A 57,296-nucleotide genomic window follows, 5' to 3' on the forward strand; every position below is an offset into this window, starting at 1 on the left:
AATCGATTCTCCAGCCACTGTGCCCTCGCGGCCTGCAAGGTGGCGGCGAGGCCCTTGATGAATGGGCCTCCAAGCAAGCCTTGCGTGCGTTCGGCCTGACCACGCCCGCCGGGGTGTTGAGTACACCGGGAAGGGCGGTCAGCGATGCAGAACTGCTGGGCTATCCCTTGGTGCTCAAAGCGGTCAGCGCGCAATTGCCGCATAAAACCGAAGCCGGTGCGGTGGTGCTGAACCTGCAAAACGGCATGGCCCTCAGCGCTGCGCTTGAACAGATGCGCGAACACATCGGCGCTCATGCGCCGTACGTCGCCTTCGATCAACTGCTGCTGGAGTCCATGGCGGCGCCAGCGCTGGCGGAGTTGATCGTGGGCATCAAGCGCGAAAACGATTTTGGCCTGGCGCTGGTCATCGGCGCCGGCGGTATCCTGGTCGAACTGCTCAAGGACAGCCGCAGCCTGTTGCTGCCCACCACCGACAGCGCAATCCGCAATGCTTTGCTGAGCCTGCGCAGCGCCGTGTTGCTGCAAGGTTTTCGCGGCCGAGCAGCAGCGGATATGGACGCACTTGTGGCGGCGATCCGAGCGGTAGCCGATTACGCCTGCGCCAATGCCGGGCAGTTGCTGGAGCTGGATGTGAACCCATTGTTGGTCAATGCCCAGGGGGCCATCGCGGTCGATGCATTGATCCGTCTAGGAGATGAGCATGCACGATAGAACGATGACCGGCGGCCAGGCCCTGGTGCGGTTGCTGGCCAATTACGGTGTCGATACGGTGTTTGGTATCCCCGGCGTCCACACGTTGGAGTTGTATCGTGGCCTGCCCGGCAGTGGCATTCGCCATGTGCTCACGCGCCATGAGCAAGGCGCTGGTTTCATGGCTGATGGGTATGCGCGGGTGAGCGGCAAGCCCGGGGTGTGCTTCGTGATCACCGGCCCCGGTGTGACCAATGCCGCAACGGCCATCGGCCAGGCCTACGCCGATTCGATCCCGCTGTTGATGATCTCCAGCGTGAACCACACGGCAAGTCTCGGCAAGGGCTGGGGCAGCCTGCATGAAACCCAGGACCAGCGCGCGATTACCGCACCCATCACCGCGTTTTCGGCCGTAGCACTGAGCACCGAGGATTTGCCCGAACTGGTCGCCCGCGCCTACGCGGTGTTCGACAGCGAGCGACCTCGCCCGGTGCACATCTCGGTGCCGCTGGACGTGTTGGCCGCACCGGTCAAGCGTGACTGGAGCCATGAAGTGGTGCGTCGCCCGGGTCGCGGCCTGCCCTCGGCGCAAGCCTTGGACCAGGCCGCGGCCAAGCTCTCTGCCGCCAAGCGGCCAATGATCATCGCCGGCGGTGGGGCGCTGGCGGCAGGCGAGGTATTGCAGCGCTTGAGCACGCAATTGGCGGCGCCGTTTTTCACCAGCGTAGCCGGCAAGGGCCTGCTCCCGATCGATGACCCGTTGAATGCCGGTTCCACCCTGTGCATTGAACCTGGCTGGCAACTGATCGGCGAAGCGGATGTGGTGCTCGCGGTGGGCACGGAAATGGCCGACACCGACTATTGGCGCGAGCGTTTGCCCCTGGGCGGCGACTTGCTGCGGGTGGATATCGACCCGCGCAAATTCAACGATTTCTACCCCTGTGCCGTGGCGTTGCAAGGCGATGCCGAGCAGACGGTCCAAGCTTTGCTGGAACGCCTGCCGACCACGCCTCGCCCTGCAGAAGCCGCCATCGCGAAGGTGTCAGCATTGCTGCAGGCGGTCGAGTTGGGACACGGCCCGCTGCAGTCCATTCACCAAGCCATTCTCGACCGCATCGAAGCCGAGCTTCCGAGCAACGCGTTTATCAGCAGCGACATGACCCAGTTGGCCTACACCGGCAACTACGTCTACCCCAGCCGTGCCCCGCGTAGCTGGTTGCACCCCACCGGCTACGGCACCTTGGGCTATGGCCTGCCGGCAGGCATCGGCGCCAAGTTCGGCGCGCCGCAGCGGCCGGGCCTGGTGCTGGTCGGCGACGGCGGTTTTCTCTACACCGCCCAGGAACTGGCCACCGCCGTGGAGGAATTGGACAGCCCGCTAGTGGTGCTGCTGTGGAATAACGACGCCCTCGGCCAGATCCGCGACGACATGCTCAACCTGGACATCGAACCCCTCGGCGTGTTGCCACGCAACCCGGATTTCGCCCTGTTCGCCCAGGCGTTCGGCTGCACGGTGAACCAGCCCCGAAACCTGGATGAATTGCAGGTGGACCTGCGCAACGCGTTCAGACGCAATGGTGTGACCTTGATCGAGCTCAGGCATGCCTGTGCCTGTTGACCTTTGAAGGAACACGCCCATGGGCGAAAACCACACGATGACGTACGGGTTCGATCATGTACTGGCCCAACCGGCCGCACACACTGTTTGAGGTATGCACATGAAGGTTCTGATTGTTCACGCCCATCCTGAACCGCAGTCGTTTACCGCCGCCTTGCGCGATCAGGCGGTTGCCACGCTGGAGGGCCAGGGGCATGAGGTAAAGGTCAGTGATTTGTACGCCATGCAGTGGAACCCGGTGGCGTCGGCGGCGGACTTTTCGTCGCGGGAAAATCCGGATTACCTGGTGTATGCCCTGGAGCAACGCGTGGGGGTCAAGAAGCAGTCAATCGCGGCGGATATCCAGGGTGAGTTGGACACACTGTTGTGGGCTGACCTGTTGATCCTCAACTTTCCGATCTTCTGGTTTTCGGCACCGGCGATGCTCAAGGGCTGGATCGACCGGGTACTGGTGTCGGGTGTGTGTTATGGCGGCAAGCGTTTCTACGATCAAGGCGGGCTGGCTGGCAAGCGCGCGCTGGTCACGGTGACCCTGGGCGGGCGCGAGCACATGTTTGGTGAGGGCGCGGTCCACGGGCCCTTGGAAGACATGTTGCGGCCTATTCTGCGCGGCACGCTGGCGTATGTCGGCTATGACGTGCTGGCGCCGTTCGTGGCGTGGCATGTGCCCTACATCAGCACTGATGCGCGACAGGACTTCCTGGTGGGTTATGACCAGCGGTTGCAAGGGCTGGCGGATGAGCAGCCTTTGGTGTTCCCGAAACTGGCACAGTTCGATGAGGCGCTGTATCCGCTTCCCTGAGCCCACGACGTTCAACGTGTAGGCGCCGGCAAGCCAGCGCCTACCTGTTGATCTTCATCACGCAGGGATGTCGTGTTGTTCCCGCAATCGCTCGGCTGCGCTGCGCAGCAACTGCTCGGTGCCATCCCAGCCCAGGCAGCCATCGGTCACCGACACGCCGTATTTCATCGACGCGCTCAACGGCTGGCAGCCTTCGAACAGGTGGCTTTCGAGCATCATGCCGATCAGCGAGGTGTCGCCCTGCAGGCGCTGTTCCAGTACCTCGTTGAACACCGCCGGTTGGCGCAATGGGTCCTTGCCGCTGTTGGCATGGCTGCAGTCGACCATGATCCGCGCCGCGACCTTGGACTTGGCCAGGTCGTGTTTCACCTGCGCCACGCTCTGTGCATCGTAGTTCGGCCCTCGGTGACCGCCGCGCAGCACCAGGTGCGTATCAGCGTTGCCCGGGGTCTGGATGATCGCCGGATGGCCCTGGCTGTCGACGCCGAAGTGGCGGTGCGGGTGGGCGGCCGAGCGCATCGCGTCGCAGGCAATCGCCACGCCGCCGTCGGTACCGTTCTTGAAGCCCACGGGCATGCCCAGGCCGCTGGCCATCTCGCGGTGGATCTGCGATTCGGTGGTGCGCGCGCCAATTGCGACCCAACTGAGCAGGTCATCGAAGTAGCCGGCGGCCATGGGTTGCAGCAGCTCGGTGGCGACCGGCAGACCCAGGCGCAGCATTTCGCGCATCAATTCGCGCGACAGCGTGAGGCCGGCGGCCATGTCGTCGCTGCCATCCAGGTGCGGGTCATAGGCCAGGCCTTTCCAACCGATGGTGGTGCGCGGTTTTTCGACATAGGCGCGAATCACCAGCAGCATCTGGTCGCTGACCTCCAGCGCGAGCTTTCTCAGGTTGCGTGCGTACTCCATGGCCGATTCGGGGTCGTGGATAGAGCACGGGCCGACAATCACCAGCAACCGTGAGTCTTGGCCATTGAGGATGGCGCGCACGGCTTGGCGATGGGCATGGACCTGCTCATTGAGGAACGGGCTAAGAGGCAACTGATGCTTGAGCTCAAGGGAGCTGGGCAGGCGCTGGGTCAGGGCTTCATTGGCGCTGGTCAGGGCGGAGACGGGCAGAGCGGCGGTGGCAGAATTCATGTTCAAGGCTTCCTGGGCAAGCGGCGGGCAGTTCCCGCGCGCTTGGCCCTACTGGGGTGTTCGACAATTGGCCGTATTGGCTACGTGTGTTGGCTTGCCACCAATAGGTGACCGATCGGAGGCGGCAGGCTGTCCCGAGCGGAGCTGGCTAAATCGCCATGCGGTGGAGGTGTCGTAGCGGTAATAGGTGGCGTAGTTCATGTCGTGTGTCCTTAAAGTGTTCCGCAAAATGGATAGGGGCCTGAAAAAACAAAACCCCCGGTCGGGGAGCCGACCGGGGGTTTAGATTTCTCTGGTAGGCGACCCCTTGAGTAGTGGGCGCCGATTTCAGGTATCAGGCGCGCCAGTGGCTAAACCAATACCCAAAATAAAAGCTGACAGCTGCGCTCGAACCGGTCACGCGGGTAGCCGATACCGAGCGCGTGGCGCTGGCAGCAGGGCAAACCTGAGTGTGGGTGAGTTGCAACATGGTATGTCTCCAAATGATGGGGGGAGCTTACTAGAGGCATGCAGGAGGATTCAATCAGTAATTTCTATCGCGCACCGATACCAACTGCTATGGGGCGAGATATGCTTGTAACCACTTGATAATGATTGCTTGGACGCGACCATGACTGCCCTGACCCTTGCTGCTGCTCAATCCCTTTCCATTGCGGGCGACTTGCCGGCCAATATCGAACGCCACCTGGCGTTCATGCGAGCGGCTGCCGAGCAAGGTGTGGAATTGCTGGTGTTTGCGGAGCTGTCGTTGACTGGGTATGAACCTTCATTGGCAGCCGGGTTGGCGATTGCGCCAGATGACCCTGTCCTGTTGCCATTGCGCGAAATGGCGCGGGAGTTGCGGCTGACGGCGGTGGTGGGAATGCCAATTCGCCTGGCACCCGAGGCCGGTGTATTGATTGGTGCGCTGGTACTGGCGGCGGATGGCTCCGTGGCGGTCTACACCAAACAGCATCTGCACCCTGGCGAAGAGCTGGCATTTGTCCCGGGGCAGGGCGGTGCTGTCCTCGAGTGGGGGCGTGACCGAATCGCGCTGGCGGTCTGTGCGGACTTCGCCCATGCCAGTCATCCGCGCCTGGCGGCTGAGGCCGGCGCCACGGTCTACGCTGCCGGCGTGTTGATCAGCGAGGGCGGCTATGCCACAGACAGCGCGTTGCTCCAGGGCTATGCGGCCGAGCATGGCCTGGTGGTGTTGATGGCCAATCATGGCGGCCCATCGGGGGGGTATGTGTGCGCCGGTCGTAGCGCTATCTGGACGGCTGATGGTGGTTTGCTCGCCGCCGCCCCCGGTGCTGGCGATGCGCTGGTGATTGCCCGTCGCGAGGACGGGCAGTGGGCTGGCCAAGTGGTAGCTGTCTGAATGGCGTTCCACCTGCGCGCTGCGACAGACCAGGACCTGCCGTTCGCACGGACGCTGACCTTTGAGGCCATGACCCGCTACTACCTGCAATACGGTCTGGTGTGGTCCAACGATGGTTTCGACGTCGCCTGGGCGGGGCGCGAGAACTGGCTGGTCTGCAACGATGACGCAGTGATGGGTTTCATCAGTTTGAGCCGTGACAGCCGAGCGCTCTATATCCGCGAGTTGCATATGATCCCAGCGTGCCGCAGGCAGGGCGCAGGCAGTTGGGTGTTGGAGCAGATGGCACTCAAGGCCCAGGCCCAGGGCTTGTTACGCTTGACCGTGTTCAAGACCAATCCGGCCAGGCGGCTCTATCAGCGCCACGGCTTTAGCATTGTCGGTGAAGAAGAGTGCTTTTGGCGCATGGAGCGTGTTTGCCGCCATTCAAGCTAAACCATGCACCCGATGCTAATAAGCGCATACTGGCTTCAGGAGGCGACTTACTGAACGTTGTGCTGGTTACCAGCCTCAGCAAGGATGATCCCTTCTTTCATGCCCAACAGGACCGCCACCTTATGGGCTTCTCCACGCCGTCCCTTTTTGCGCCCAGCGAGCACTTGATAGGTGGTTGCCGGATCAACGCCATGTTCACGAGCGAACGCTTGAACTGACTTCCCTTGATGGTCCAGCCAGGCCTTGGCTTGTGCGGCAGTACGGATTCCGGGCATAGTTCAAAACCGTTCAAGTTTGTTTAACGAAGAGATGAGTGTGTCACCTCTCGGGGTGTGCCAAATAGGATCATACATCCAAATGAGTGGAATCGGTTCGCGTTTGAGGCAAGAAAGGGAGCGACTCGGATTGTCGCAGAAAGTCTTCGGTGAAATAGGAGGCGTGGAAGCCAACGCACAAGGAAAATACGAAAGCGGAGGGCGAGCGCCCAAAGCGGACTACTTGTCGCGTGTCGCCAAAAGAGGTGTAGATGTGTTGTACGTGTTGACCGGTGTGACAACGCCGATTCAACTGGAAAACCTCAGCCACATCGAAGAAAAAGTCCTGGGTGACTACCGCGCGATGTTCGAGGAAGACCAGGCTGCGATTCGCCGCTTGACGTCTTCCCTGGCCGAACACTCCGCTGCACAGAACGGAAAAACCAAGTCGCAGCCCCAGGATTCCTGACCCGCTGCCCAACAATTACAGCCGTTCACCGCTCGGTGGACGGCTACTGTGTGTTCAAACTCTATATATATGACGCTTGCAGCTAGGTCTGCGCCTTGGTTTTTTGCTAAGGTGTTCAGCAACCTATAAGACCATATCGCGAGGTGTCTGCTTGATTAGGGTGCTAGTAGTCGATGACCATGATCTCGTTCGTACAGGCATTACACGAATGCTGGCTGACATCGATGGCCTGCAAGTAGTCGGCCAGGCCGAGTCCGGGGAAGAGTCCCTGATCAAGGCCCGGGAGTTGAAACCCGATGTGGTGCTGATGGACGTCAAGATGCCCGGTATCGGCGGTCTTGGCGCCACGACCAAACTGTTGCGCAGCCATCCGGACATCAAGGTCGTGGTGGTGACGGTGTGTGAAGAAGACCCGTTTCCGACACGCCTGTTGCAGGCGGGTGCGGCCGGTTACCTGACCAAGGGCGCAGGCCTGGCCGAGATGGTGCAAGCCATTCGCCTGGTGTTTGCTGGCCAGCGGTACATCAGCCCGCAGATTGCCCAGCAATTGGCCATCAAGTCGTTCCAGCCCACCAGCGACTCGCCGTTCGATGCGCTGTCGGAGCGGGAAATCCAGATCGCCCTGATGATCGTCGGTTGCCAGAAGGTGCAGACGATCTCCGACAAGCTGTGCCTGTCGCCCAAGACCGTCAACACCTACCGCTATCGCATTTTCGAGAAGCTCGCCATCAGCAGTGATGTTGAATTGACCCTGCTCGCAGTGCGCCACGGCATGGTGGACGCCAGCGCCTGACATGACCACACCGTTTGATCCAAGTGCCTTCCTCTCGACCTGCAGTGGCCGCCCTGGCGTGTACCGCATGTTCGACAGCGAGGCACGCCTTCTGTACGTGGGCAAAGCCAAGAACCTGAAGAACCGCCTGGCGAGCTACTTTCGCAAGAGCGGTCTTGCACCCAAGACCGCAGCGCTGGTGGGGCGTATCGCTCAGGTCGAAACCACCATCACCGCCAATGAAACCGAAGCACTGCTGCTTGAGCAGACGCTGATCAAGGAATGGCGGCCGCCCTACAACATCCTGCTGCGTGACGATAAATCCTACCCCTACGTGTTTTTATCTGACGGCCAATTCCCACGCCTGAGTATTCACCGGGGCGCGAAGAAGCAGAAGGGCAAGTATTTCGGTCCCTATCCCAGCGCCGGCGCAATCCGCGAAAGCCTGAGCCTGCTGCAGAAGACCTTTTTTGTGCGTCAGTGCGAAGACAGCTTCTACAAGAACCGCACGCGGCCGTGCCTGCAATACCAGATCAAGCGCTGCAAGGCGCCCTGCGTGGGCCTGGTCGAGCCGGCCGAATACGCCGAGGATGTGCGCCACTCGGTGATGTTCCTCGAAGGGCGCAGCAATGCGCTTACTGACGAACTCTCCGGCGCCATGGAGCAGGCCGCCAGCACCTTGGACTTCGAGCGCGCCGCCGAGCTGCGCGACCAGATCTCCCTGCTGCGCCGCGTGCAGGATCAGCAGAGCATGGAGGGCGGCAGCGGCGACGTGGATGTGATCGCGGCCTTCGTCAACCCGGGCGGCGCTTGTGTGCACCTGATCAGCGTGCGCGGTGGGCGGGTGCTGGGTAGCAAGAATTTCTTTCCGCAGACGGGTATCGATGAGGAGGTGGCCGAAGTCATGGCAGCCTTCCTTGGCCAATACTACGTCAGCAGCCCCGAGCGCGACCTGCCGTCGGAACTGATCGTCAACGTGGTGCATGAAGACTTCCCCACCCTGATCGAAGCGATCCATGAACTGCGCGGCCGCGAGCTGGACATCAGCCATCGCGTACGGGGTACCCGCGCGCGCTGGCAGCAGTTGGCCGTGACCAATGCCGAACAGGCGCTGAGCGCACGCCTTGCCAATCGACAGCACGTCGCCGCACGCTTCGACGCCCTGGCCGAAGTGCTCAACCTGGATGAACCGCCGCAGCGCCTCGAGTGCTACGACATCAGCCACTCCAGCGGTGAGGCCACGGTGGCGTCCTGCGTGGTGTTCGGGCCGGAAGGGCCGATCAAATCCGATTACCGGCGCTATAACATCGAAGGCGTCACCGCTGGCGATGACTACGCGGCCATGCACCAGGCCCTGACGCGGCGTTTCAGCAAGTTGAAGGACGGCGAGGGCAAGCTGCCAGATATCCTGCTGGTGGACGGTGGCAAGGGCCAGTTGTCCATGGCCCGCGACGTGCTCAACGAACTGGCGGTGCCCGACCTGATCCTGCTCGGCGTGGCCAAGGGCGCTACGCGCAAGGCTGGTTTCGAGACGTTGTACTTGAATGATGCCGCCCATGAGTTCACCTTGAAGGGCGACTCACCTGCACTGCACCTGATTCAGCAGATCCGCGACGAAGCCCACCGTTTCGCCATTACCGGCCACCGCGCCCGTCGTGGCAAAACCCGACGAACCTCAACCCTGGAAGGGGTGGCGGGGGTCGGACCGACGCGGCGTCGCGACTTGCTTAAACATTTTGGTGGCTTGCAGGAGCTGTCCCGTGCCAGCATTGACGAAATAGCCAAAGCACCCGGTATCAGTAAAAAGCTCGCTGAGTTGATTTATGCGAATCTGCATAGCGAATAGAATGCCTTTCCACCTCGTAGCCAGTTGTGCCGATGAATATCCCTAATCTGATCACCGTTCTACGCGTCCTGCTTATCCCGATTTTCATTTTGTTGTTCTATTTGCCGTACGAATGGAGCTACGTGGCCTCAAGTTCCGTGTTCGCCTTCGCGGCCGCCACCGACTGGCTCGACGGCTACCTGGCCCGCCGCCTGGAACAGAGCACGCCGTTCGGTGCGTTCCTGGACCCGGTGGCCGACAAGCTGATGGTGGCCGTGGCGCTGGTCTTGCTGGTGCAGGAACACGGCAACCTGTGGCTGACCCTGCCAGCCGCGGTGATCATCGGCCGCGAGATCGTCGTCTCGGCCCTGCGCGAATGGATGGCCGAAATCGGCGCCCGCGCCCATGTCGCTGTCTCCAACATGGGCAAGTGGAAAACCGCTGCGCAAATGCTTGCGCTGGTCATCCTGCTGGCCAACCCGTCGGACTTCACCTTCTGGGTCCTGCTGGGCTACGCCTTGCTGCTTATCGCCGCCGGCCTGACTTTGTGGTCCATGCTCCAGTATCTGCGCGCCGCCTGGCCGCATCTGCGCACCACCGTGGAAAAGAAATAAAACTTTTTTGAATCAAGGGGTTGACGGGTTCTGATAATTCTATAGAATGCGCATCACCAAGACGCGGGAATAGCTCAGTTGGTAGAGCACGACCTTGCCAAGGTCGGGGTCGCGAGTTCGAGTCTCGTTTCCCGCTCCAAACACAAAGAAAAAGCCACTCAATAGAGTGGCTTTTTTTTGCCTGAAATTTAAGGAATAGACGCATCAGCGTCTTTTTTCGTATCTGCGCTAATCCACTGACATCCTGGCAACCCGGTCAGGTTGCTGCCTGCGTCGACCATGTGTGCCGTTCTTGATTGAACTCGCATAGCCAGCGGTCTTGACTCCAAATGTCGAGACCATGGCGGCACCGCCCCCTCTCACAAACACTTCTTACGCCAGCCAGACACGCGGAAAATGAAGATATTTTCATCTGCTTGTAACTGGACTGTCCGGCACCTAGCATCGCTCAAACAGAAATCATTACCATCTTCGTTGGATGCCACTATGCGTTTGTGTGACCTGCCTCGCCGCCAAAAAGCTTGCGTAACCCATGTTGAAGGCACCGGCAACGCCGATCCGCTGAGCCAGCGCCTACAAGACATCGGATTCGTCCCGGGTGAGCCGGTTACGGTGGTCGCGCGGGCACCTTGGGGCGGTGATCCGGTGCTTATCCAAGTGGGCGGCAGTCGGTTTGCGCTGCGCCGCAACGAAGCCCACATGATCTTCGTCGAAGTGAGCGCTTGAATGGCGACCTTGCGTTTAGCCTTGGTGGGTAATCCGAACTGTGGAAAGACCGCGCTGTTCAATCTGCTGACCGGCGCCAGGCAAAAGGTTGCCAACTATGCCGGTGCGACGGTGGAGCGCAAGGAGGGGGTGGCACGTACGGCCAGCGGGCGCACATTCAGAGTGCTGGACCTGCCGGGGACTTACAGCCTGGCCTGCGTCAGCCAGGACGAACAGGTCACCTTGAACGTGCTGCAGGGCTCGTACCCCGGCGAGGAGCGCCCCGAGTTGTTGCTGTGCGTGGTCGATGCCACCAATCTGCGCTTGCACCTGCGCTTCGTACTGGAGCTGCAACGCCTGGGATTACCGGCGGTCCTGGTCCTGAACATGGCTGACGCTGCGCGTCGCCGCAGTATTCGTATCGATACCGCTCGGCTCTCTAGCGAGCTCGGGATGCCGGTGATAGAGACGGTCGCCGTTCGCCGCGATGGCGCCGCCGCGTTGCTGAAGGCGGTGGATGGCTGCGATGACATCCAGCCGGCGCCAGCCCCGGAGCAGGGCGCCGACTTACATGCGCGCGTGCGTGACATCCTCGAGGCATGTGTGAAAACGCCTCACCTGTCCGATGAGCGTGTCGATGCGCTTGATCGATGGTTGATTCACCCGGTGGTAGGGCCGTTGGCACTGGTCACCATCATGTTTCTGGTGTTCCAGGGCGTTTACCTGATCGGTAAACCCGTCACGGACTGGATCGGTGACAGTTTCAGCGCGCTGTCCGTGCTGGCAGGCGCCTATTTGCCAGAGGGGCCGTTGCGCGGGCTGATCTGCGATGGGTTGATCAGCGGGCTGGGTACCGTACTGGGGTTCATGCCCGAGATCCTGGTGCTGTTCTTTTTCATCTTCATCCTGGAAGAGTCTGGCTATCTGCCGCGGGCCGCCTTCATTCTGGATCGACCGATGCGTGCCGTCGGCTTGACGGGTCGTTCGTTCATTCCGCTGCTGTCGAGTTTTGCCTGTGCGATTCCAGGCATCATCGCGGCGCGCAGTATCAGTGATCGATATGATCGGCTCACCACCATACTGGTGGCGCCGCTGATGACCTGTTCGGCGCGACTGCCGGTCTATGCCCTGTTGATCGGTGCGGTAATTCCAGACATCCGTGTCGGCGGCGTGTTCGGCCTTCAGGGTTTGGTGTTGCTGGGTTTGTACGGCGTGGGCATTCTCGGCGCCATGGCTGTCGGCTGGGTGTGCAAGCGCTTCAGGCCGACCACCCAGCAGCAACCCATGCTGATGATGGAACTGCCGGCCTACCGCCTGCCGCGCGCACGTGACCTGATCGTGATGTTGTGGGAGCGTGGTTACTTGTTTCTCAAGAAACTGACGGGCGTCATTCTCGCGCTCACGGTGATCATGTGGTTCATCTCGAACTTCCCGAACCCACCGGTGGGCGCAACCAACCCGGCGATTGATTACAGCTTTGCCGGTTACCTGGGGGCCACGCTCCAGCATCTGTTTGCGCCGTTGGGCTTCAACTGGCAAATCACACTGGCGCTGATTCCGGCCTTCGCCGCACGCGAAACCGCTGTCGCGACCTTGGCCACGGTGTATGCCGTGGCCAACGGCGACGATCTCACGTCGCTGACCCAAACGCTGGCCGCCCAGGTACCGCTGGCCAGCGCGTTAGCCCTGATGATGTGGTTCGCGTTCGCGCCGCAATGCATGTCCACCCTGGCGGTGATCCGCAAGGAGACCGCCAGTTGGGGGCAGGTCGCCTTGGCGTTCAGCTACATGTTTGCCGTCGCGTATGCGCTCGCGTTTATCACTTATCGAATAGCTGAGGCCGCCTTATGACACTGGGACTCATGGCTCAATACGCTGTAATCGCCGTGCTGCTGGTTGGCGCGGTGATCAGTGTGTGGCGACGCTTGGCACCGGCCAAGGCCGGAGGGTGCAACAGCGGTTGTGGTGCCTGCTCAACCGGTTGCCAACCCACTCAACGGATTGCCGTGCGCACCCTGGATGCGCCGACACTCCAAGAGACCGGACGTGATGGCAGCCCTGCTATTACGCTGCCGCCTGAAGGTTGAGCGCAGGCGCTCAAAGGGCTGATGCGGCGGGTCGCGATGTTGCCGCTGGCGACCGGCAGGTGACGATGGGCGAACGACGCATCCTACAAATGCTTCAAGGCATGCATTCTCCAGGATCATGCCAACCCTTCGCCTTGGCTCCCTTGTCCCATCCAGGCCTGCAGATCCGTGGGGTTCATAGGCTTTGCAATTAAGTAGCCCTGGGCTTCAGAACACCCCCACGCGATTAAAAGGTCCAGGATTTCTTTGCTTTCTACGCCTTCGGCGACGACTCGGTAGCCGAGCCCCTTGGCCAGGCCGATGAGGGTCTTAACCAGCTGCTTGTCATTTTGATTGGTGCCCAGCCCGCTGATCAGGGACTGGTCAATCTTGACGGTGTTGGCGGGGAGCTCTTTCAGATATGCCCAATTACTGTAGCCCGTGCCGAAATCGTCAACGGCAACCTCTATGCCCATCTGACGAACACGCTCAAGTTGCCGGATCACTTCTTCAGGGTGGGTCATCAGCATGCTTTCGGTAAATTCAAGTTCAAAGCCGGCCGGGTCCAGGCCGTAGTGCTGAATTTCATGAATCATCGCGTCTACGAAGTCGGGGCTTTCCAGATCACTGACGGTAATGTTCATCGCGATCCGCAAACGCAAGCCTTGTGCTCTCCAAACAAGGGCTTGCTGGATAATCGCGTTGAGTACCCATAAGCCGACGGAGGGGATCAGCGCCGTCTTTTCAGCCAATGGAATAAATTCGGCAGGACTGACGGTGCCGAGCAATGGATGAGTCCAACGTATCAACGCTTCTACCGAATGACACTCTCCTGAGGGCAGTTTGATTTTGGGTTGATAGACCAGGCTGAACTGCTCATTAGAGTTGACCGCCTCTGGCAACGAACTCAGGAGCCTAAAGGCACGTTGTTGAGCTGCGTCAAAATGGGGCTCATAGAGCGACCATCCGAGCTTGCGGTCACGCGCCTCATCCGCCGCGCTCACCACCAGTCGGAGCCAATCCTGCTGGCCGGAATCATGGATAGGCAGGACACCAATCCCCACTTGCATGAGGATGGGGATGCCGTGGCATTCAACCGGCTTTTTGAAGTCGTTGAGAATACGTTCGCAGACCGGCTCGGTCGTTTGATCCTCTTCAAGGAGGAAGCCAAATCGCGTCGGGCTTATTTTATAAAGTAAACACTGGGCGGGCAGTAATGATTGCAAGCGCGATTTGATCGCCAAAATCAAGTCCCCCGCAAAGCTATAACCGAGGGCCTTTACAATATCATTGAGAAACTTTGGCGAGATAATATCGACTGCGTACACATGACACGCGTGTTTGAGCTTCAATGCTTGACGTATATCCTCCTCAAGCCTGAGTCGATTGAACAGCCCTGTGGGTTGGTCTACAAAGTTGCGCGACCGCACGCCCTGTATGCGCTTCATCACCAACTCGGCGAAGCCGTTGAGCATTGCACTATCACGCGGGCTCATCGCGGGGCGGGAGACGGTGTCAATGATGCAGAGACTTCCCAGGGTAAAACCATCTTCCGTGATCAGTGGGGCGCCTGCGTAATAACGAATATACGGCGGCCCCGTGACCAACGGGTTGTCGTCAAAGCGCGTATCGAGCGTGGCGTCCAACACCTCCAACTGGGTGTTGTCCAACGTCGAGTAGGCGCAAAAAGAGACCTCTCTAGGCGTCTGGGTATCGTTGAGCCCCACGCCCGCCTTGAACCATTGCCGGTGTACATCGACGATGGAAATCAGTGCTATCGGAGCGTTGTAATGAGCAGAGACCATCTCAACGATTTTATCGAAGACATCATCGTGATCGCTGTCAGTTGGACAAAATTTCGCGACCTCTTTTAGCCGTTCAATTTCATTCGGCGGAATAGGTGCGCCTTTGCCCATGATAATCCTCAGAGTACTTGTGATCCCACGACAAGGTATCAGACAGTGCCATCATTATGATGTTGTTTTTTCTATGCCCAGGATAGAGCAAAGGCATAGTGGGCAACGGCCTCTCCCGGCGCACCTGGTTTGCCGGGAGAGGCGCGCATTACGGCATCAGCACCGCGTCGACCACATGAATGACCCCGTTGGACTGCATCACATCGGCAATGCTGATAGCGGTCTTGCCGCCTTTTGCGTCGATCACCCAGAGTTTGCCCTCATGCAATTTGATCGTCAGCGACTCACCTTGAACCGTTTTCAACATGAGCGTGCCGCCGTTCTTCTTGGCCTCGGCCATCAGTTGTGCCGACGTATACGTGCCCGGTACCACATGATAGGTCAGGATTTTCGTCAGGTCGGCCTTGTGCTCGGGTTTCACCAGTGTATCGACCGTGCCGGCCGGTAATTTTGCAAAGGCTTCGTTGGTCGGAGCAAACACAGTGAACGGGCCTTTGCTGTTCAGCGTGTCCACCAGTCCGGCCGCCTTGACTGCTGCAACGAGCGTGGTGTGGTCTTTTGAATTCACCGCGTTTTCCACAATGGTCTTGCTGGGGTACATCGCGGCCCCCCCGACCATCACGGTATCGGCGGCAAAACTGGTGGTGGCAGTGACACAAACGGCGGCGAAGCAGGCTGCTGCTGCGATTCGTTGAAGAAAGGTTTGCATGATGCATCTCCTGGGTTCTTCTGCCCTCCGGATGAGGGTAATGAATGTACGCGCAGGGCAGCAAAACGGATGCACACCGTTGGTGTTTTTTTTCTTCGGTGACCGCCGCTCTGCGGCATACGCCTGAGAAGCTGCCGCTGTCGTAGCCTTTGCGGGATCGCAGGCATGACTCAGGTGGTTTTCAGAGCAGCTTTCGCCTGGTGGCCTGTATGACCGCCGCCGTTTTGTTTCGGACCCCGAGTTTGCACATGATCCTGTGCATATGAAAACCGACAGTGCGTGCGGTGAGCGACAGGATGATGGCAATTTCTTCAGCAGTCTTGCCTTCTGCGGTCCATCGCAGCACTTCAAGTTCCTTGGCGGTCAAGCTGACCAACGGGGGGGCAACGAACAGGCTCTCGGCAAGCAGGGCATGGATTTTATGGGTCAACCACAGCATCAACCCCGCTTTTTCGTAAAAATCCTCGGGATGGATCGCCGGCAATTTGCGGGCGAAACAGAAGATGCCGGTGAGGCCATGAGGGTCATGCACTGCTTGAGAGAAGCCATGCTGCAGTCCAAACAGGCAAAGATCCTCCCACAGCCTGGGCAATGGGTTGAAGAGTGACCATGACCAAAGCATCGGCAAGACAGACGTCTTGCAATGACTGACGACGGGATTGTTTTGGTAGTCGTAGTGCTGCCTGAAGTGCTGGTTCCAAATGTCCGGAAAGCTGCTCTTCGAGAACAGTGGGGGGGCGGATGGCGTATCGCTCGACAGCAGGAGGATGGAGCAATATTCATAACCGAGTTCGGCGGCACCGAGTTGAAACGACTCGAAAATCTTGTCGTGGTTTGGGTTTGATTCTGGGCAATTCGCTTGACTGGCAGGCCGCCATCCCATGGCATTTATCCTTGTACATAAAGTTCTGGTTGAGTTGAGGGTTGTCTCTCTAATTAGAGTAGGAAAGTTCTTGAGTATTCGAAAGGTTGAAGTGGAAAAAAGTTGTCGTTGGTATCTGTATCTGTTTTACGCACTAATGTGTATTGGTGTCATCTTGATATTGTTTAAGTGCGGTGAGTGCCTGAGGGTGCATGCAGTAAACAGCTCGTTTAATTGACGGTCGTTAATGGAGCGCAATATTAGACCTGTTCCGTTCGTAAGTGGGGTTGAGAGAGTGCAGCAAGTGTCTGGTATCGTAGGTTGAATAAATATGGGCATGTCGAGGTTTAGTTTATTACGTTCTATTCATGTTTTTCTCGTGGGGCGGCGCGGTCGGCAGTTGTAGTGTTGGAAAGTAAGGCTATCAAAGTAGTGCCTGTCCTGGAATTAATCGCCAAGAGTAAAGACGTTTAATGGTTTAAGGTGGCTCGCGTATATGTTTATTTTAAGCGGGTGTCGTGTTGCGGCTGTGGCCATCGGTGCGGAATCTTCGTCATGCTTGGCTCACGTACCTTGAGGTTTTCCCAGGCGAGCTTGTTGAAACTCAGCGTTGTGATATCCGCAGCGACGCCTTGCACGACTGCGCCAGCGAGCTGCGGGCACCCTGCTGCGATAACAGGTCCAGCGCGTGGCTGAACCTGCGCCAGCTTTGTCTCGGCGTTAATTCCTGCTGGTGATGGCGTTCGACGTACTCGCGAATACCGCGAACAGCAGGCAACGTACGGCACTTCGATCCTCGATTGACAATGAGCGGTAGTGGCGCACCAGGCGCTCCTCCTCTCGATTGAGCTGGCGGGGGCGCAGGCAGGTAGTGGAGGCGGTACGCAGTGAGGGTGTAAATGGGGTGGTTGGCATGAGCCTCGTCCTTTATGAGGTGGATAAAACGACGGGCTTCTTGCCCAGACACCTAAGGACATAGCGTTTATCGTACGAATTGGCTTGTCATTTTTCATGACCGTTGGGTTTTTCGGAAAAGTCCGTCAGTAATACTGTGCAGGGGTGTGGGATGGGTCTTGCCGAGTGGGTCAAATCAGACGACCTGCGAAGGAGGTCTTCGCCACGCTGGCGTCAATCGTCCGCGTGGCGGTGAGTAAACATGCGCCTGTCAAAATCGGTACATCTCCTTGAAGGCGCAGGTCAAATAGCGCATGGCCACGCGATCAGCTTCTGACAGTGCGCGAAAGTGCTCGACCAAGCGTGCTTCCTCATCCGAGAGGACGCGCAGCCTGCGCCTCGACCACAACACACAAATCAGCCGTGAAACCCCTTTGCTTGATGGCATGAGCCTCGTCCTCTGTTGCGAAAAAACGACTGATTATGTGGGGCGGGCGCGATCCTGCCTGGGTGTCTGGAGCAAGCTAAACAGGGGCCTTTGAGGTGAGTGTAGAAAGCGGTTTGGGCCTGCGTGAAATATTTTTTTTACAGGTGTTTTTGCTGTCAAAACACGGGTTTTAGGCTGACGAAGACAGCTCCGCTTGACTATGCTTGATGGCCCCAGCGCTTGCCGCGCAGAGGGGAATAAAAAGAGCCCCGAAGAAGGGGCTCCAAGAGGTCGCGGTCAGGTGTCGAGCAGCGGCAAGCCGGCTTGAAGCGTCAGTCATCTACGGTAAACGTTACCCAGCCAGGACCCTCGGTCGATTTTTCAATTTCGGCGATCACCCCACCCACCGATGAACCGTCCGGCAGGTTGACCGCGACAAAGTTGGGGTGGGCGGGCCACTGAAGTGGCGTGTCGAAATTCAAACGCGCAATCGTCGGCTTGCCGCTGCTGGTCAGTTGGATGTTTACCGAGTCGTTAAGGCATTCATCCGAGCGTGTTCCCAGGTGGCGAGATGCAGTGATGACACTGGCGATACCCTGATAATCGTAGGACATGATGGCTGGCCTTATATGGATGAGGGGCGGACGTATCCGCATTGATTCTCTGGCAAACGCGTTGCGTTCATTCCGGCAGTTGGCGGTCTTTTGAATAGAGAGCCCCTGGCGCCGTATCGTTCCATTCAGGTGAGCGGTGCGCCCTGTCACCGCGAGTTTGAAGCGATGCAATAATTGGAATGCGCTTGCCCTGCTGTCAGGCGTGCACAGTGAATCACCTCCTCATCAAGCACAGGCAAAATCCCAATGCGATCCGCGTGTCAGCCTCCTCATACCGCTGGTCAGCCTTGAAGCGGATTTCTTGAACGTCCGGTGGGTTCCCTTGGCCAGATAAACCATGCGCTGACGAAAATTCCTTTTCGTCTTGTCTCTGGATCGCGCAATGAACACTATCGTCAGCAGGTGAACGATCATGAAAACGTTATGGATGTGCCTGGGGTTGTGCAGTGTATTCATGCTGCATGGATGCTTTGACAGCGCCGATAACACCACCAAAGACAACACCAGTGGAACCCAGTCGTCTGTGCAGATGCAAGAAGGCAAGGCGGACGACAGCAAGTGATGCGCGGTGGCCCAGGCAGTCTCGAATCGCCTGGGCCAAACCGTTTACAACAACAAAAGGGTGATCGAGATGAATTGCCTGATCTGTGTGGCAGCTGCTGATCGCGTGATGTGCGACGGCCCGTGGGAAGAACGAGACTGTCCGGACTGCGGGCGTTATCGCATTTCGGACGAGCTGATTCTTGCATTGATGGACCAGGGGCAGATTTTCGACATCGCCGGTACCCGAGCCTGGCTGGACACTGCGCGCAAGGAGACAGGGGTACCAGTGATTGAGATCCACGAGGCGTTGCTGGTGAGATAAGCGTTGAGCAGGGGTACCCAAATGTCTTTTCATCCTGCAGCTAAACAGGGCGGATAGTCACGACTCGATCAACTCCCTTACCCGCGTCGTCAACGTGTCTATCGCAAACGGTTTGGTCAACACCTGCATGCCCGGACCGAGGCTGTTGTCGCCGATGATGGTGCTTTCGGCATAGCCGGTGATGAAGAGGGTTTTCAGCGTAGGCCGCATTTCCCGGCCCGCGTCGGCCATCTGGCGACCGTTCATCCCGCCGGGCAGGCCCACATCGGTGATCAACAGATCGATATGCACATCAGAGCGCAGGATCTTGAGGCCGGTAATACTGTCACTCGCTTCGATCAGGCTGTAGTCGAGGCCGCCCAGCACATCCATCAACAGTGTGCGCACGCTGGGTTCATCGTCCACGATCAGGATGGTCTCGCCGCGCTCGGCCGGGATCGCGCAGGCACTGCCCAGTTCGGGCGCGGCCTCAATGGCGCGCCCTTGGTAGCGCGGCAGGTAGAGGCTGATGGCAGTGCCGCGCCCGACGTGCGACGCAATCCGTGCCTGCCCGCCGGATTGCTTGGCGAACCCATAGATCATCGACAGCCCCAGCCCGGTACCCTGGCCGATGGGCTTGGTGGTAAAGAAAGGATCGAACGCCTTGGCCATGACCTCGGGCGTCATGCCGGTGCCGGTGTCGCTGACGGTCAGCGTCAGGTATTCCCCTGGCGTCAAGTCATGGGCGCTGGCAGTTGCGGCATCGACCCACACAGGGGCCGTCTCGATGGTGATACGCCCACCGTGGGGCATGGCATCCCGAGCGTTGATGCACAGGTTCAACAAGGCGTTTTCCAGTTGGCTGGCGTCGACCAGTGTCAGCCATACACCGCTGACACCGAGGGTTTCGACCGTGATGCTGGGCCCCACCGTGCGTTGGATAAGCTCGCCCATGCCGTCCACCAGCACGTTCACATCGGTTGGTCGTGGGTCCAGGGTCTGGCGGCGCGAGAACGCCAGCAAACGGTGGGTCAACGCCGCCGCACGCTTGGCGGCGCCTTGCGCGGTGGTGATGTACTTGTCGACTTCCTGCCAGCGCCCTTGCGCAATGCGCAGCGCGGTCAGTTCCAACGCGCCGGAGATGCCTGCCAGCAGGTTGTTGAAGTCGTGGGCGAGACCGCCGGTCAATTGGCCGACCGCTTCCATTTTCTGCGACTGACGCAGTTTTTCTTCGGCCTGGATCAGCTCGACGGTGCGCTCGGCCACGCGTTGTTCGAGGGTTTCATTCAGGGCGCGCAGTGCGGCAGTCGCACGGTCGCGCTCGGCCTCGACAGAGCGGCGACTCTCCACGTCGATGACCACGCCGGGCAGCGTCAATGGGGTGCCATCTTCGGCGAGGTCAACCCGCCCATTGGCCTCGATCCAATAATATTGACCGTCATTGCGACGCACGCGGTACTGGTGCGCATAGGCGCCACCACGGGCAATCGCCGCATGGATCGCAGTGGTCAGCCCGGCCTGGTCTTCGGGGTGCACCGACTTCATCACTTGCGCCAGGCTCAGGCCCTCATGGCCCCACGCCGGGTCTACGCCAAAGGCGCGGGCGAAGGCTTCGTCGATGCTGAAGCGGTCGCTGGGAATGTCCCAGTGCCAGGTGCCAATGATCGCGCCGGCAGCCAGCGCCAGTTGCACGCGCTCCACGTTTTGCCGTGCCACGGCCTCGCTGATGCGCAGGCGCTCCTCGGCGTTACGGCGTTCGGTGACATCGCTGAAGATGATCGCGATCTGCCGGTCACTGGGATCGCCGACGCGCACGGCGCGTACATCGAACCAACGCTTGAAGGCTTCGGCGTAGTTTTCGAAGGTCGCCGGTTCACCGGTCTTCGCTACGTGCCCGTAGGTGTCGAACCAGAATTGCTCCAGGTCTGGGGCGAACTCGGTGACCCACTTGCCGCGCAGGTCGACCCCGGCCTGGTGCTCGAAGGCCGGGTTGGCTTCGACGAACAGGTAGTCAATCGGTTGGTCATCGGCGTCGAACTTGACCTTGACGATGGCAAATGCCGATTCGACAGTCTCCAGGATCGTGCGAAAGCGTTCCTCACTCTGGCGCAGTGCGGTGTGCTCAATACGCATGCTGGACAGGTCGAGCATCGCCTGGCGATAGCCCGCCTGCGTTTCTTCCATACAGCGCTGCGCCGCGCCAATGCCCACAGCGCCTGACAACGGGTCAATGCCTGCGCCTTCCAGCAGGGCACGCAAATGCAGGACTTGCGCCTCCAGTTCTGCACGAGTCAGGTTTTTCACTGCAGCTTCCATAGACGAGTTAGAGGAGTGACCAAGCCGCCGTATGACCGACGCCCCTGTCACAGGGTTCAATTGTTGCGGCGCACGACATCCCGACAAGTAAAGTCGGGGTTTGGGTGGCTGGCTACTCTTTCAGATGGACAGCGCGCAGGCGTGCATCATCGGTCATTGAACAGCGCTTGGCTGGACCTCGAACCTAGCGTGCTGCGCCGGATGCGCATCAGGTCCTGATACGCCTCGGTGCGTTTCGTGTCCGCCACCCGTTTTGCCTCGGTGAAACGCAGCCATGCGTCGGCATTCGCCAGGCTGGTGCCAATGATGTCGTAGGCGTCTTTTTCCAATCGATCCGCTTCGTAGAACAGTTCGGCGTTTCTGGCGAGTTCGTCCGGGGCGAAGGGTGTCGATGCTTCACGGGTGTTCGCGGCCATGGCCTTTACCTCAAGGTCGTCGTAGGCGAGCGATGTGAAGGGCGCCGAGGGGCCGGGTTCGTAGCTCGCACAAGGACTGACACGAGCCGTTCTCGTGTCTGGGGGTCCTGCTTTATGGATAGGTAAAAGCGCACAATCGTTCAAGTTAGTGCAGGTTTGAGGTCGTTAAGCCTGCGGGGGTGTTCAAGGGGCGAGCAGGGCGCACAGGGAATGTACGGCGATGTACATTCTCTGTGCGCTGCACACGTTGCGGTGTAGAGTGGCCTGTAATTCCCCGCCAAAGGTAACCCCCGGATGTCGCAAACTGTAAAACCGCGAGGCAAGGCCCAGGATTCGGGCTGGCGAGGCTCAGTCGACGTATGGCTGGACGCCGCTTATGCCGCGTTGAAAGAGTCCGGCATCGACGCTGTGCGTGTCATGCCGCTGGCCAAGCAATTGGGCTTGTCACGTACCAGCTTCTATTGGTTCTATGAAGACCGCGAGCAATTGCTTGCCGCCTTGCTGGCCCGTTGGCGCGACAAGAACACCGGCAACCTGGTGCACCAGTGCGAGCGCTACGCCGAGAGCATTTCCGAAGCCATTCTCAACGTATTCGAATGCTGGCTGAACCCGGAGCTGTTCGACTCGCAATTCGAATTCGCCGTACGCAGTTGGGCCATGCAATCGGCGGACGTCAGCGCGGAAATCGCCTTGGCCGATGACACGCGCATCAATGCCTTGGCCGGCATGTTCCGGCGCTTTGGCTACGATGACGAAGCCGCCGATGTGCGCGCCAGGACCATCTACCTCACCCAGATCGGCTACATCTCGATGAAAACAACCGAGGATGTGATCGTGCGTTTCCGGCGTATTCCCCAGTATGTGAGCGTGTTCACCGGTAAAGCGCTGAAGCGGCGCGAACTGGACCGCTTCTACGGGGCGTTCGGCTACGCCGAAACCACGCCGGGTGTATTTGTACCCTTGGCCGACACCTTTGAAGAGCCGATAACGAGCACTGAGTAAGCAAGGACGCGATCTGCCTCAAATATGGGAGCTGCTTTTTTGGCTGAAGCGGGCCACATCCAGGCTCCCACAGGGATCTGCTTTGCCGGTGGGATGTGAGCCACGACGACGCTCAACGGTGGGCGCTGTCGAGCCCCAGCGAGGCGGCGAAGGCGGCGGCACTGTTGGCCTTTTCGTCGCCTGTCCCATCGCTATCGCCGCCTCGCTAAAGCTCACCAGCTCTCAGTGTTCTTCTACAGGTCCTTGACCAACCGCAACGCATCGTAGATCGCTGCATGGGTGTTGCGTGCGGCCACCGCGTCGCCGATCCGGAACAGTTGGAAGCGACCCTGCGGGTTGGTCACGATGTTTTGCGCGTTACCGGCAATCAGATCGTGCTGCTCGACCGCGCCCCCGTTGCTGGAATGCCCACGCAGATCGAAGTACAGGTCGTCCAGGGGAATCGTGCCGTGGTTGACCACAACCTGGTCGACCACCCGCTGCTTGTGCACCTTGCCGTAGTCACTGCCAAAGTGGGCGAGCAGCCGACCGTCGCGTTTCTCCACCGAGTCGACCCGATACGTCACGGTGAAGGTCACGTCCAGGTCCTGCAGGCTGCGCATGTAAGGCACCAGGTTCATGGCCATGACCTCGGGCGCGAACGCGCGGTCTGGAGTGACGATTTCGAGCGTGGCGCCACTCCGTGCAATCACCTCGGCCGCTTGCAGGGCGGCATGGTCGCCCGCATCGTCGAATATCAGCACGTGGCGCCCCGGTTTGACGTCGCCGGAAATGATGTCCCACGTCGAGACCACCAGCTCATTGCCCTGGGTGAGTACCTCGGTGTGCGGCATGCCGCCGGTGGCGACGATCACCACATCCGGCTCATGGGCCAGCACCGTCTCGGCTTCGGCCCAGGTGTTGAAGTGGAACCGGACGCCGAGGCGTTCACACTGGGCCATACGCCAATCGATGATGCCGATCATCTCGCGACGCCGCTCGCTCAGCGCCGTCAGGCGGATCTGGCCACCGGGCCGGTCCGCTGCTTCCAGCACGGTGACGTCGTGACCGCGCTCACCGGCGACGCGCGCTGCTTCCAGCCCGGCCGGGCCCGTGCCGATAATCAGCACTTTGCGCGTGTGCACGGCCTTGGGAATGTCATGGGGCATGCTGGTCTCGCGGCCAGTCGCTGGGTTGTGGATGCAATAAGCCGCGCCGCCCTGGTAGATGCGATCCAGGCAGTAATTGGCACCGACGCAGGGGCGAATGTCCTCCTCGCGCCGCTCGATGATCTTGCGCACGATATGCGGGTCGGTCATATGGGCGCGGGTCATGCCGACCATGTCCACCTTGCCCGAGGCGATGGCGTAGCGCGCGGTGGCAACGTCCGGGATTTTCGCCGCATGGAAGGTGGGGAAGCCAGTAGATGCACGAATCTCGCCGGCGAAATCCAGGTGCGGTGAATTGCGCATGCCCTGGATCGGAATCACATCGGTAAGGCCTGCATCCGTATCGATATGCCCACGCACCACGTTGAGGAAATCTACCAGCCCGCTGTCCTTGAGCATGTGCGACACCTGCAGGCCCTCGTCGGCGTTGAACCCGCCCGGTAACGCCTCGTCGCCGGTGTAGCGCACGCCCAGCAGGAAGTCTTCACCGACCCGCTGGCGAATGCCGCGCAGGATATCGAAGGTAAACCGCATGCGGTTTTCCAGTGAACCGCCGTATGGGCCGTCGAGGTCATTGGTCAGCGGCGACCAGAACTGGTCCATCAAATGCCCGTAGGCTTGCAGCTCCAGACCATCCAGGCCGGCCGCCTGCATGCGCTCGGCGGCGTCGATATAGTCCTTGATGATTCGCTCGATGTCCCAGTCTTCCATCTTCTTCGGGAAAGAGCGGTGTGAGGCTTCGCGACGGTGCGACGGCGAGACCACCGGCAACCAATCCGCCTTGTCCCAGCGCGTGCGACGGCCCAGGTGTGTCAGCTGGATCATCACGGCCGCGCCATGTTCGTGGCACTCATCCGTCAGGTCCTTCAACCAACCGACCACTTCGTCTTTATACGCCAGCACGTTGTTGAACACGGGCGGGCTGTCACGCGACACCGCAGCAGAACCGGCTGTCATGGTCAGCGCCACCCCGGCCTTGGCGCGTTCGACATGGTAGGCGCGATACAACGCCTGCGGCATGCCGTCCACCGGGTAGGCCGGTTCGTGGGCGGTGGTCATGATCCGATTGCGCAGGGTCAGGTGCTTGATCTTGTAAGGCTGCAGCAGGGGATCGCTGGACATCAGGGGGTGCTCCGTCGTGGGCAACATCAGGCTTGGCGATCTGAAATTAGGATAAATGTACATAGGTGTCAATAATTGACGACATGCATGTACATTTTTATTGCGACAGCCTGAAGTCGTCGCTAAGATCGCCTTCACCCCCTAGGAGGACGCCTGATGAATGCTCATGTGCGCTATCGGAAAAAAGCCTGTGCCTACCTGCTCGGCCTCGCGCTGGGTGCCAGTGCTGCACTGACCCATGCGGAGGAAAAACCACCGGTACGCATCGGTTGGGTGAACTGGTCCGACACGGAAATCACCGTCAAGCTCGCCAGTACCGCCTTGCAGGAACACCTCAAGCAACCGGTCAAACTGGTGATGGCCGACATCGGTATTCAGTTCCAGGCGCTGGCCAACGGCAACATCGACCTGATCCCGATGGTCTGGCTGCCCAGTACCCACAAGGCGTTCTACGACAAGTACAAGGACCGCCTGGAAGACCTCGGCGTGCTGTATGAGGGGCGCATCGGCATGGCCGTGCCCACCTCGGTGCCGGTCGCGGAAGTGGCCAGTGTGGAAGACCTGAACAAGCCCGGCATCCGCGAGAAGTTCGACGGCAAGATCTTTACGTCCGAAGTCGGCAACGGCCAGTACAAGCTCACCGTCAAGGCGATGGAAGATTACGCGTTGACGGGTTACAAGCTGGTGGGGTCCTCGGAGAGCGGCATGCTCAATGAGCTGGACCGTAACCTGAAGCGCAACAAGTGGTCACTGATCAACGCCTGGAGCCCGCACTGGATGTTCTCCAAATGGTCGCTGCGCTACCTGGATGACCCCAAGCAGATCTTCGGCGGCGCCGAGCAGATCCACGCCATGGCCCGCAAAGGCTTCAGCCAGGAGCATCCTGAAGTGGCGTACTTCTTTGCGCATTTCTCTATCCCCCAGGCCGACCTGGAAGCGCTGATGATGCAGGCGCGGGAGAGCACGGCGGACAAGGCGGTGGCCGCGTATTACGCAGCCAACAAGGCGCGGTTTGAAGGGATGTTCAATGCGGGGCTCGTCGCCCGATAAGCACAGGCGTGCACATTCAGGGACACCGTGGAAGGATTGTCGCGGTGAGCGGGGCTAACCCGCTCACCACAGGTTCGTTTCGCTTCAGCGCATGTGCAAGATAATCGGGCTGCTGCTCGCCGGGTCGGTATGCCCGCGCAATTTGCCTACCGCCTTCGCGTCCACCGCACCGCCGTTATTGCCCCAGGTGCCGCGCACGTAACTCAGCACTTCAGCGATCTCCTGGTCGGACAATTGCTCACGAAACGCTGGCATGCGGTAGGCGTCGGGTACGCCTGCCGCCACCACGCGCTGCGAGCCGTTGAGGGTAATGTTGATCGCCGAGGCGCTTTCCTTGGCCAAGGCCGACGTAGCGCCGGCCAAGGGCGGCATCCATTCGGGCTGGCCTTTGCCGTCGAGGCCGTGGCAGGAGGCGCAGCGGGTCGCATACGTGTGGGCGCCGGGGGCATCCTGGCTCGCGGTCACCGCCTGGTACTGCCAGGGTGTGCCGTCACGCTGCGGGTCGCCGGGCAGTGACTTGAGGTAGCGGGCGATCGCTGCCAGGTCGTCGTCCTGCATGAACTGCGTGGAGTTGTTGAACGCTTCGGTCATCGAACCGTAGACCACCGCATGGGCATTGCGCCCGGTCTTGAGGAACTGCACGATCTGCGCCTCGTCCCAGCGTCCCAACCCGGTGTTGGGGTCCTGGCGCAGGCTGGGTGCGTACCAGCCGTCGAGCAGGGCGCCGGCAAGGAACGGCGCACCGGATTCGTCCAGGGCTTTCTCGTTGAAGGCCAGCCCGCGCGGCGTGTGGCAACTGCCGCAGTGGCCGGGGCCTTGGACGATGTAGGCACCGCGGTTCCACAGCGCGTCCTGGTTCGGTTTGGCCGCATAGTTGGCGGTCGGGGCGAACACGCCGTTCCACAGCGCGATAGGCCAGCGCAGGTTGAGCGGCCATGGAATATCACTGGGGATATTCGGCTGGTTGGCCGGTTGCACGCCCTGCATGAAGAACGCGTACAGCGCTTTGATGTCGTCGTCGCTGAGTTTGACATAAGACGGGTAGGGCATGGCCGGGTACAGGCGGCGTCCACCGGGTGCCACGCCGTGGCGCACCGCGCGGTCGAAGTCGGCCAAGGTGTAGGCGCCGATGCCGTGTTGCTTGTCCGGCGTGATGTTGGTGGCGTGGATCGCGCCCAGCGGCGTGGCCATTTCCAGGCCCCCGGCGAACGGCGCCTTGCCCGGCAGACTGTGGCAGGCCACGCAGTCGCTGAGGCGGGCGACGTATTCGCCACGACTGACCACGGCGGGCTCGAAGGGAGTGGCGGCCTGCGCCTGTTCGAAGGGCGTAGCAGGCTCACGGGTGACGTACCAGGCCAGCAGGCCTGCCGCAACCAGGCAGGGCAGCGCCAGCCAGCCTGCGGTTCTTGCGAATCGACGGTTGTTCATGGGCGTTTCCTGAGAGTCAGCTGAAGGTATGTCGGCTCATTGGCAGGCTGCGAATACGCTGGCCCGTCAACTGCGCCACCGCATTGGCCACGGCCGGTGCCACGGCGGGCAACGGAGGCTCGCCGATACCGCCCATCTTTTCGCCGCTCTCGACCACCCGGACATGCACTCGCGCCATCTGCGCCGGTGCCAGGATCGGATAGAGGTCGTAGTTGCGCGCCCGCGGCTTGCCATCCACGTACACCGCTTCTTCCAGCAACGTCTGGGATAAACCCAACGCCACGGCACCGTTGACTTGCGCCTCGACAATCGCCGGGTTGACGATGCTGCCCGGGTCGATGGCTTGCCAGATATCGTGCACCTTGACCTTCCCACCCTCGATGGACACCTCGGCAATGGCCGCCGTGTGCGAGCCGAACGGCGAGGCCATGGCCACGCCGCGTGCGCGCCGGGTGCCGTCCTCAGCGGTGAAGGGGCCACGCTTCCAGCCCCCGGACAGTTCACCCGCCGCCTGCAGCAAGGTCGTCAGCCGTGGGTTGTCGCGCAGCAGGTGCAGGCGCAACTCGTAGGGGTCGTGACCGCCTTTGTCCGCCAGCTCGTCGAGAAACGACTCATAGAAAAAGTCGTTGAGCGAATTGCCCACCGAGCGCCAGTAGCCGAGCATGGGCGCGCCTTTGACGTAGATCTGCGCGATGCGTTTGTTGGGGATGGCGTAGGACTTGCCCGACAGACCTTCGACGGCCGTGGGGTCGATTTTATCGCCCTGTTTACCGGCCAGGGCCTCGGTCGGACCTTCAGTGGCACTCACCGCTTCGATGGCGATCGGCAAGCCTTTGTCATCCAGCGCCGCGCGGAACTTGACCACGGCCAATGGGCGCAGCACATCGCGCAGGAACTCTTCCTCACGGCTCCAGATCAGCTTGACCGGACGGCCGACGGCCTTGGCCAGCGCAATGGCTTGCGGGTAGGGGTTGGCCGAGTCGTACAGGAAATGCCGGCCGAAAAAACCACCCAGCAAGGGCGAGTGCAGGGTGATGTTTGCAGGGTCGAGGCCGGTACGCTTGGCGATGTCGGCGCGGAACATGTCCGGTGCCTGGTTGGGCAGCCAGATCTCCAAGGTGCCGTCCGGATTGAAGCGCGCCAGCGCCGACGGCGGTTCCAGTTGGGCGTGGTTGAGGTATTGGTTGTGATAGGTCGCCTCGAGTTGGGTCTTGGCGCCTTTGAGTGCAGCGGCCACGTCACCTTCATTCTCGTCGTCGCGGGCCGGGCCTTGCTGGGCGGCTAGGAAGTCACGGTGCTTGTCGCTGGAAAAGTCTGCCGGCATGACGCGTAATGTCGAGTCCGCCGCAGCTTCCTGCCAGTCGACCTGGATCGCTTCGACCGCACGCTTGGCGTGCCACCAGCGTTCAGCCACCACCGCCACGGCACCCGGCAGCACGTGCACCGAATGCACGCCTTTCATGGCTTCGACCTGCGGCTGGTTACGCAGGCTGCCCACGGTCATGCCCAGGCGTGGCGCGTGCTGCACCGCCGCGTGGAGCATGTTGTCGACTTTCAGGTCGATGCTGTAGAGCGCCTTGCCGGTGGATTTATCGTAGGCATCCAGGCGCTTGACCGGCTTGCCGATCCAGCGGAACTGGCTAGGGTCACGCAGGGTGATGCTGGCTGGATCGGGCACCGGCATGTCCAGGGCGCGACTGGCCAGCTCACCGTAGCCCAGCGAACGGCCGGACGCCGCGTGCACCACGCGCCCTGGCTGGGTAGTCAGCTCGCTCACCGGTACGGCCAACTGTTCGGCGCCGGCCTGCAGCAGCATCGCACGGGCGAGAGCGCCCAGGCGGCGCATGGTTGGGTAGCTCATACGCACCGACATGCTGCCGCCGGTGATGCGCATACCGTTTTCCATCACCACATAGGCTTCGCCGGGCGGGGCGGCCTCGACGATGAAGGTCGCGGGGTCGGCATCCAGTTCTTCACCGACAATCTGTGCCATGGCGGTGTGGGTGCCTTGCCCGCCTTCCATGAAGGGGCTGAGCAGGCGCACGCTGCCGTCCGGGCGAATCTCCAGAAACGCCGGCACCTGGGTGCCGCGTTCAGCGGTGGTGGCGGCTTGCACCCGGCCCGAGCCCAGTGGCAGGCCAAAACCAATCACCAGCGCCCCCACGGCGGTGCTCGCCAGAAAGCGGCGACGCGACAGGTTCACCGGGGTATCGAGCAGTTCGTTGATGAGGTTCATCAGACGCTCCCCTGCTTGGCCAGGTCGTCGACAGCCGCGTGGATGGCGTTATACGTGCCGCAGCGGCACAGGTTGATCATGGCCGCGTCGATCTGCGCCTTGCTGGGTGCCGGGGTGTGCTTGAGCAGCGCAGTGGCCGCCATCACCTGCCCGGACTGGCAGTAGCCGCATTGCGCCACTTGGCGCTCGACCCATGCCGCGACCACACGCTTGCCGACTTCATCGGTTTCGATCGCTTCGATGGTGGTAATTTCACGCCCGACCACCCCAGCCACCGGCGTGACGCAGGAGCGCACCACATTGCCATCCACCAGTACCGAGCACGCGCCGCACTGGGCCAGGCCGCAGCCGTATTTGGTGCCGGTCAGGCCCAGGTCATCGCGGATCACCCACAGCAATGGCGTGTCCGCGTCGGCATCGACCTCATAGGCCTGTTGGTTGATTCGTAATTCCATGGCTCACCTGCTGATCGACGTTAGGTGCGGCCTGTTTTAGTCATGAACGCAGTGGCCGCTTATTGTCGAACTCTAGACCAGCGCGCAAGGGCTATCTATCCATTAGTCGATAAGTCGGAGGATCAGGCAAGTATTCAACAGGATTGTGCGACTACGAATCAGCCGTTGGCCTTACGAAGTCTTCCTCGAAGTGCTCATGCTCACCCCGCGTATCACCTTGGCGTCGCAGCACCTCCATCTGGCGCAGCTCCACCCGCCGAATCTTCCCGGAAATGGTCTTGGGCAGTTCGGTGACGAACTCGATACGTCGTACCCGTTTGTAGGGCGCCAGATGCTCACGGGCGAAGGCGAGAATATGCTGGGCCAACTCAGCGCTACCCGGCTCGTCGTGGGCCAGGATCAGGAACGCCTTGGGTACGGCCAGGCGCAACGGGTCGGGGCTCGGCACCACGGCCACTTCCATGACGGCCGGGTGTTCGATCAATGCGCTTTCCAGCTCGAACGGGCTGATGCGGTAGTCGGAAGCCTTGAACACATCGTCGGCGCGACCGACGAAGGTGATGTAGCCGTCAGCGTCGATCTGCGCGGTGTCGCCGGTGCGGTAGTAACCGTCACGCATGACCTCGGCGGTTTTTTCCGGGCTGTCCTCGTAGCACAACATCAGGCCGAGCGGGCGTACGTCCAAAGGCAGGGCGACTTCGCCCTCGGTGCCGGGGCTGCCATCGGGATCAAGCAAGGCGACCTGATAGCCCGGCAACGGGCGGCCCATGGACCCCGGCTTGAGCACCTGGCCGGGGGTGTTGCCCACCAGGGCCGTGGTTTCCGATTGGCCGAAACCGTCACGCAGCGGCAGGCCCCAGGCATGTTGGATCTGTTCGATGATTTCCGGGTTCAGCGGCTCGCCGGCGCCAACCAGTTCGCGCAGGCTCAGGCGTGCCTTGTAGCTGGCCAGGTCTTCCTGGATGAGCATGCGCCACACGGTTGGCGGCGCGCACAGGCTGGTCACGCCGTAGCGTTCCAACGCACTCAGCAAGGCCGGGGCGCTGAACCGCGCGACGTTATGGATAAAGATGCACGCGCCGGCGTTCCACGGCGCGAACAGGCAGCTCCAGGCATGCTTGGCCCAGCCTGGCGACGAGATATTCAGGTGCAGGTCGCCCGGTTGCAGGCCGATCCAATACATCGTCGACAGGTGGCCTACTGGGTAGCTCTGATGGCTGTGCAGCACCATCTTGGGCTTGGAGGTGGTGCCCGAGGTGAAATACAGCAGCATCGGGTCGGTGGCCAGGGTGCGGCCGTCGGCTTCGAAGTGTTCGGGGTATTCAAAGGCCGCGCTGTGTGCGACCCAGCCGGGGGGTGCCGAACCCACGCAGATACGGCTGCAACCCTGCGCCAGCCCGGCGAATTTGTGCACATGCGCTTCGCCGACCACCACGTGACGAACCTGTCCGCGCTCGATGCGGTCGCGCAGGTCGTCGGGGTTCAGCAGGGCCGTGGCGGGAATGACCACGGCGCCGAGCTTGAACGCGGCGAGCATGGTGTCCCACAACGCCACATCGTTCCCGAGCATCAACAACACACGATCACCCCGGCTGACCCCGAGGGCGCGCAGGTGGTTGGCCACCTGGTTGGAGCGCGCGGCCAGTTGCTGGAAGCTGTAGCGCTGCTCGCTGCCGTCTTCCTCGACGATCCATAGCGCATTCGCCGCATTGCCCTCGGCCATGGCATCGAAATAGTCCAGGGCCCAGTTGAACTCGTCCAGTTGTGGCCAGCGGAAATCCCGTACGGCGGTGGCGTAGTCGGTGCGGTGAGCGAGCAGAAAATCCCGAGCGGCCAGGAAGGGCTGGGTCATGGTGGCTGTCCTTAATTATTGTTGTGGGACTTGCCCCCGGCTGAACCCAGAGGCTGGACCGAGTATAGGCACGCATAAATCAGAGCAGAACGCTCAAAAACACCGGTGCGTTGTGCAAAAAACTCATGGGTGTCGGCTTACGAGGCGGCGTGATTGACGGTCGATACGTAAAAGTCCAATATGGAATTATAAGTACAAGATTGTCGATTCATCCTTTTCTTCACGCTTGCCAAACCAACAACAACTTGCGAGTACACGACTATGAAGAAATGCTCCCTCATCACCGCCCTGGCCTTGGGGCTGCTTGCGTCCAGCCATGTGGTGGCGGCCGAGAAAATCCTGCGCATCGGGATCGAGGCGGCTTACCCACCGTTCGCGTCCAAGACCCAGGAAGGCAAGATCGTCGGGTTCGACTACGACATCGGCAATGCGCTGTGCGCGCAGATGAAGGTCAAGTGCGTGTGGGTTGAAGGCGAGTTCGATGGTCTGATTCCGTCCCTCAAGGTCAAGAAAATCGACCTGGCCCTGTCGTCCATGACCATCAACGAAGACCGCAAGAAGTCGGTGGACTTCACCCACAAGTACTATTTCACGTCATCGCGCCTGGTGATGAAGGACGGTGCGGTGGTCGATGACCAGTACGCCAGCCTCAAGGGCAAGACGGTGGGTGTGCAGCGTGCCACCACCACGGATCGCTACGCCACCGAGGTGTTTGAACCCAAGGGAATCAACGTCAAGCGCTACAGCAATAACGAAGAAATCTACATGGACCTGGCGGCCGGGCGGCTGGATGCGATCTTCGCCGATACCATTCCCTTGAATGACTTCCTGCAGATGCCACGGGGCAAGGGCTACGCGTTTGTCGGCCCGGAACTCAAGGACCCCAAATACGTGGGCGAGGGCGCCGGGATTGCAGTGCGCAAGGGCAATACCGGGTTGGTCAGCGAGTTGAATACGGCCATTGACGGCATTCGCGCCAGTGGTGAGTACCAGAAGATTTCGCAGCAGTACTTCAAGTCTGACATCTACGGCGATTGAGAGGTAAACGTGGGTGAAATGTGGGCGCGGGCTTGCTCGCGCAGGCGGGCTGACATTCAACATTGAGGTTGGCTGAACCAGCGCTTTCGCGGGCAAGCCCGCTCCCACATGTGCCTGCAGTGTTGTACAGGCGTGAGGGTTCAGCCCTTCAGTTCTTTTAAATGCTTGTAGACCGTCGCCCGCCCCATGCCCAGCACATTGGCCACATAGTTCGACGCGCTCTTGCCCTTGAACGCCCCTTCGGCATGCAGCGCCAGCACCAGCTCACGCTTATGGTCACGGCTCAGCAGGTTGAGGCTCAATTGACGTTCGCGCATCCACGCATGCAGAAACGTGTTGATGCGCTCCTGCCAGTCATCGCGAAACAATGAGTCGGGTTGCGGGATCAGCTTGCTCGGCGACAGGAACAGATCCAGTGCCGCCTTGGCATTCTCGAACAATGAAATATTCAGGTTGATGCACAGCACCGCCAGTCGGCGGCCTTTGTGGTCGTGCAGCACGGTGCTCAGGCTACGGATTTTCTGACCGTCCCAGTTGAGCTTTTCGTAAGGGCCGATATTCACGTCGCTGACGTCATCGCTGAGCATGTCTTCCAACGCCGAGTCATCGCCGATGCTGCGCTTGGACAGGTTGTTGGCGATGTAATCGACTTTTTGCGAGCGCAGGTCATGCAGCACCGCTTCCGCGTGGGGGAAGAACAGGGTGGCGATGGCGTCGGCCATCGCACGGAAGTTCTGCATGACCGTGTCTTGTTCAGCGGTGTTCATCAATGAGGCTCCAGGCGGGCAGGGGAGAGCATACCAGCGTCCAGGCCGAACCGCGTCAATGCCTCCGGCAGCGGCGCGCCACGCACCAGTGCTGCACTGGCCTGGCCCATGGCCGGTGACGTCTGGATACCATAGCCGCCTTGTGCCGCTACCCAGAATAGGCCGGGTATCACCGGGTCAAAACCCGACAGCAGATCACCGTCGTGGACAAAACTACGCAGGCCGGCCCAGGTGCGCGTCGGGCGGCGGATGGTCAGGGTGGTGGCCTCTTCGATCTGGTAGATACCCATGGCGATGTCCAGCTCTTCGGGCTGGATGTCCTGTGGCGCGACCGGGTCGGCGTTGGCCGGCGAGCCGAGGAACATACCGGCGTCGGGCTTCATGTAGAACGACTCGTCCAGCGCCACCAGCATCGGCCAGTGGTGGCTGTCGACGCCTTCGGGGCCGGCAAAGATAAACGCCGAACGCCGCTTCGGTTGCAAGCCGATGGACGCGGCCCCGGCGAGCCCGCCGATATGGTCGGCCCAGGCACCGGCCGCGTTGATGATGACCGGCGCAGTGCAGGTGGCGCCCTGGGTGTGCACCTGCCAAATGCCGGCGGCGTCACGGCTCAAACCGAGTACGTGGCTGTCGGTACGCACCTCGCCGCCGTTGCGGCGGATACCGCGCAGGTAGCCCTGGTGCAGGGCATCGGTGTCAATATCGCTGGCGGTAGGGTCATACAGCGCACCGTGGACTTTTTCGCGGCGCAGGATGGGCAGCCTCGCACAGGCTTCGTCGGCGCTGAGCAGTTCGACCTGCGCCACGGTGGCCTTGGCGCTCAGGTATTGGGCGTTCAACTCGGTCGCATCGCCAATGAAATCCACCGTCATCTCGCCCCGAGGCGTGAGCAATGGGTGTTCGCAGAAACCGGGCGGCGGGTTGTCGAAGAACGCACGGCTGGCCAGGGTCAGCGCACGCACCTGCGCGGTTCCGTAGGCAGCCGTATACAGTGCAGCAGAGCGCCCGGTGGAGTGGTAGGCCGGGTGGTTTTCGCGCTCCAGCACCAGCACCTTGCCGTGTTGCGACAACCAGAAACCCGTGGACGCGCCGGCAATGCCGCCGCCGATGATGATGAAGTCTGCGTGGCTCATAACTGTCTCCAGAGGGCATTGGCCAGGGCGATGTCTTCCAGGCCCAGGCCGATGGAGCGGAAGAATACGTGGCGGTCGTAGGTCGGACGCTGCACCTTTTCGCTGAGCAGTTCGGGCAGGTCGCCCACGATGGTGCGCGGGTCCCAACCGTGTTGCTCGGCGGCGATCAGCATTTCACCCGCCGAGCCCGGGGTGGTGTGGCGATAGTCGCAGAATACCTGCATTGCGTTGAGGCATTGCGGCGGTACTTCATGGGCTCGCGGGGCATTGGTGCTGATCGATGTGATCAGCGCCGGTTTGCTCAAGCGTGCCGGGTCGATCACTGGCCCGGCCGACGAGGTGCACAGCAAGATCACGTCGGCGTCTTCCACGGCCGCCTCGCCACTGGGGGTGATGACCACGCGCGGATCCAGGTGCTTGAGGTGTGCGATGGCCGAGGCAGAGGCGCTGGCCAGGCTTGGCGAGAACACGCTGATGCGCTGCCAGTCCCGCAGTTGTCTGGCGTAGTACAGGTGCGCCTGTGCCACCTTGCCACTGCCAATAATCGTCAAGCGCCGCGCGGATAACGGCGCCAACGCATCCACTGCCAGGGCCGTGGTGGCGGCAGTGCGTGCGGTGGTCAGCTCGGCGGCATCGCACAACAGCAGTGGCTGGCCGGTCTTCATCGACATCAGCAAGGTCCATGCTGTCACCAGCGGGCCTTGCTCGCGCACGATATAGGGCGACGTCTTGACTCCATACACCCCATCCTCGGCCAGCACACCCAGGTAGTTGATGAAGTCGCCGGCGGCGTGCGGGAATGCTACCCACTGCTGTGCCGGCTGCACGGCTTGCCCAGCCGCCAGATCAAGGAACAGCTTGCGCAGGATGTGCGGCACATCGATCTGGGCGAGCAATTCGCGGGCCTGGTCCTGAGAGATCACATGAGGCGTGCTGGGCATGGGGGACTCCACGAATAAACTAATTTGTCCATTATGGACATTTAATTCCGTCGAGCAAGTGATAAACCTCACTCCATGAAGTGAAATCCTCCCGACAATTTCTCCTTCAAAAAACCCACCAATGCAGTCACCGACTTCGGCACATGGGGCGAGTAAGGCCGGATCAGGTAGATCTCATCGGCAAACGCGCCCTTGAGCGTCCAGCCCTTGAGCACCTGCACCAGCGTGCCACCGGCCAGGGCGGCGTGGGCGCTGAAGTCCGGGAGCAGGGCAATGCCCAGGTGGTTGAGCGCCGAGTCGCGCAAGGCCTCGCTGTTATTGGTGGCGAAGCTGCCAGCGATGGGTACGGTGAGTCGCTCGATGTTTTTGGTGCCGCGCTCGAAGGTCCACGCGGGCTGGTCGGTACCGCGAGGGTAGAACAGGCAGTTATGCGCGGTCAGGTCGCCGGGTTCGCGTGGTTCGCCGTGGCGTTGCAAGTAATCGCGGGTGGCAACCAGCACCGAGCCGGTGTCGCACAGCTTCCACGCCACATGGGTTTCCGGCACCTGGAAACCGTGGCGCACGGCCAGGTCGTAGCCTTCGGCGGCCAGTGAGCTCAGGGTGTCCGACACATCCAGTTGGACACGCACTTGCGGGTATTGCTGCAGGAACTCGGACAAGTGCGGCACCAGTTGCTGACGGGCAAATGCTACCGGTGCGGTGAGGCGCACCAGCCCACGAATTTCCCCGGCCGAGTCGCGCACGGACGAGAAGCTGCGGGCGATCTGCTCGTAGGCGCTGCGCACATCACGGGTGAGCGACAGTCCCGCATCGGTGAGCCTTACGCTGCGTGTGGTGCGCGTCACCAGCCGTGCACCGGTGGCCTTTTCCAGGTCGGAAATGCGCTGGCTCACGGCCGATTTGCTCACGCCCAGGCGGGCGGCGGCGGCGGTGTAGGTGCCTTGTTCCTCCAACACCGACAGCCAATGGATGTGGGTCCAGAGCGCCTCGATCTCAGTCTTTTCCATGGGTGTATTGTTCGCAAGTATGGACAATAAGTTCAGGATTCTGCTCTGGTTCGGAACAAATCGAAAGCCTATCGTGTGATCCAACGTTAAGCACTTGGGATTCACTGCCATGACAACAACGATCGAGCACTACATCAACGACCAGCGCGTGTCCCGTGATGACCGCTATCAGGACGTCTACAACCCGGCCACCGGCGAAAAAACCGGCCGCGTGGCCTTGGCCAGCCGCCAGACCGTCGCCGAAGCCGTCGCCGCTGCCCAGGCCGCCTTCGCCGGTTGGGCCGACACCCCGCCAATCCGCCGTGCCCGCGTGCTGTTCGAATACCTGCACCTGCTGCGTGAGCGCAAGGACGACTTGGCGCGCATCATCGTGGCTGAACATGGCAAGGTCTTCACCGATGCCCAGGGCGAAGTCGACCGCGGCATCGACATCCTCGAATTCGCTTGCGGCATCCCGAACCTACTCAAGGGCGAGCACTCCGACCAGGTCTCCCGTGGCATGGACAACTGGACAATGCGCCAGCCGCTGGGCGTGGTAGCCGGCGTTACACCGTTCAACTTCCCGGTGATGGTGCCCATGTGGATGTACCCGATCGCCATCGCGGCTGGCAACACCTTCATCCTCAAGCCAAGCCCGACCGACCCAAGCGCCTCGCTGTTCATGGCCGAACTGCTGCGTGAAGCCGGCTTGCCCAAAGGCGTGTTCAACGTGGTGCAGGGCGACAAGGAATCGGTGGATGCATTAATCGAGCACCCCGACGTCAAGGCGGTGAGCTTCGTCGGGTCCACACCGATTGCCCAGTACATCTACGAAACCGGCGCCCGTCACGGCAAGCGCGTGCAAGGCCTGGGCGGCGCGAAGAACCACATGGTGGTGATGCCCGACGCGGATATCGAAAAAACCGTCGACGCCCTGATGGGCGCTGCCTACGGCAGTGCCGGCGAACGTTGCATGGCCATCTCCGTGGCGGTGCTGGTGGGCGATGTAGGTGACAAAGTCATCGCCGCCCTGACCGAACGCGCCCAGCAACTGCGCATCACCGACGGCCGCGACCTCAAGGCCGAGATGGGCCCGATCGTGTCCCGTGCGGCGCTGGAGCGCATCAGCGGCTACATCGAACAAGGCGTGCAAGCCGGCGCGCAATTGCTGCTCGACGGACGTGATTACGTGCCCACCGAACCGGGCCTGGAAAACGGCTTCTGGCTGGGCGCGACGTTATTCGACCACGTGACCAAAGAGATGAGCATCTACCGCGAAGAAATCTTCGGCCCGGTGCTGGCCTGCGTGCGCGTGACCGACTTCGCCGAAGCGATAAAATTGGTCAACGACCATGAGTTCGGCAACGGCGTGAGCTGCTTCACCCGCGACGGCAACATCGCCCGTGAATTTGCACGCCGGATCGAAGTGGGCATGGTTGGGATCAACGTGCCGATCCCGGTGCCGATGGCGTGGCACGGGTTTGGGGGCTGGAAGAAGAGCCTGTTTGGCGACATGCACGCCTACGGCACTGAAGGCGTGCGCTTCTACACCAAGCAAAAGTCGATCATGCAGCGCTGGTCGGAAAGCATCGAGCAAGGCGCCGAGTTTGCGATGCCGGTGTCCAAGTAACCCAAGGTTGTAGGCGATCGAAGGTGGGAGCGGGCTTGCCCGCGATGGGAGGGTGTCAGTCGACCTGTTGGGCACTGATACACCGCCATCGCAGGCAAGCCAGCTCCCACATTTTTTCGCGTTCAGGCCTTGGCGTTTGTGGGCTTCAGGCGGTCGATGCCGGTGTCCAAGTAACCCAAGGTTGTAGGCGATCGAATGTGGGAGCGGGCTTGCCCGCGAAGGGGGCGTGTCAGTCGACCTGTTGGGCACTGATACACCGCCATCGCAGGCAAGCCAGCTCCCACATTTTTTCGCGTTCAGGCCTTGGCGTTTGTGGGCTTCAGGCGGTCGATGCCGGTGTCCAAGTAACCCAAGGTTGTAGGCGATCGAAGGTGGGAGCGGGCTTGCCCGCGAAGGGGGTGTGCCAGTCGACCTGTTGGGCACTGATACACCGCCATCGCAGGCAAGCCAGCTCCCACATTTTTTCGCGTTCAGGCGGTGGTGCGTGTGGGCTTCAGGCGGTCGATGCCGGTGTCCAAGTAACCCAAGGTTGTAGGCGATCGAAGGTGGGAGCGGGCTTGCCCGCGAAGGGGGCGTGTCAGTCGACCTGTTGGGCACTGATACACCGCCATCGCAAGCAAACCAGCTCCCACAATTTTTATCGCATTCAGGCGCTGGTGTGTGTGGGCTTCAGGCAAATGCCACTAACGCCACTTATCCAGCGGCTGCATGGGTGTTTCGCTACTCTTGCGGACGTTCAGCGCCGCCCGGTGCGTGTGCTCACGTCCACCCACACCGCCAACACCAGAATGCTGCCCTTCACGATCATCTGCCAGTAACTGTCCACATCCAGCATCGACATGCCGTTATCCAGGCTGGTAATCACCAACGCCCCCAGCAACGCGCCATACACCGTGCCCGAACCGCCGCGCATCGACGTGCCGCCAATAAAGCACGCCGCGATCGCATCCAACTCGCCCATGTTCCCCGCCGAGGGCGAGCCGGCCGCAAGGCGGGCGGTGTTGACCAGGCCGGCGAGGGCACACATCACGCCCATGATGCCGAAGATCCAAAGTTTCACCGCTTGCACGTTGATGCCCGACAGGCGCGTCGCCTCCATGTTGCTGCCCACTGCATACACGCGGCGGCCGAACACGGTCTGGCTGGTGACGTAGCTGAATACGCCGAGCAGCGCCAGCAACAGCAGCACCGGCACGGGGATGCCGTCGTAGCTGTTGAGGGTAGTGACGAACCCGGCCAGTACCGCGCCGATCACCACCACGCGCAACACATCACGCACCCATGAATGCGCGGCCAGCCCGTGCAGTGCGCGGTTGCGCCGTTGTTTCCAGGTCAGGAACAGGGTCAGGGCGAACAGCAAAACGCCGAGGCCGATACCGACTGAATGCGGCAAATACCCTTGGCCGACATACACCAATGAAGGCGATACCGGCGCAATGGTAGTGCCGCCGGTAATCCCCAGCAGAATCCCGCGAAACGCCAGCATCCCACCCAAGCCGACGATGAATGAAGGGATGCGCAGATAGGCCGTCATGTACCCATTGGCCAATCCAATCATCAAGCCGCACAGGGCGACCAGGCTCAGGTTGGCCAGCAGCGGCACGTGGTAGACCACATCCAGGATCGCCGCCAGCCCGCCCAGCAACCCCAGCAAGGACCCCACCGACAAATCGATCTCGCCGCTGATGATCACCAGTACCATGCCGCACGCCAGTATCCCGGTAATCGACATCTGCCGCAGCAAGTTGGACAGGTTACGCGGGGTGAGGAACCCGCCCTCGGTCTGCCAGCTGAAAAACAGCCAGATCACCGCCACGGCGATCACCAGGGCGAGCATTTTGTAGCGGGTGAAAAGGTGTTTGACCTGATTCATCTACGCGGTCTTCCGATCATTATTGTTATGGCTGAGCGCAGCGGCGAGCACCTGTTCCTGGGTGAGCCCCTCGTTGATGAAGTCACCGCGCAACTGGCCGTCACCGATCACCAGCACACGGTTGGAGACACCGAGCACTTCGGCCAGCTCCGACGAGACCATGATGATCGACACCCCCTCGGCGGCCAGGGCGCCCATCAGCTTGTAGATCTCATACTTGGCGCCCACGTCGACCCCGCGCGTGGGTTCGTCGAGGATCAGCACCTTGGGCTTGGCCATCAGCATTTTCGCCAGCACGGCTTTTTGCTGGTTGCCGCCGGACAGGCTGGTGATCGGCAGGAACGGGCTGGCAGTCTTGAGGTGCATGCGCGCGATTTGCTGGTCGATGCTGCCCAGTTCGGCTTCGGCGTCGATACGGGTCAGGTGCGCATAGGTATCGAGCACGGCCAGGGTGATGTTCTGGCCTACGCCCAGGTCGGGAATGATGCCCTGGCGCTTGCGGTCCTCGGGCACCATGCACAGCCCGGCGCGGATCGATTTGAGTGGCGTGCGCGTGTCGATCACCTGGCCGTCCAGCCATACTTCGCCGCTGTAGCGGCCGGGATAGGCGCCGAACAGCGCCGACACCAGTTCCGTACGCCCGGCGCCGACCAGCCCGGCGATGCCCAGGATCTCACCGCGCTTGAGCACAAACGACACATCGTCCACGCGCTTGCGCTTGGGGTTGTCCACGTCATAACAGGTGACGTTGCGCGCCTCGAAAATCACCTCACCCACCTCATGAGGCTCGGTGGGGTAGAGGTTGCTCATCTCGCGGCCGACCATCTGGGTGATGATCTTCGCGATGTCCATGTCGGCCATGGCGGTGGTCGCGATGTGCTTGCCATCGCGGATCACTGCGATGGTGTCGCACACTGCCGCCACTTCATCGAGCTTGTGGGAGATGTACACGCAGGCCACGCCCTTGGCCTTGAGGCTGCGGATGATGTCCAGCAGCACGTCGATTTCCGAGCGGGTCAGGGCCGATGAGGGCTCGTCGAGAATCAGCAGTCGTGCCTTCTTGTTCAGGGCCTTGGCGATTTCCACCAGTTGCTGGTAGCCGCCGCCGTATTGCGACACCGGCAGTGCCACGTTCATGTCCGGCACCTTGAGCTCGCGCATCAAGGCCTCGGCACGGTGGAGCATTGCCGGGTAGTTCATGCGCCCACCCGGCAAGGTCAGCTCGTGGCCCATGAAGATATTTTCGGCCACTGACAGGTCCGGCACCAGGGTCAGCTCCTGGTGGATGATGACGATGCCGGCCGCTTCGGTTTCGCTGATCGACTGGGCCTTGAGTGGCTGCCCGTCCCAGAGAATTTCACCCTCCCAGGTGCCGTAGGGGTAGACCGCCGACAGCACCTTCATCAACGTGGATTTACCGGCACCGTTCTCACCGCACAGGCCGACACATTCCCCCGGCCGTACATTGATGTCGATGCCGTTGAGCGCGTTGACACCGCCAAAGGTTTTGACGATGCCGTTCATTTGCAGCAGGTAGTCGGACATGGCGGTCACTGCCCGGCAATCTGCTCTTTGGTGTAGAACCCGTCTTTCTCCAACAGGTCGACATTGGCCTTGGTCAACGGTGTCGGGGTGAGCAGGATGGTGTCGACCTTCTTGCTGCCGTTGTCGTATTGCGAGCTGTAGGTGGGTTTTTCATTGCGCGCCAGTTGCACCGAGAGCTTGGCGGCCTCGGTGGCGATCAGCTTGAGCGGCTTGTATACCGTCATGGTCTGAGTGCCGTCGATCACGCGCTTGATGGCCGCGAGGTCGGCGTCCTGGCCGGAGATCGGCACCTTGCCCGCCAGCTTCTGCGCGGCCAGGGCCTGGATCGCACCGCCGGCGGTGGCGTCGTTGGAGGCAACGATGGCGTCGATCTTGTTGTCGTTCCGGGTCAGGGCGTTTTCGACGATGCTCAGGGCTTCGGTGGGGTTCCATTCCTTCACCCACTGCTGGCCGACAATCTTGATATCGCCCTTGTCGATGGCCGGCTGCAGTACTTTCATCTGGCCTTCGCGCAGCACCTTGGCGTTGTTGTCGGTGGGCGCGCCGCCGAGCAGGAAATAGTTGCCCTTGGGCGCCGCTTGCAGCACGCCGCTGGCCTGCATCTCGCCGACTTTTTCGTTATCGAAGGAGATGTACGCATCGATATCGGCGTTGAGGATCAGGCGGTCATAGGACACCACCTTGATCCCGGCCTTCTTGGCTTCGGCGACAGCGTTGGTGAGCACCGTGGCGTTGAACGGCACGATGACGATCACGTCGACGCCACGGGAGATCAGGTTCTCGATCTGGGAAATCTGCTTCTGCTCGTTGGCATCGGCCGATTGCACGAAGACCTTGGCATCGAGTTTTTCCGCTGCCGCCACAAAGTAATCGCGGTCACGGGACCAACGCTCCAGGCGCAGGTCGTCGATGGAAAAACCAATCTTCGGATGAGCCGAATCGGCCATCACCGGCAGGGCGAGCAGGGCCAGGGCAGTGGCGAGCAGGGTACGTTTGAATGACTTCATGGTGGTGCGTCCTTTTATTGTTGTTGGAAAGACACAGCGTGATGCGGGTAGAACTGTAGAGCGTCCTTCGCCGCTTGGCGCATAGATTTGTCGCGCGAATGTCACCAGCGACGCTTGCCTGTGCAGGAGCCGGCTTGCCGGCGATAACGGTGTTTCAGCTGGCATGGGCGGAGGCTGCTCCGCCGCAATCGCCGGCAAGCCGGCGCCTGAAGTCAGGTGTAGATGAAGCGGTTGACGACGCCTTCGAGCATCTCCTGCCGTCCACTCACCGCCTGCGGGTTCAGCTCATGGGCAAACGCGTGCTCGGCCAGCGATTCCAGGCTGAATTCACCCGCCAGCACCGCCTGGCCCAGCGGCTGCTGCCAGCCGGCATAGCGCTGGTCCTTGAACTGCTGCAACCGATCGTTCTGCACCATCGCCGCCGCGCGTTCCAATGCCAGGGCCAGCACATCCATGGCAGCGACATGCCCGTGGAACAGGTCCACATCATCGAGGCTCTGGCGCCGCACCTTGGAATCGAAGTTGTAGCCACCGTTCTTGAAGCCCCCGGCCTTGAGGATTTCATACGTGGCCAGGGTCATTTCCTCGACGCTGTTGGGGAACTGGTCCGTGTCCCAGCCGTTCTGTGGGTCGCCGCGGTTGGCGTCGATGCTGCCGAAGATCCCCAGGGACACCGCCGTGGCGATCTCATGATGAAAACTGTGCCCGGCCAGGGTCGCGTGGTTGGCCTCGATGTTCACCTTGATCTCATGCTCCAGCCCGTACTCATGCAGGAAACCGAACACGGTGGCGCTGTCGTAATCGTACTGGTGCTTGGTCGGCTCCTGGGGCTTGGGTTCGATCAGCAGGTCGCCCTTGAAACCGATCTTGTGCTTGTGCTCCACCACCATGCGCATAAAGCGCCCAAGCTGTTCGCGCTCGCGCTTGAGGTCGGTGTTGAGCAGGGTTTCGTAGCCTTCACGACCGCCCCACAGCACATAGTTGGCGCCCTTGAGCCGCAGGGTCGCGTTCATGGCGCTGAACACCTGCGCAGCGGCGTAGGCGAACACTTGCGGGTCCGGGTTACTGGCGGCACCGGCGGCAAAGCGCGGGTTGCTGAAACAGTTGGCGGTGCCCCACAGCAGCTTGATCCCGGTCTGTTCCTGATGGCGTTCGAGGTGGTCGACCATCTGTGCGAAGTGGTGACGGTACTCCTTGAGCGAGCTGCCTTCGGGAGCGACGTCCGTGTCGTGAAAGCTGTAGTAGTCGATGCCCAGCTTGGAGAAAAACTCGAAGGCGGCATCGGCCTTGCCGATCGCCAGTTCCATCGGATCGCCGCTGCGCTGCCACGGTCGCTTGAAGGTGCCGACGCCAAACATATCCGCCCCCGGCCACACGAAGGTGTGCCAATAGCAGGCCGCCATGCGCAGGTGCTCGCGCATGGGTTTGCCGAGGATGAGTTTGTTGGCGTCGTAGTGGCGAAAGGCGAGGGGGGCATCGCTATCGGGGCCTTCAAAGCGAACCTGCTCGACACCGGGGAAGTACGGCATGGCGTTTTCCTTATTGTTCTTGGCGGTGTCTCGATACTAGCAACGGCATTGGCACTGCCGATTATGAAAATCACCAAGGGATGGTGCGATTTTGAGTGGCAGGGTCTAGTCTGTGGCGACCGGCCCCAGGATAAAAACAATGAAAACCCTACCGCCCGTGCACCGCATTGCCTTGCTCTTCAACGGCAGCAAAATCTACGACCGCGGCATCATCGCCGGCATCGGCAATTACCTGAGCAGCACCCGTGCGTCCTGGGATTTGTTCCTCGAAGAGGACTTCTTGTGCCGTCTCAAAGGCATCGAGCGCTGGCAGGGCGACGGCATCATTGCCGACTTCGACGACCCGCTGATCGGCGAGGCGCTGGCCGCGAGCAAGGTGCCGGTGGTGGCGGTGGGAGGTTCCTATGCGGATGCGCGCGCCTACCCCAAGGGCATTCCCTATGTGGCGACCGATAACCATGCGCTGATGAAGCTGGCGTATGAACACTTGATCGAAGCCGGCCTGACGCGCTTCGCCTGCTTCAGCCTGCCCGAAGCCCAGGCCAATCGCTGGGCCCAGGAGCGCGAAAAGGCTTTTCGCCGCCTGCTGCAACGCGATGGCCTGCACGTCGAGGTGTATCGCGGCCTGGGCACCAGCGCGCCGCTGTGGGACAGCGCGGTGGAACAGCAGATCGCCTGGCTGCACAGCTTGCCCAAGCCTATCGGCATCATCGCCGTCACCGATGCCCGCGCACGGCAGTTGCTGCAAGCCTGCCTCACCGCCGGCATCGCCGTGCCGGAGCAGGTAGCGTTGATCGGCATCGACAATGACCCGCTGACCCGCACCCTCACGCGGGTGCCCCTGAGTTCAGTGATCCAGGGCACCGAAACCATGGGCCGCACCGCCGCGGCGCTGCTGCACCAGATGCTGCACGGCAAACCCTGTGCCGGAACGCAGATCCTGGTACCGCCGGATGCGATCAACGTGCAGGCCTCCAGCTTGCATCAACCCCTGGGCAATCCGTATGTGATGCAAGCCCTGTTGTTCATCCGCCAATACGCCTGCCAGGGCATCAAGACCGCCCAGGTGGCGGCTTATGTCGGCGTGTCGCGTTCCTCCCTGGAGGCGCACTTTCGCAAGGTGCGTGGGTGCAGCGTGCATGACGAGATCCTGCGCTTCAAACTCGCAGCTGCCGCCAAGGGCCTGGCTGACCACAACCTGGCCATCGCCGACATCGCATCGCGCTGCGGCTTCACCTCCGCGCAGTACTTGCACACGGTGTTTCGCCGTGAGTTCGGTTGTACGCCACGGGAGTATCAGCAGGGCGCGGTCTAGGGCAGCGTATTCAAACAGTATGCGAGAGATAAAATGGGGGAGCGGGCTTGCCCGCGATATAAGGCGTGTCAGTCAGGACATCATGTACTGATACACCGCCATCGCGGGCAAGCCCGCTCCCACAGGATTTGACCGCGCTCGGCGCTTAGAACACTGCCTTGACCTGCAGGCCCACCACCAGGGCGTTGTCGATGTCCGCACCGGAGAACGCGCCCGGCTCGATGATGTATTGCACATCCGGGCGCAGGTTCAGCCATGGCGTGGCCTGGTAGCCATAGCTGAGTTCGATCAACTGTTCGGCATTGTTCAGGTTGGGATAATCGGTCCCGGCGTTGAAGGCGGCCAGTTCCTGTACATCGCGGCTGCGGGGGTTGGGTACGGCACGCCCATACCCCAAGGCCAGGGTGTCGCGTGGCCGGCCCTCGAACGGCTTGTAGAGCACCACGCCCGCGCCGTACCACTTGCTGAACGGCGAGGCCGCTTCGCTGGCAGCCGAGTATTGGCCGAAGGCATGCAGCACGCGGCCGGCGGATGAGTCGGACGCCCACACCGCCTGGTCGACCAGCAGGTAGTGACCGCCGCGACCGCTGACCTCCTTGTTGCTGCCAATGCGTTTGACGTCGGAGCTGTCGTAGTAATAGCCCAGTTTGTATTCACCCGGCAGTGGGCCTGCGTGTTTGTACACCAGTTCGATGGGCACGACGGTGCCGGTGGTGTGCTTGGGGCTCAAATGCCAGGCGCGGCTGGAGTCGCCGTTGCTGTCCGGGTCGACGTTGAACGCGGCGACGCGCAGTTGCCAGGACGGCGCGAAGTCGTATTTCACCCGTGCGCCCAGGCGTGCGTTGGGGTAGTTGGTCCAGCCGCTGCCGCCGGACATGTTCAGCGGGTGGCCGCAGAAACCGGCATTCATGAAGTTGCACAGGATGCCGCTGTCCAGGCCGCCGAGGTCATTGCCCATGGCCATGTAGCCGAGCTTTAGGTTCAGCGCCGGGGTGATGAGCGTGCGCTCGTAGCTCAGCTCGGTGAGGCGCGTGTAGAGGCCGCCGTAGTTTTCCTGGATCGGCAGGCGGTTGCCCACCAGGTCTTCGGAGGCGCTGTTGCCGCGACGGTCGTTGAGGGTGAGCTGGATGCGGTCACCGTTGTTGAAGCCGTAGAGTTTGCCCAGGTCGAACTGCACGCCGAGCTTGACGTTCTGCGAGTAGCGCGCCGAACGATGCTGGCCGCCGTGGGCGTTGTAGGCGGTTTCGCCGCTGTAGTCGCCGGTGAAGCGCACGCCTTGCTCGTCGAGTTCACGGCGCAGGCCGCCCCAGTCGCCGGTCAAGGTGGTGTCATCCGCTTGCACAGGCAGGGCGGCACCCAGGGCCAGGCCGAGCAGCAGGCGCCCAAGGGAAAGATGAGAAGAGGGGGTCATGCGGGTTCTTCCAAAGCAGAAGGCGCGGTGCGAGGGTGCACCGCGCCTGGAGGGGGTTATGGCAGTGCGTAGGCGATCACGTAGTCGCCACGGTCGGTGGACTGGCGCGCACCACCGGCGGTGATGACGATGTACTGCTTGCCGGTTTTCGGCGACACGTAGGTCATCGGGCCGCCTTGGCTGCCGACGGGCAGGCGGGCTTTCCAGATTTCATCCCCGTTGCCGCTGTTGAAGGCGCGCAGGTAGAAGTCCTGGGTGCCGGCGATGAAGATCAGGCCGCCCTGGGTGGACAGGGTGCCGCCGAGGGTCGGCAGGCCGATCTTGATCGGCAGGTGCATGCGGATACCCAGCGGGCCGGTGTCTTCAACGGTACCGACCGGAACTTGCCAGGCGACCTTTTGCGTCTTCATGTCGATCGCGGTCAGGGTGCCGAACGGCGGCGCCTGGCACGGGATGCCGGCCACCGACAGGAAGCGGTTTTTGTTTACCGCATACGGCGTGCCCTTGAGCGGCACGGCGCCCATGCCGGTGTTGAGCGCTTCGCCACCGGACGAGGCCTGGGCCTTGTTCTGCGAGGGCACCATCTGGATCCACAGGCCCAGGCGCATGTCGTTGACGAAAATGAAACCGTGCACCGGGTCGGTGGAGAGGCTGCCCCAGTTCATGCCGCCCAGCGAACCCGGGAAACTCAGGGATTTATCCGTGCCCGGCGCGGTGTACAGGCCGTCGTAGCGCATGCCCTTGAAGTCGATGCGGCACAGCAACTGGTCAAACGGCGTGGCGCCCCACATGTCCGACTCGGTGAGGGTTTGCGCGCCGATCTGTGGCATGCCGACCGACTTTGGCTGGGTGGGCGAGTAGGGTTCGTTAGGGATGTTGGCGGCCTTGACCGGTACTTCCTGAACGTCGGTCAGCGGCTTGCCGGTCGCGCGGTCGAGCACGTAGATCTGCCCGGCCTTGGTGCCGATCACCACCGCAGGCACGGCTTTGTCGCTGCCTGGCGGCGTGAAGTCGATCAGGCTTGGCTGCATTGGCAGGTCGAAGTCCCACAGGTCATTGTGGACGGTCTGGTACACCCACTTTTCCGTGCCGGTGGAGGCGTCCAGCGCCAGCACCGAGGCGCCGTATTTGTGGTTGAGCTGGGTGCGTTCCACGCCGTAGATGTCGGTGGACGAGCTGCCCATGGGCAGGAACACGGTGTTCATCAGCGGGTCATAGGACATTGGCGCCCAGCTGTTCGGGGTGCTGCGCACATAGGTGCTGCCGTCTGCCGGGGCTTGCTTGTCTTCCGGGTTGCCCGGGTCGAAGGCCCAGCGCATCTGGCCGGTGATGACGTCGAAGCCACGGATCACGCCGCCCGGCATGTCGGTCTGGACGTTGTCGGCCACGCGGCCACCCACCACCACGGTGGTGCCGGCCATCAGCGGCGCCGAGGACAGTTGGTAGTAGCTGTCCGGCACGTTACCCAGGCCGGCCTTCAAGTCCACTTGGCCGTGGGTGCCAAAGTCTTCGCAGAACTTGCCGGTGTCAGCATCCACGGCGATCAGGCGTGCATCGATGGTGTTGGTCAGCAAGCGACGCTGGCACTGCGCACCGGCAGGAACGCTGGCGGCAATGATCGGCGAGCTGTTGGGCTGGGTCGGCTGGGCGATCGGCGCGCTGGCGTCGAAATAAGCCATGCCACGGCAACGCTGCCACACCGCCGATTTGGCGTTGACTTCGTTCTTCCACAGCTCCTTGCCGGTGTCGGCGTCCAGGCCGATCAGGTTGTTGTGCGGCGTGCAGATGAACACTTTGTTGCCGATCTGCAGGGGGGTCAGTTGGTCTTCTGCACCGTTGCCATCGCTGATGGCGACATCACCGGTGTGGTAGGTCCAGGCCACTTTGAGCTTATTGACCGTGTCACGGTTGATCTGGTCCAGCGCGGCGAAGCGGCTGCCGCCTTCGGTGTTGCCGTAGTGCGCCCAGTCTTTCTGCGCATCGGCCGCGGCCACGGGGGTGATGCCAGGGCCGGCGCCGGTCGGTGCGACGCTTGGGTGAGCGACGAACATATTGCCTGCTGCTACCGCCACGCCCACTGCCAGCACGGCGGCAACGCCATAGGCGCCGCGGGCAGGCTTGTTGACGAGCAACGGGTAGACCAGCGCCACCACCATACCGATGGCCGCAAACATGAACAGTCGCGAGAACAATGGCCAGAACACCAGGCCCACATCCGCGACCGCCCAGATGGCCGTGCCGATCAGGAACGCCGCGAACAGCCAGGCCCCGGCCGGTTTGCGAGCGGCGATCAACAGCCCGGCAATCGCCATGACCGCGCCGCCGATCAGGAAGTACCAGGAACCTCCCAGGCTGACCAGTTTGACGCCGCCAATGGCCAGCGCGAGGCCGAGCAGGGCGATGATCACGCCCAGGCCCAGCAGTAAGAATCTAGAGGCGCCAGCGGCGCGCGATGCTCGTTTCATGTCGAAAGGACTCGAATGTGAGAGGGCAAAGACGCGATTTTAGCAAGATAAGTAACTGGTTAGTACATTATAGTCCTGCAATAGACTATTACAGGTGCTGCGATGATGGCGTGTGGCTAAATGTCGCTCAGCGTGCGAGGTAATCGGCGGGGGCAACGTGGGGTGATCGGGCTTGTTGCAGCGAGCGGGCTTGCCCCGCTTTCTGCAATAAGCCCGCTTGCCACAGCGATGCGCTGAATGGGACCAGGCTTGCCGACCTATCAGAACTTGAAGCGACCCACCAACCCCTTGAGCTGACCTGAAATATCCGTCAACCGACCTGACCCGGTCTGCGCCGAATGGGCAAACCCTTCGACCAGCTGCGCATCGGCATGGATCTGCGCGATGTGCCGGTTGATCTCTTCAGCCACCTGGTGCTGTTCCTCGGCGGCCGTAGCGATCTGGGTGTTCTGGTCGCGGATCGAGTCCACCGAGCCGCGGATCTTGTCGAAGCTGTCGCGGGCTTGCTGGATACGTTCCACGCTGGTGTGGGACACCAGCAGGCTGCCTTGCATCTGCTGCGTGACTTCCTGGGTGCGGCGGGCGAGGTTGCCGAGCAGGCTGTCGATCTCGCCGGTGGAGTCAGCGGTACGGCGGGCGAGGGCGCGGACTTCGTCGGCGACCACCGCAAAGCCGCGGCCCTGGTCGCCGGCGCGTGCGGCCTCGATCGCCGCGTTGAGTGCCAGCAGGTTGGTCTGCTCGGCAATCGAGCGAATGGTGTCGAGAATGGTGTTGATGTTTTTGCTGTCCTGCTCCAGCTGCTGCATGGTCTGGGTGGAGCGCTGCAGGTCTTCGCTGAGCTTGAGCACGCTGCCGGTGGCTTCGCCGATGTGCTGCTGGCCGTCGTGCACGTCGCGGTAGCCTTCGTCGGCACTGGTGGCGGCGGCGCTGCAGGAACGCGCCACTTCGTTGGCGGTGGCTACCATTTCGTTGAACGCGGTGCTCACCAGTTCCACGGCTTCGCGCTGGCGGCCGGCGGCCTGGTTCATGTTGTGGGCGACTTCGCTGGTGTCGGCGGCGGCGGTCTGCAGGTCGGACGACGCACTGCCGATGCGCTGCACCAACTGCGCGATCATGCTCAGGAACTGGTTGAACCAACCGGCCAGGCTGGCGGTTTCATCCTTGCCTTGCACCTTGAGCTGGCGCGTCAGGTCGCCTTCACCTTCGGCGATCTCTTGCAGGCCGTCGGCCACGCCGCGAATCGGGCGCACGATGACGCTGGCAAAACTGGCGCCGACAATCGCGAACACCAGGGCCAGTACCGCGGCAATGGCGGCGATCAACCAGGTCAGGCGGGTGGCGCCGGCCATCACTTCATCGCGCTTGATCAGGCCGATAAAGCGCCAGCCCAGGTCCTTGGAGCTGACCACGTTGGCCATGTAGGGCACGCCATCAATGTCGATCTGGCTCACACCGTCGCCGCGCTTGGCCAGCTCGGCGTAGTGGGGGCCCAGGTCGGCCAGGGGCTTGAAGTTGTGCTTGGCGTCGCTGGGGTCCACCAGCACGTTGCCGTTGGCTTCCACCAGCATCAGGTAGCCGCTGTCACCCAGTTTGATGTTGCGCACCAGTTCGGTGAGCTGCTTGAGCGACACGTCCAGGCCGACCACACCGAGGATATTGCCGGTAGCGTCGGCGACGGTGTGCACGGTGCCGATCAGCGTCACATCGTCCGGCGCCCAATAGTAGGCACCCGTGCGCACGGTTTTACCCGGTGCGGCGATGGCCGCCTGGTACCAGGGGCGTACGCGCGGGTCGTAGTTGTTGAGCTTGGTGTCGTCGGGCCAACTGGCGTAGCCGCCGTCCTTCAAGCCCAGGGACAGGTAGGCGGTGCTCGGATGGCTCTTGGCAAACTGGTCGAAAATCTCCAGCAGCGCTGTGTTGGTCGGGGTGAGGGGGATTTGTGCGGCATCGGCGCCGGCGTAGCTCTTGAGGTCCTTGGCCGCGACAACGCGCGGGTCCTTGGCCACGTAGTCCACGTTCTGGCTGATGCCGTCGAAGAACTGCTTCATGCCATTGTCGATCTGGCGAATCTCACGGCCACTGCTGTCGAGGAAATTGGCCAGGGCCCCCTCGCGCAGATTCAACACGACCAGCACGGCCACCAGGATAACCGGCACGCATGCGATGGCCGCAAATGCCCAGGTCAGCTTTTGCTTGATATTCATGACTTCACCCGCGGGTATTTATAATTTTGGCAAGGAGAAAACAGTAGCGTCGAGCGTCGCATGTGTTGTTATGAGGGAGGTGTGGCCCATGCGTACCCCCGGTATATCGACTGGGAGGGCACGCACTTGAGGCCGAAGGGAGGGTTTAACTGATGCGCTCGCCACCCAGCGCATCACGCTGCATCGACTGCAGGTTTTTCTCGATGGTTTCGCAGATGGTTTCCATCTGGATCTGGTGTTCGCTGGAGTTGAACGGGCTCTGCAGGTCGGTGCCAATGCGTTCGATGGCCAGCAGCATGAAACCCACCACTGTCGAGGCCAGCGGGGTAAACCAACCCAGGGATTCCACCAGGCCCACTGGCACGATCAGGCAGAACAGCGAGATAAACAGGCGCGGGAAATACACGTAGGGGTAGGGCAGCGGGGTGTTGGCGATCCGCTCCATGCCACCCTGGGCGTTGGACAAGTCCACCAGGGTCGACTCCAGTCGTGCCAGGCGGATGCTGTCGAGGTGGCCGGCCTTGTATTCCTTGGCCAGCAGCGCCGCCGAGCCGGTGAGGATATCGTTGGCAAAGTTGTTAGTGGCGCCGTTGCGGGCAAACTCCTCGCTGGGGATGAACGCACGCACTTCTTCTGGGCACGGCTCGCCCTTGAGGTGGGCAGCCAGGCAGTTCACGTACGCCACGTGGCGGCGCAGCAGCGTGGCCTTGACCGGGTTCACTTCGCCGTCGGGGTCGTCCAGCAGGGTGAGTACCTGGCGGGCGAAGCTGCGCGAATTGTTGACCATCGCACCCCACAGGGTGCGGGCTTCCCACCAACGGTTATAGGCACTGCTGTTGCGAAAACTGATCAGCACCACCAGCGCCGAACCCAACAGGGTGAGGGGCATCAGCGGCAAATTGATCTTGGCGGTGAGGAACAGCATGAAGTCCACGGTGACGGCGACGTCCCACAGCAACAGCCAGAACAGGGCCCAGCCCACGTAGCCCATGGTCTTGATGATCAGGCGGTACTTTTTGATGATGGCGGCTTTCAAACGAGAACCTCGCGGCGAGCGGTAAGCAACAGTGCCTTAGCTCGGACGCCTGGACGTGGGTAAGGTTCGCCCAGTGACTGAAACGTTTAAGTCGGCCTTGTGTGATCAGGCTGGCGTGGCCTGGGTTTTCGAGGGCGCTTTCGACATGTAAGTAAATGTCTCGGAGTTTGTCGTCCATCAAGTTGCCAAAGAGAGGGCGGAACAATTTTGGTAGCGATGCGGTCCCGTACTCTATCCACGATAAATTGCACTGCGGCAAAACGCCATTACTGGCAATTATTCTGACGTGAGTTGTTGTGAGACCTGATTGCAGAAGTACTGCAATTGAAATCAGTGAATTCAGTTTGTTTGATCAGGGCTCTTTCTCATGTGCGGTCGTTCGTTGAAGTTGGCGCTGGATCATTCAGCACGTGTTGTTGAATGCCACGCGGAGTTCGAGGCGTGCATTCGCACGCATTATTCGATGTTGCTGGGACCCTATTCGAAAAGACCGTTTTTCTACAAGACGGCATTGAAGTTCAATCGCTTGATGGTGTCTTTCGCGTTATTAAGTGCTTATTTTTCCCAGCCTGTGCCGCTGCTGTCCGAGGTCAAGGCATCATGGGAGGCTCCATGAAAGTTGGCGTGATTTCCGACACCCACGGCCTGTTGCGCCCAGAAGCGGTCGCGGCCTTGCAAGGATGCGAGCTGATCATCCATGGCGGCGACATTGGCAGCCCTGAGATCATCGAGCAATTGGCGCGCATTGCGCCCTTGCAGGTGGTGCGCGGCAACAATGACCAGGACGCGGCATGGGCGGCACAGGTGCTGGATCATCTGAACATCGATGTGAATGGCTGGCAGACGTTGGTCGTGCATGACATCGCTGACGTACCCGCGTTGCTGGAGGCAAAAACGCGGCTGGTGATCACTGGCCATTCGCACAAGCCCCTGATCGAATGGCGCGGCGCAACGCTGTATGTAAACCCGGGCAGCGCAGGGCGGCGGCGCTTCAAGTTGCCGGTGACGTTGGCCGTATTGGAGGTGTTGGAGACATCGATCGAGCCACACCTGATCGCGCTGTTGGACTGATCCGGGTTCTAGTGCTGCGCCAGAATGCTCTGCAGCAAGCCCGGGAACCGTTCTTCAAGTACCTCGGCGCGCAACGAATTCAGATGAGTGGTCCCCGCGCTGCGGGTGTGCACCAGCCCGGCATCGCGCAACACGCGAAAGTGATGGGACATGCTCGATTTGGGCCGCCCGCCGTCCAGTTCGCCACAGGTGGCCTCGGGCACGCCGGCCAGGCAACGCACGATTTCCAGGCGCACCGGGTCACTCAGCGCGTAGAGCAGGCGCTCGAGCGTCAGGTCTTCGAGAGGGGGGTGTTTAAAGGCTCGCATGAATCGAATCATAACAGGGGGGTATCGTTGAATACCATAGTTCGATTACCATCGAACTATCGAATCACTCACTCGATCCTGGAGTTCTCAATGACCGCTTTGTTCGAACCGTTCAAACTCAAAGACGTCACCTTGCGCAATCGCATTGCCATTCCGCCGATGTGCCAGTACATGGCCGATGACGGCATCGTCAACGATTGGCACCTTGTGCACCTGGCCAGCATGGCCCGTGGTGGTGCCGGCCTGCTCGTGGTCGAAGCCACCGCCGTCGCGCCGGAAGGCCGTATCACGCCAGGTTGCGCCGGTCTTTGGAGCGATGCCCACGCCGAAGCGTTCGTGCCAATGGTCAAGGCCATCAAGGCCGCAGGTTCTGTGCCGGGTATCCAGATCGGCCACGCCGGCCGCAAGGCCAGCGCCAATCGCCCATGGGAAGGTGACGACCATATGGCCGCCTCCGATGCCCGCCGCTGGGAAACCATCGCACCCTCGGCCATCGCCTTCGGCGCGAACCTGCCACAGGTGCCACGCGCCATGACCCTGGACGACATCGCCCGCGTGCGCCAGGACTTCGTCGACGCTGCCCGTCGCGCGCGTGACGCCGGTTTCGAGTGGATCGAGCTGCACTTCGCCCACGGTTACCTGGGCCAGAGCTTCTTCTCCGAACACTCCAACCAGCGCACCGACGCCTACGGCGGCAGCTTCGACAACCGCAGCCGTTTCCTCCTGGAAACCCTGGCCGCCGTGCGTGAGGTCTGGCCGGAAAACCTGCCACTCACCGCACGTTTTGGCGTGATCGAATACGACGGCCGCGACGAACAGACCCTCACCGAGTCCATCGAACTGGCGCGTCGTTTCAAGGCCGGTGGCCTGGACCTGCTGAGCGTCAGCGTCGGTTTCACCATCCCCGACACCAATATCCCGTGGGGCCCGGCCTTCATGGGCCCGATCGCTGAGCGCGTGCGTCGTGAAGCGGGTATTGCGGTGACGTCGGCGTGGGGTTTTGGCACCCCGCAACTGGCTGAAGGCGCGTTGCAGGCCGGGCACCTGGACCTGGTTTCGGTCGGCCGTGCACACCTGGCTGACCCGCATTGGGCGTACTTTGCAGCCAAGGAGCTGGGGGTAGAGAAATCGTCGTGGACCTTGCCTGCGCCTTACGCGCATTGGTTGGAACGCTATCGCTGAGCCTGACTGTCGACGGGTTCGATCAAGCCGGGCCCGTCGTTGCGCGTATTGCCCACCGCAATGTCCACCCTGAACCATTCGAATATTTCGGACGGTTCACCCTGCAACAGTACCATCTGCTCGGCCCGGCCCTTGCTTGTCGCCGGGTCAAGCCACTCACGCGCCAGCGCCGGGTTGAGCACCACCGGCCGGCGGTCGTGGATGTCGACCATGCCGCCGGCGCTGTCGGCGGTGATGATCACAAACCCATCGTGCTCGCCCGCGCCCTCATCGGCGTCGGGTAGCTGGCCGATGGCGGCGCACAGCGCAGGGGCGCCGTCTCTTCGACGTATCAGGTAGGGCTGTTTTATCGGGCCGCCTTCATCCACCCATTCAAACCAGTTGTCCACCGGCGTTATGGCGCGATGCGGCCAGATCGCACGAAAGAACGCGCCGTGGGCGACTTTTTCGGCGCGGGCGTTGATCGGTGGCGCGCGGTCCTTGGCCCAGTGCGGGCGCCAGCCCCAGCGTACGCGGTCGGCGCGTAGCACCTCATTGTCCACATGCAACAGCGCCACCTGCGTCGAGGGTGCAATGTTGTAGCGGGCTTGATCGCCTGCCGAGTCGGCGAGGGCGTTGGGCATGCTCAACGCTGCCACGAAGTCATGAATGCCGCGGTACTGCGTCAGTCGTCCGCACATGGCAATTCCTCCTGCTGAACCCTGAGCGTAGCCGGCGAATCCCGCGAGACGGTAAAAATTCGCACATAACAAATGAGAACGCATATCAATTGCTGTGCAGTTGTTATACCCTGCGCCGCAAAATAACTGGCAGATATGCCCTTCCATCTGGCTCTTTCACTAGGTTATTCCCATGCGTCGTACTGTGCTGTCCGTGTGTGTGCTTCAGGCGTTTTCCCCGTTGAGTTGGGCGCAGGTCGAGCCAGTTGAGAAAGCCTCCATCGAACTGCAAACCACCAGCGTCACCGGCGCTGCCGACTATGAAACCGCCCAGGGGCCAGTGCAGGGCTACCACGCCACGCGCTCCGCGAGTGCGACGCGCACCGATACCTCGATCCATGAAACGCCGCAGTCCATCACCGTGGTCTCCAAAGACGTGGTCGAGGACATGAGTGCGACCCGCCTGCAGGATGCACTCGACTACGCGGGCGGCGTGGGCCGGGCGAACAACTTCGGCGGGCAGGGGTTGACCACCTTCACCGTGCGCGGCTTTACCACCGGCGAGTTCTACCGCAATGGTTTCCCGATCAACCGTGGCTACCCGAACATGCCCGACGCCAACACCCTCGAGCGCCTGGAAGTGCTGCGCGGCCCGGCGACCATGCTCTACGGCCGTGGTGACCCCGGTGGCACCTTCAACGTGGTGTCCAAGCAACCGCTGGCCGAGCCGACGGTGACCCTCGGCAGCCAATTGGATAACCAGGGCATGCAGCGCGCGACCCTCGACGCGTCTGGCCCGCTGGACGAGCAAGGTCGCCTGGCGTATCGCCTGAACGTGGTGGGCGAGGGCGGCGACACCTTCCGTGATCATGTGGAAACCGAACGCTACGGCGTGACGCCGGTGCTCACCTGGCAAGCCACCGACGACACCAAGGTGATCTTCGAGGGCGACTTCATGCGCAATAACCATCCGCTGGACCGTGGCTTGACGCGCTACCCGAACCAGAAAGGCACGCCTTCGCGCGACACCTTCTGGGGCGAGCCAGACGTCGGCAAATTGCACAACGACAACAGCATGGCCCAGCTGCGTTTCGAACACCTGCTCAATGACAATTGGACCTTGGGCGGCGGCTTCCAATGGCTGGACGGCACG

48 protein-coding genes, 1 tRNA gene and 2 pseudogenes (2 of these 51 running past the window's edge) are annotated in these 57,296 nt (G+C 61.4%); 23 read left to right on the top strand and 28 right to left on the bottom strand.

The window, feature by feature from the left end; all coding sequences use genetic code 11:
- The 3 genes from ATH90_RS10750 to ATH90_RS10760 form a co-directional block, all read left to right on the top strand.
- Positions 1–713, top strand: partial view of an acetate--CoA ligase family protein gene (locus ATH90_RS10750; protein ID WP_098466222.1) — the final stretch only. Its footprint begins 1,396 nt before the window's first position; 713 of the gene's 2,109 nt are visible here — the last part of the coding sequence; its start codon lies off the left edge, out of view; the stop codon is at positions 711–713.
- Positions 703–2,310, top strand: a complete 1,608-nt coding sequence (locus tag ATH90_RS10755; RefSeq protein ID WP_098466223.1) for a 5-guanidino-2-oxopentanoate decarboxylase — start codon at positions 703–705, stop codon at positions 2,308–2,310. Before ATH90_RS10750 ends, ATH90_RS10755 begins: the two co-directional genes overlap by 11 nt.
- A 100-nt stretch (positions 2,311–2,410) precedes the next feature.
- Complete coding sequence (locus ATH90_RS10760; protein ID WP_098466224.1) at positions 2,411–3,112, top strand: NAD(P)H-dependent oxidoreductase; 702 nt, start codon at positions 2,411–2,413, stop codon at positions 3,110–3,112.
- A 57-nt stretch (positions 3,113–3,169) separates the two neighbouring features.
- On the opposite strand, the gene ATH90_RS10765 is transcribed toward ATH90_RS10760, so the two are convergent.
- Entirely contained in the window at positions 3,170–4,252 is a 1,083-nt protein-coding gene (locus ATH90_RS10765; protein ID WP_034103754.1) for a 3-deoxy-7-phosphoheptulonate synthase, read from the bottom strand.
- A gap of 610 nt (positions 4,253–4,862) precedes the next feature.
- On the opposite strand from ATH90_RS10765, the gene ATH90_RS10770 reads away from it, so the two are divergent.
- Entirely contained in the window at positions 4,863–5,612 is a 750-nt protein-coding gene (locus ATH90_RS10770) for a carbon-nitrogen hydrolase family protein (protein WP_098466225.1), read from the top strand.
- Positions 5,613–6,047 carry a GNAT family N-acetyltransferase gene (locus tag ATH90_RS10775; RefSeq protein WP_034103758.1) on the top strand — a complete coding sequence of 145 codons (435 nt, stop codon included), beginning with the start codon at positions 5,613–5,615 and terminating at the stop codon, positions 6,045–6,047.
- Positions 6,048–6,094: 47 nt separating this feature from the next.
- Here the strand turns inward: ATH90_RS10775 and ATH90_RS10780 are convergent, their stop codons facing one another.
- Positions 6,095–6,322: a DNA-binding protein gene (locus ATH90_RS10780; protein ID WP_069022994.1), complete on the bottom strand. Its 228-nt coding sequence runs from the start codon at positions 6,320–6,322 to the stop codon at positions 6,095–6,097.
- An 82-nt stretch (positions 6,323–6,404) separates the two neighbouring features.
- Between ATH90_RS10780 and ATH90_RS10785 the strand changes: the two genes are divergently transcribed.
- From ATH90_RS10785 to ATH90_RS29035, 8 genes are all read left to right on the top strand, one after another.
- A complete protein-coding gene (locus tag ATH90_RS10785; RefSeq protein WP_034103760.1) occupies positions 6,405–6,770 on the top strand; it encodes a helix-turn-helix domain-containing protein in 366 nt (121 codons plus the stop codon).
- A gap of 151 nt (positions 6,771–6,921) precedes the next feature.
- Positions 6,922–7,563, top strand: coding sequence for a response regulator transcription factor GacA (gene gacA, locus ATH90_RS10790; RefSeq protein WP_003190387.1), 642 nt, complete (start codon positions 6,922–6,924; stop codon positions 7,561–7,563).
- A gap of 1 nt (position 7,564) precedes the next feature.
- Entirely contained in the window at positions 7,565–9,388 is a 1,824-nt protein-coding gene (uvrC, locus tag ATH90_RS10795) for an excinuclease ABC subunit UvrC (RefSeq protein ID WP_069022996.1), read from the top strand.
- 32 nt (positions 9,389–9,420) lie between these two features.
- Positions 9,421–9,981: a CDP-diacylglycerol--glycerol-3-phosphate 3-phosphatidyltransferase gene (pgsA, locus tag ATH90_RS10800; RefSeq protein ID WP_034103764.1), complete on the top strand. Its 561-nt coding sequence runs from the start codon at positions 9,421–9,423 to the stop codon at positions 9,979–9,981.
- Positions 9,982–10,044: 63 nt separating this feature from the next.
- Positions 10,045–10,120 (top strand) — tRNA-Gly (locus tag ATH90_RS10805).
- 347 nt (positions 10,121–10,467) lie between these two features.
- Positions 10,468–10,707 carry a FeoA family protein gene (locus tag ATH90_RS10810; protein ID WP_034103765.1) on the top strand — a complete coding sequence of 80 codons (240 nt, stop codon included), beginning with the start codon at positions 10,468–10,470 and terminating at the stop codon, positions 10,705–10,707.
- Entirely contained in the window at positions 10,708–12,537 is a 1,830-nt protein-coding gene (gene feoB / locus ATH90_RS10815) for a ferrous iron transporter B (protein ID WP_034103767.1), read from the top strand. It begins immediately after the preceding gene.
- Positions 12,534–12,773 carry a FeoB-associated Cys-rich membrane protein gene (locus tag ATH90_RS29035; protein WP_122712319.1) on the top strand — a complete coding sequence of 80 codons (240 nt, stop codon included), beginning with the start codon at positions 12,534–12,536 and terminating at the stop codon, positions 12,771–12,773. The genes feoB and ATH90_RS29035 overlap by 4 nt, the downstream gene beginning before the upstream one ends.
- Before the next feature lie 116 nt (positions 12,774–12,889).
- Here the strand turns inward: ATH90_RS29035 and ATH90_RS10820 are convergent, their stop codons facing one another.
- The 4 genes from ATH90_RS10820 to ATH90_RS10835 form a co-directional block, all read right to left on the bottom strand.
- Positions 12,890–14,668, bottom strand: coding sequence for a sensor domain-containing phosphodiesterase (locus ATH90_RS10820; protein ID WP_098466226.1), 1,779 nt, complete (start codon positions 14,666–14,668; stop codon positions 12,890–12,892).
- Positions 14,669–14,816: 148 nt separating this feature from the next.
- Entirely contained in the window at positions 14,817–15,377 is a 561-nt protein-coding gene (locus ATH90_RS10825) for a fasciclin domain-containing protein (protein ID WP_098466227.1), read from the bottom strand.
- A 181-nt stretch (positions 15,378–15,558) separates the two neighbouring features.
- The gene (locus ATH90_RS10830) at positions 15,559–16,260 is read right to left on the bottom strand and encodes an autoinducer binding domain-containing protein (protein WP_098466228.1); all 702 of its coding nucleotides are present in this window, start codon (positions 16,258–16,260) and stop codon (positions 15,559–15,561) included.
- 1,632 nt (positions 16,261–17,892) lie between these two features.
- Positions 17,893–18,174, bottom strand: coding sequence for a hypothetical protein (locus ATH90_RS10835; protein ID WP_034103773.1), 282 nt, complete (start codon positions 18,172–18,174; stop codon positions 17,893–17,895).
- Between the two features lie 412 nt (positions 18,175–18,586).
- Between ATH90_RS10835 and ATH90_RS29355 the strand changes: the two genes are divergently transcribed.
- Both ATH90_RS29355 and ATH90_RS10840 read left to right on the top strand, forming a co-directional pair.
- Positions 18,587–18,736: a hypothetical protein gene (locus ATH90_RS29355; RefSeq protein ID WP_164403648.1), complete on the top strand. Its 150-nt coding sequence runs from the start codon at positions 18,587–18,589 to the stop codon at positions 18,734–18,736.
- A gap of 69 nt (positions 18,737–18,805) precedes the next feature.
- Positions 18,806–19,039, top strand: a complete 234-nt coding sequence (locus ATH90_RS10840; protein WP_034104243.1) for a hypothetical protein — start codon at positions 18,806–18,808, stop codon at positions 19,037–19,039.
- A gap of 57 nt (positions 19,040–19,096) precedes the next feature.
- Here ATH90_RS10840 and ATH90_RS10845 read toward each other — a convergent pair whose 3' ends face one another.
- The gene (locus tag ATH90_RS10845; protein ID WP_244906013.1) at positions 19,097–21,202 is read right to left on the bottom strand and encodes an ATP-binding protein; all 2,106 of its coding nucleotides are present in this window, start codon (positions 21,200–21,202) and stop codon (positions 19,097–19,099) included.
- A gap of 278 nt (positions 21,203–21,480) precedes the next feature.
- Entirely contained in the window at positions 21,481–21,750 is a 270-nt protein-coding gene (locus ATH90_RS10850; RefSeq protein WP_098466230.1) for a hypothetical protein, read from the bottom strand.
- A gap of 294 nt (positions 21,751–22,044) precedes the next feature.
- Here ATH90_RS10850 and ATH90_RS10855 point away from each other — a divergent pair, with 294 nt between their 5' ends.
- On the top strand, positions 22,045–22,752 hold the full coding sequence (locus tag ATH90_RS10855; protein ID WP_069023009.1) for a TetR/AcrR family transcriptional regulator: 708 nt from the start codon (positions 22,045–22,047) through the stop codon (positions 22,750–22,752).
- A gap of 233 nt (positions 22,753–22,985) precedes the next feature.
- Here the strand turns inward: ATH90_RS10855 and ATH90_RS10860 are convergent, their stop codons facing one another.
- Positions 22,986–25,022, bottom strand: a complete 2,037-nt coding sequence (locus tag ATH90_RS10860) for an NADH:flavin oxidoreductase (protein WP_034103779.1) — start codon at positions 25,020–25,022, stop codon at positions 22,986–22,988.
- Positions 25,023–25,178: 156 nt separating this feature from the next.
- Here ATH90_RS10860 and ATH90_RS10865 point away from each other — a divergent pair, with 156 nt between their 5' ends.
- Positions 25,179–26,072 (top strand): glycine betaine ABC transporter substrate-binding protein, encoded by an 894-nt coding sequence (locus tag ATH90_RS10865; RefSeq protein WP_069023013.1) that lies wholly within the window; start codon positions 25,179–25,181, stop codon positions 26,070–26,072.
- 84 nt (positions 26,073–26,156) lie between these two features.
- On the opposite strand, the gene ATH90_RS10870 is transcribed toward ATH90_RS10865, so the two are convergent.
- From ATH90_RS10870 to ATH90_RS10885, 4 genes are all read right to left on the bottom strand, one after another.
- Positions 26,157–27,500 carry a c-type cytochrome gene (locus tag ATH90_RS10870; protein ID WP_098466231.1) on the bottom strand — a complete coding sequence of 448 codons (1,344 nt, stop codon included), beginning with the start codon at positions 27,498–27,500 and terminating at the stop codon, positions 26,157–26,159.
- A gap of 16 nt (positions 27,501–27,516) precedes the next feature.
- Positions 27,517–29,736 carry a xanthine dehydrogenase family protein molybdopterin-binding subunit gene (locus ATH90_RS10875; RefSeq protein ID WP_098466232.1) on the bottom strand — a complete coding sequence of 740 codons (2,220 nt, stop codon included), beginning with the start codon at positions 29,734–29,736 and terminating at the stop codon, positions 27,517–27,519.
- On the bottom strand, positions 29,736–30,191 hold the full coding sequence (locus tag ATH90_RS10880; RefSeq protein WP_034103787.1) for a (2Fe-2S)-binding protein: 456 nt from the start codon (positions 30,189–30,191) through the stop codon (positions 29,736–29,738). The genes ATH90_RS10875 and ATH90_RS10880 overlap by 1 nt, the downstream gene beginning before the upstream one ends.
- 151 nt (positions 30,192–30,342) lie before the next feature.
- The gene (locus tag ATH90_RS10885) at positions 30,343–32,043 is read right to left on the bottom strand and encodes an AMP-binding protein (RefSeq protein ID WP_098466233.1); all 1,701 of its coding nucleotides are present in this window, start codon (positions 32,041–32,043) and stop codon (positions 30,343–30,345) included.
- A 261-nt stretch (positions 32,044–32,304) separates the two neighbouring features.
- Between ATH90_RS10885 and ATH90_RS10890 the strand changes: the two genes are divergently transcribed.
- Positions 32,305–33,081: an ABC transporter substrate-binding protein gene (locus ATH90_RS10890; protein WP_098466234.1), complete on the top strand. Its 777-nt coding sequence runs from the start codon at positions 32,305–32,307 to the stop codon at positions 33,079–33,081.
- 140 nt (positions 33,082–33,221) lie between these two features.
- Here the strand turns inward: ATH90_RS10890 and ATH90_RS10895 are convergent, their stop codons facing one another.
- From ATH90_RS10895 to ATH90_RS10910, 4 genes are all read right to left on the bottom strand, one after another.
- The gene (locus ATH90_RS10895) at positions 33,222–33,848 is read right to left on the bottom strand and encodes a helix-turn-helix transcriptional regulator (RefSeq protein WP_069023021.1); all 627 of its coding nucleotides are present in this window, start codon (positions 33,846–33,848) and stop codon (positions 33,222–33,224) included.
- A complete protein-coding gene (locus tag ATH90_RS10900) occupies positions 33,848–34,981 on the bottom strand; it encodes an NAD(P)/FAD-dependent oxidoreductase (protein ID WP_098466235.1) in 1,134 nt (377 codons plus the stop codon). Before ATH90_RS10900 ends, ATH90_RS10895 begins: the two co-directional genes overlap by 1 nt.
- Positions 34,978–35,922, bottom strand: a complete 945-nt coding sequence (locus ATH90_RS10905; RefSeq protein WP_034103798.1) for an ornithine cyclodeaminase family protein — start codon at positions 35,920–35,922, stop codon at positions 34,978–34,980. The genes ATH90_RS10900 and ATH90_RS10905 overlap by 4 nt, the downstream gene beginning before the upstream one ends.
- A gap of 68 nt (positions 35,923–35,990) precedes the next feature.
- Positions 35,991–36,929, bottom strand: coding sequence for a LysR family transcriptional regulator (locus tag ATH90_RS10910; protein WP_069023028.1), 939 nt, complete (start codon positions 36,927–36,929; stop codon positions 35,991–35,993).
- 109 nt (positions 36,930–37,038) lie between these two features.
- On the opposite strand from ATH90_RS10910, the gene ATH90_RS10915 reads away from it, so the two are divergent.
- Entirely contained in the window at positions 37,039–38,538 is a 1,500-nt protein-coding gene (locus tag ATH90_RS10915; RefSeq protein ID WP_098466236.1) for a CoA-acylating methylmalonate-semialdehyde dehydrogenase, read from the top strand.
- A gap of 736 nt (positions 38,539–39,274) precedes the next feature.
- Here the strand turns inward: ATH90_RS10915 and ATH90_RS10920 are convergent.
- The 4 genes from ATH90_RS10920 to xylA form a co-directional block, all read right to left on the bottom strand.
- Entirely contained in the window at positions 39,275–40,411 is a 1,137-nt protein-coding gene (locus tag ATH90_RS10920; protein ID WP_034103804.1) for a sugar ABC transporter permease, read from the bottom strand.
- Positions 40,412–41,956, bottom strand: coding sequence for a D-xylose ABC transporter ATP-binding protein (gene xylG, locus ATH90_RS10925; RefSeq protein WP_186762159.1), 1,545 nt, complete (start codon positions 41,954–41,956; stop codon positions 40,412–40,414).
- 5 nt (positions 41,957–41,961) lie between these two features.
- Positions 41,962–42,963 carry a D-xylose ABC transporter substrate-binding protein gene (gene xylF / locus ATH90_RS10930; RefSeq protein WP_098466238.1) on the bottom strand — a complete coding sequence of 334 codons (1,002 nt, stop codon included), beginning with the start codon at positions 42,961–42,963 and terminating at the stop codon, positions 41,962–41,964.
- Positions 42,964–43,175: 212 nt separating this feature from the next.
- Positions 43,176–44,492 (bottom strand): xylose isomerase, encoded by a 1,317-nt coding sequence (gene xylA, locus ATH90_RS10935; RefSeq protein ID WP_034103810.1) that lies wholly within the window; start codon positions 44,490–44,492, stop codon positions 43,176–43,178.
- A 139-nt stretch (positions 44,493–44,631) separates the two neighbouring features.
- On the opposite strand from xylA, the gene ATH90_RS10940 reads away from it, so the two are divergent.
- On the top strand, positions 44,632–45,807 hold the full coding sequence (locus ATH90_RS10940) for a XylR family transcriptional regulator (RefSeq protein ID WP_034103812.1): 1,176 nt from the start codon (positions 44,632–44,634) through the stop codon (positions 45,805–45,807).
- A 145-nt stretch (positions 45,808–45,952) separates the two neighbouring features.
- Here the strand turns inward: ATH90_RS10940 and ATH90_RS10945 are convergent, their stop codons facing one another.
- From ATH90_RS10945 to ATH90_RS10960, 5 genes and pseudogenes are all read right to left on the bottom strand, one after another.
- The gene (locus ATH90_RS10945) at positions 45,953–47,218 is read right to left on the bottom strand and encodes a carbohydrate porin (protein WP_098466239.1); all 1,266 of its coding nucleotides are present in this window, start codon (positions 47,216–47,218) and stop codon (positions 45,953–45,955) included.
- A 56-nt stretch (positions 47,219–47,274) separates the two neighbouring features.
- Positions 47,275–49,683, bottom strand: coding sequence for a glucose/quinate/shikimate family membrane-bound PQQ-dependent dehydrogenase (locus ATH90_RS10950; protein ID WP_098466240.1), 2,409 nt, complete (start codon positions 49,681–49,683; stop codon positions 47,275–47,277).
- 260 nt (positions 49,684–49,943) lie between these two features.
- Positions 49,944–50,486: pseudogene (locus ATH90_RS29910) on the bottom strand (methyl-accepting chemotaxis protein); the annotation flags it as partial.
- Positions 50,487–50,807: 321 nt separating this feature from the next.
- Positions 50,808–51,887: pseudogene (locus tag ATH90_RS29915) on the bottom strand (cache domain-containing protein); the annotation flags it as partial.
- A gap of 145 nt (positions 51,888–52,032) precedes the next feature.
- Positions 52,033–52,923, bottom strand: coding sequence for a bestrophin family protein (locus tag ATH90_RS10960; protein ID WP_069023038.1), 891 nt, complete (start codon positions 52,921–52,923; stop codon positions 52,033–52,035).
- A gap of 612 nt (positions 52,924–53,535) precedes the next feature.
- On the opposite strand from ATH90_RS10960, the gene ATH90_RS10970 reads away from it, so the two are divergent.
- Positions 53,536–53,994 (top strand): metallophosphoesterase family protein, encoded by a 459-nt coding sequence (locus tag ATH90_RS10970; RefSeq protein WP_098466242.1) that lies wholly within the window; start codon positions 53,536–53,538, stop codon positions 53,992–53,994.
- A gap of 8 nt (positions 53,995–54,002) precedes the next feature.
- On the opposite strand, the gene ATH90_RS10975 is transcribed toward ATH90_RS10970, so the two are convergent.
- On the bottom strand, positions 54,003–54,314 hold the full coding sequence (locus ATH90_RS10975; RefSeq protein ID WP_034103827.1) for an ArsR/SmtB family transcription factor: 312 nt from the start codon (positions 54,312–54,314) through the stop codon (positions 54,003–54,005).
- 78 nt (positions 54,315–54,392) lie between these two features.
- On the opposite strand from ATH90_RS10975, the gene ATH90_RS10980 reads away from it, so the two are divergent.
- Positions 54,393–55,484: an NADH:flavin oxidoreductase/NADH oxidase gene (locus tag ATH90_RS10980; protein ID WP_034103829.1), complete on the top strand. Its 1,092-nt coding sequence runs from the start codon at positions 54,393–54,395 to the stop codon at positions 55,482–55,484.
- On the opposite strand, the gene ATH90_RS10985 is transcribed toward ATH90_RS10980, so the two are convergent.
- Positions 55,475–56,164: an SOS response-associated peptidase gene (locus ATH90_RS10985; RefSeq protein ID WP_098466243.1), complete on the bottom strand. Its 690-nt coding sequence runs from the start codon at positions 56,162–56,164 to the stop codon at positions 55,475–55,477. The two genes, ATH90_RS10980 and ATH90_RS10985, sit on opposite strands and share 10 nt — an antisense overlap.
- Before the next feature lie 172 nt (positions 56,165–56,336).
- Here ATH90_RS10985 and ATH90_RS10990 point away from each other — a divergent pair, with 172 nt between their 5' ends.
- Positions 56,337–57,296, top strand: partial view of a TonB-dependent siderophore receptor gene (locus ATH90_RS10990; protein WP_098466244.1) — the 5' end (the start) only. 1,167 nt of this gene lie beyond the right edge of the window; the window shows 960 of its 2,127 coding nt (coding positions 1–960); the start codon lies at positions 56,337–56,339; its stop codon lies off the right edge, out of view.

This window comes from Pseudomonas lurida (assembly GCF_002563895.1).
GTDB lineage: Bacteria > Pseudomonadota > Gammaproteobacteria > Pseudomonadales > Pseudomonadaceae > Aquipseudomonas > Aquipseudomonas lurida.

Excerpts from the sequence above, each read along its gene's own strand:
- ATH90_RS10755 (WP_098466223.1), top strand. The coding sequence starts at position 703 with ATGCACGATAGAACGATGACCGGCGGCCAGGCCCTGGTGCGGTTGCTG.
- ATH90_RS10760 (WP_098466224.1), top strand. The coding sequence starts at position 2,411 with ATGAAGGTTCTGATTGTTCACGCCCATCCTGAACCGCAGTCGTTTACC.
- ATH90_RS10765 (WP_034103754.1), bottom strand. The coding sequence starts at position 4,252 with ATGAATTCTGCCACCGCCGCTCTGCCCGTCTCCGCCCTGACCAGCGCC.
- ATH90_RS10770 (WP_098466225.1), top strand. The coding sequence starts at position 4,863 with ATGACTGCCCTGACCCTTGCTGCTGCTCAATCCCTTTCCATTGCGGGC.
- ATH90_RS10775 (WP_034103758.1), top strand. The coding sequence starts at position 5,613 with ATGGCGTTCCACCTGCGCGCTGCGACAGACCAGGACCTGCCGTTCGCA.
- ATH90_RS10780 (WP_069022994.1), bottom strand. The coding sequence starts at position 6,322 with ATGCCCGGAATCCGTACTGCCGCACAAGCCAAGGCCTGGCTGGACCAT.
- ATH90_RS10785 (WP_034103760.1), top strand. The coding sequence starts at position 6,405 with ATGAGTGGAATCGGTTCGCGTTTGAGGCAAGAAAGGGAGCGACTCGGA.
- uvrC (WP_069022996.1), top strand. The coding sequence starts at position 7,565 with ATGACCACACCGTTTGATCCAAGTGCCTTCCTCTCGACCTGCAGTGGC.
- pgsA (WP_034103764.1), top strand. The coding sequence starts at position 9,421 with ATGAATATCCCTAATCTGATCACCGTTCTACGCGTCCTGCTTATCCCG.
- ATH90_RS10810 (WP_034103765.1), top strand. The coding sequence starts at position 10,468 with ATGCGTTTGTGTGACCTGCCTCGCCGCCAAAAAGCTTGCGTAACCCAT.
- feoB (WP_034103767.1), top strand. The coding sequence starts at position 10,708 with ATGGCGACCTTGCGTTTAGCCTTGGTGGGTAATCCGAACTGTGGAAAG.
- ATH90_RS29035 (WP_122712319.1), top strand. The coding sequence starts at position 12,534 with ATGACACTGGGACTCATGGCTCAATACGCTGTAATCGCCGTGCTGCTG.
- ATH90_RS10820 (WP_098466226.1), bottom strand. The coding sequence starts at position 14,668 with ATGGGCAAAGGCGCACCTATTCCGCCGAATGAAATTGAACGGCTAAAA.
- ATH90_RS10825 (WP_098466227.1), bottom strand. The coding sequence starts at position 15,377 with ATGCAAACCTTTCTTCAACGAATCGCAGCAGCAGCCTGCTTCGCCGCC.
- ATH90_RS10830 (WP_098466228.1), bottom strand. The coding sequence starts at position 16,260 with ATGGGATGGCGGCCTGCCAGTCAAGCGAATTGCCCAGAATCAAACCCA.
- ATH90_RS10835 (WP_034103773.1), bottom strand. The coding sequence starts at position 18,174 with ATGTCCTACGATTATCAGGGTATCGCCAGTGTCATCACTGCATCTCGC.
- ATH90_RS29355 (WP_164403648.1), top strand. The coding sequence starts at position 18,587 with ATGAAAACGTTATGGATGTGCCTGGGGTTGTGCAGTGTATTCATGCTG.
- ATH90_RS10840 (WP_034104243.1), top strand. The coding sequence starts at position 18,806 with ATGAATTGCCTGATCTGTGTGGCAGCTGCTGATCGCGTGATGTGCGAC.
- ATH90_RS10845 (WP_244906013.1), bottom strand. The coding sequence starts at position 21,202 with ATGGAAGAAACGCAGGCGGGCTATCGCCAGGCGATGCTCGACCTGTCC.
- ATH90_RS10850 (WP_098466230.1), bottom strand. The coding sequence starts at position 21,750 with ATGGCCGCGAACACCCGTGAAGCATCGACACCCTTCGCCCCGGACGAA.
- ATH90_RS10855 (WP_069023009.1), top strand. The coding sequence starts at position 22,045 with ATGTCGCAAACTGTAAAACCGCGAGGCAAGGCCCAGGATTCGGGCTGG.
- ATH90_RS10860 (WP_034103779.1), bottom strand. The coding sequence starts at position 25,022 with ATGTCCAGCGATCCCCTGCTGCAGCCTTACAAGATCAAGCACCTGACC.
- ATH90_RS10865 (WP_069023013.1), top strand. The coding sequence starts at position 25,179 with ATGAATGCTCATGTGCGCTATCGGAAAAAAGCCTGTGCCTACCTGCTC.
- ATH90_RS10870 (WP_098466231.1), bottom strand. The coding sequence starts at position 27,500 with ATGAACAACCGTCGATTCGCAAGAACCGCAGGCTGGCTGGCGCTGCCC.
- ATH90_RS10875 (WP_098466232.1), bottom strand. The coding sequence starts at position 29,736 with ATGAACCTCATCAACGAACTGCTCGATACCCCGGTGAACCTGTCGCGT.
- ATH90_RS10880 (WP_034103787.1), bottom strand. The coding sequence starts at position 30,191 with ATGGAATTACGAATCAACCAACAGGCCTATGAGGTCGATGCCGACGCG.
- ATH90_RS10885 (WP_098466233.1), bottom strand. The coding sequence starts at position 32,043 with ATGACCCAGCCCTTCCTGGCCGCTCGGGATTTTCTGCTCGCTCACCGC.
- ATH90_RS10890 (WP_098466234.1), top strand. The coding sequence starts at position 32,305 with ATGAAGAAATGCTCCCTCATCACCGCCCTGGCCTTGGGGCTGCTTGCG.
- ATH90_RS10895 (WP_069023021.1), bottom strand. The coding sequence starts at position 33,848 with ATGAACACCGCTGAACAAGACACGGTCATGCAGAACTTCCGTGCGATG.
- ATH90_RS10900 (WP_098466235.1), bottom strand. The coding sequence starts at position 34,981 with ATGAGCCACGCAGACTTCATCATCATCGGCGGCGGCATTGCCGGCGCG.
- ATH90_RS10905 (WP_034103798.1), bottom strand. The coding sequence starts at position 35,922 with ATGCCCAGCACGCCTCATGTGATCTCTCAGGACCAGGCCCGCGAATTG.
- ATH90_RS10910 (WP_069023028.1), bottom strand. The coding sequence starts at position 36,929 with ATGGAAAAGACTGAGATCGAGGCGCTCTGGACCCACATCCATTGGCTG.
- ATH90_RS10915 (WP_098466236.1), top strand. The coding sequence starts at position 37,039 with ATGACAACAACGATCGAGCACTACATCAACGACCAGCGCGTGTCCCGT.
- ATH90_RS10920 (WP_034103804.1), bottom strand. The coding sequence starts at position 40,411 with ATGAATCAGGTCAAACACCTTTTCACCCGCTACAAAATGCTCGCCCTG.
- xylG (WP_186762159.1), bottom strand. The coding sequence starts at position 41,956 with ATGTCCGACTACCTGCTGCAAATGAACGGCATCGTCAAAACCTTTGGC.
- xylF (WP_098466238.1), bottom strand. The coding sequence starts at position 42,963 with ATGAAGTCATTCAAACGTACCCTGCTCGCCACTGCCCTGGCCCTGCTC.
- xylA (WP_034103810.1), bottom strand. The coding sequence starts at position 44,492 with ATGCCGTACTTCCCCGGTGTCGAGCAGGTTCGCTTTGAAGGCCCCGAT.
- ATH90_RS10940 (WP_034103812.1), top strand. The coding sequence starts at position 44,632 with ATGAAAACCCTACCGCCCGTGCACCGCATTGCCTTGCTCTTCAACGGC.
- ATH90_RS10945 (WP_098466239.1), bottom strand. The coding sequence starts at position 47,218 with ATGACCCCCTCTTCTCATCTTTCCCTTGGGCGCCTGCTGCTCGGCCTG.
- ATH90_RS10950 (WP_098466240.1), bottom strand. The coding sequence starts at position 49,683 with ATGAAACGAGCATCGCGCGCCGCTGGCGCCTCTAGATTCTTACTGCTG.
- ATH90_RS10970 (WP_098466242.1), top strand. The coding sequence starts at position 53,536 with ATGAAAGTTGGCGTGATTTCCGACACCCACGGCCTGTTGCGCCCAGAA.
- ATH90_RS10975 (WP_034103827.1), bottom strand. The coding sequence starts at position 54,314 with ATGATTCGATTCATGCGAGCCTTTAAACACCCCCCTCTCGAAGACCTG.
- ATH90_RS10980 (WP_034103829.1), top strand. The coding sequence starts at position 54,393 with ATGACCGCTTTGTTCGAACCGTTCAAACTCAAAGACGTCACCTTGCGC.
- ATH90_RS10985 (WP_098466243.1), bottom strand. The coding sequence starts at position 56,164 with ATGTGCGGACGACTGACGCAGTACCGCGGCATTCATGACTTCGTGGCA.